A 57,671-nucleotide genomic window follows, 5' to 3' on the forward strand; every position below is an offset into this window, starting at 1 on the left:
GGTGCCGCGGCCTTCGGTGCCGCCTGCGGGGCGGGCGGCGTGATCTTGGCGTCGGCCATCAGGCGGTCCGCGGCCGCCTGGGTGGCGGAGGCGGCCTCCTCCGTGAACTTGGAGTTCGCCTCCGCACTGCTCCTGACGGGGGACTCGGCCGTGCTCGCGCCGGCCGACGCCTGCTCCTGCACCTGTTCCTTGGCGGCCTCACCGGCGTTCCCGTCCTTGCCCTTGCCGCCCTTGAACACGTCGAAGATTCCCATGCTTCCTCCTGGGGGTGTCGTCCCCCTGTGCCCCACTCTCGCGCGGAGTGGATCCCTGCGCGCGGGGAGGACCGGGCATCGCTCGTACCGCTCGGGTGCGCCGCCGGGGCGCGATTGTCAGTGGCGCGCGGCAGCATGGTCGACAGGGAGTGCAAGGCGTGGGGGCGTCCGGGCGCGGGCGTCCGGAGCAGGGCGTTCATTCGGGAAGGGGGCCCAGATGACAGGGCGGCTGACGGCGCCGTTGCGGCGCGTGCTCGCGGGTGCCGAGGACGTGACGGGACGGATCAGCGGGACCGAGGCACAGCTGGAGACACTGGTGCGGCACGGGCTGGCCTTCCGGCACGCCCGGCCGCCGCGCGCGTACTTCCTGACGCCGGCCGGACACCGGCTGCGCCAGGAGCTCCTGACCGCAGCGCCGCCGCCCACGGCGCGCGCCGCCGAGGCCGCCGACGACGTCTTCGCGGCCCGCACCGGCGAGGAGACCGAGCCGCTCCGCGACGGTCCTGCGCGGACACGGGAGGTGCACAGCGCCTGGCAGGGTCTTGTCGAGCTGCGCCGGATGACCAATCCGGACGGTTCAACGGACCGCCCCTGTGCCTGGGAGCGCGGACATCTGGTGCAGGCGGCGGCGCTCGCCCTGGAGGCCGGCGGGTGCCGGCCGGGGGTGAGCGGGGCCGGCGGCTATGCGGTGGCGGATACGCAGCAGCCGGAAGCGGTCGAGATACGGGGCGCGGAGGGCGAGCTGTCCTCGTACGCCGATGTGCTGACCAAGGCGGGCTGGCAGGTGGGCGAGCACCGCACGCGCGGACGCGGACGGGTGCTGCTGGCCTCGCCGCGGCGGGTGTGAGCGCGCCCGGAGCCGGAGTGTCGCGGGCCCGGAATGCCTTGCGGTGCCGGGCAGTTGGAGCTGGTGGACGTACCCGTTGAAGGGATGAGCGTGGCTGACGAATTCTTCGTGCCGGTGACCGTGCGCGGCTATGAGACCGATGTGCAGGGGCACCTCAATCAGGCCGTGTATCTGCAGTACGCGGAGCATGCGCGCTGGGAGCTGTTCGAGGCGGCGGGTATCCGTCAGCAGGACCTGCAGGCGGCCGGCATCGGCCCGGTCGTCCTGGAGACGACGATCCGCTACAAGCGCGAGCTGCGCGCCGGGGACAAGGTCGAGGTGACGTGCGGGTTCGAGTGGGGCACGGGCAAGACGTTCCGGCTCTCGCAGATGATCCGGAAGGTGGACGGGACGGTCTCGGCCGAGGTGACGGCGGTGGGCGGCTTCCTCGACCTCGAGGCCCGGCGCCTGCTCGAGGACCCGGCGGGACGCATCCGCTCGCTGGCGAAGGATCCGGCGAGGTTCGGGCTGTAGCCCAGCCCCTGCGGCGTTTGAGCAGATCCGAACGAAGTTCGGATGCGGGGGTCCGGGGCGAAGCCCCGGTTTCGGGAAGGGGCGGGTAGGGGAAACGGCCCGCCGCAGGCGCCCACCCGCACCCCCACCGCCCCCGCACCCCGCCGCCACCGACCCGTCGACTACCCTGAAAGAGGCCGCGACTGGCGCAAAAGGTGGAGCACCACCGGGGAGCGGCCGAAACCAAAGCTGCCGCGCGCCTGGGCGATCGAGACCGCACCCGACGCTCAGGAGCACCCATGACCAGCGCCCCCCGCACCGCCCATCCCCAAGCTCTCAACTTCGTTCGAGCAGGGGAGACCCCACTCATGGACGGCACCGCCCTCGCCCGAGAGATCGGCGACCGCACCGCCGCACGGGCCGCCGCACTCACCGAGCGCACCGGCAAGGCGCCCTGCCTCGCCACCGTCCTCGTCGGCGAGGACCCCGCCTCCGTCACGTACGTGAAGATGAAGCGCAACCGCTGCGCCAAGGCGGGTATCGAGTCCCGCCATGTGGAGCTCCCCGCGGACATCACCACCGAACAGCTCGTCGCCACCCTCACCGAACTGTCCGAAGACCCCGACGTGCACGGCATCCTGCTGCAGCACCCGGTCGGCGAACACATCGACGAGCGCGCCGCGTTCGAGGCGATCGCGCCCGAGAAGGACGTCGACGGCGTGACCATGACGTCCTTCGCCGCGATGGGCTTCGGTCTGCCGGGCTTCGCCTCCTGCACGCCGGGCGGCATCATGCGGCTGCTCGACGCGTACGGCGTGGACCCGACCGGCAAGCGCGCGGTGGTCGTCGGCCGCAGCGCGATCCTCGGCAAGCCCGTCGGCCTGCTGCTGCTCGGGCGCAACGCGACGGTGACGTACTGCCACTCGCGTACGAAGGATCTCTCCGAGGTGATCCGCGAGGCGGACATCCTGGTCGCGGCCGTGGGCCGTCCTGAGTTCATCCGCGGCGAGGACATCAAGGAGGGCGCGGTCGTCATCGACGCGGGCTACAACCCGGGCAACGTGGGCGATGTGCACTTCAACTCGGCCGCGGAGCGCGCGAGTCTGATCACCCCGGTGCCGGGCGGTGTCGGCCCCATGACGATCGCGGTGCTGCTCGAGCAGACCGTGGACGCGGCGGAGCGGCAGACCGCCTGAGCCGGACTCCCGACGGCGCGGGGGTCGACACACCCGACGGGCGCGGGAGCCGGACTCCCGCGCCCGTCACAGCACTTGGCGCAGCTCCTTACTCAGCACAGCTCCTTCAACACTCAGCGCAGCTCCTTCAACGTCGCCTTCGCATCGGCGACCAGCCACTTCTCCACGTCCTCGGCGGACGGGACCTTGCTGTCCCCCGACGACGAGGCGCTGTAGTCGCTCCAGCTCATCCGGAAGGTGAACCAGCCCTCGCGGACGTTCACCTCCATCCGGTTGAGCTCCTTGTCGGTGTCGCCGGTCTCCGTCGTCAGCCAGGCCTCGTCGCCCATGCCGTCGAGCCGGGTCACGACGGTCTTGGAGCCCTCGTAGTCGTAGTCCTCGTTCGACTTGGCGAGGTCCGCGTACTCGGCCGACGGGTCCGTGGCCTTGTGCCAGGTGGCGTTGTAGGTGATGTACGTGCTCGAGTACTCGTCCGTGGACTCCTTGTCCTTCAGGTCGAAGCTGCAGTAGCTCTGATCGACCGTCGGCCGCTTCGAGGAGTACTTGGTCTCGTCGTTCTTCTCGGTCCCCTTCTCGTAGCGGCCCTCGAAGGAGGACAGCTGGGCGACCGAGCACAGGTCCTTCTCGTACGCGTGCCCGCCGAAGTCACCGCTCGCCCACAGCGTGCCCGTGGCGAACAGGGTTCCGGCCCAGGCGGCCGAGGCGAGCACGACACCCCCGATCCCCCAGGCCCAGCCGGGGATCGACTTGCGCGGTGCGGGCGTGGGCACCGGGAACTGCGGCCCGAACCCGGGCGGACCGGCGGGCGGCCCGCCCTGCGGCGTCTGCTGCGGGAACGGCGGCGGGGCCTGCTGGGCGTACGGATTCTGCTGGACCGGAGCCTGCGGAGGCTGGGTGGACGGCTGCTGATAGGGGTTCGGCTGCGGCGCTCCGCCGGGTCCGGGTATCGAAGACATGAGGCGAATCTATCCACCGGGACCGGGAGTTCATGCGCCGGGCCCGGGCGCAGGTTCAGCGGGTCGAGACCGACACGTAGTCCACCAGCATCGGCTTTCCGGGGACCGTGCCGGCGTCGGGGCCGCCGCCCAGCTGGGCGGGCCAGTTGCCGCCCATGGCGACGTTGAGGATCAGGAACATGCCGTGCTGGGTCGCGTCCTGCCAGGCCTGTGCCCCCAACTCGTCCTCGGTGACGCGGTGATGGAGCACGCCGTCGACGTAGTACCGCACCTCGTGGGCGTCGATCTCGGCCGCGTACACATGGAAACCGCTGCTGCAGGTCGGACAGGAGAACGGCGGTGACTGGTGGCTCTGGTTCTGACCGGGTGCTCCTGAGTGCAGAGCGGAGTACACCTCGGGCCGCCCGTTGATCTGCTCCATCACATCGACCTCGCCCCACTGCGGCCAGCCCTGGTAGCCGTTGCTGCGGATCGGTTCGCCCATGGCCCAGAAGGCGGGCCAGTAGCCCTTGCCCGTAGAGGTGTCGACCTCGGGCAGCTTGATGGAGGCCTCGATACGGAGCGTGCCGCCAGGCGGTACGGCGAAGTCGGAGCGCTTGGACTCGATACGGGCCGACGTCCAGGTTCCGTCGGGGGCCCGCAGGGGGGTGATGGCCAGGTGTCCCGCGCCGTCCAGGGCGGAGTTCGCGGTGGAGTCGGTGTGCCGGCCGATCTCACCGGTCCCCCAGTTCGCGGCCGGGCAGCCCGGGTAGCAGTAGCCCTCGTCGTGACGCCAGTCGACGGCGGAGACCGGAGTGCCCGCACGGCCGGTGAAGTCGTCGCGGAACACCTCGCGCCACGTGGAAGAGGCGCCCGAGCGCTGCCCGTTGGTGCCCTGTTCGGTGGTGCCCGCGCACGCCGCCGCGGCGCAGAGCACCAGAACCGCGATGAGCACCGCCGGCGGACGGCACCGCCCGATGACGGTGCCGATCCGCGTACGGAGGCGGGTGTGCGGGGAGGTCACGGCGGGCTACCCGAAGAGCCCGAGCCGCTGGATCTGCGCCTCGATCCGCGGGCCGAGCGCCTTCGCCGCGGTGTTGGTCAGATGCGAGTCGTCGCGGTACAGGAGGACGCCGTCCTTGACCGCCGGGCAGGTCTCGCCGTCCGGGCAGACCGCGTCGACCACGTCCACGACGTGCACGCCCGCCGGCGGGTGCTCGGCGATCAAGTCGCGGCGCAGGGCCGGCTTGGCGGGGAAGTCGCATTCCGCGGGGTCGTCCGCCCCGGACACGCAGTCCGGGATGTCCTTGCCCGGCATCGGGGTGTCCCGGAGGTAGACCACGGGCGCGCCGGTGGCCGTGAGGGCCTTGAGCGTCGGCTGCCATGCCTTGGCGAGGTCCTCGGCGGACTTCCCGTACTGGTTGAGCTCGCCGACGATGATCATCTTGGGCTTGGGGCCGTCCGCGATCCGCTTCAGGGTGTTCGCGCGCCAGGTGTCGCACTCGGTGTACTCACGGCCGAGCTGCGGGCTGTGCACGGTCATCTTGGCGGCCGGGCAGCCCATCTTGGTGAGGTCCTCGAGCGCCCAGCCGTGCTGCTGCGCGATGTCCTGGGCGACCGGGAACCACTGGTCGGCGTGCGAGTCGCCGAACAGGACGACGCGGTCCTTGGACCCGGTGTGCGCGAACAGGCACTCGGGGCTGGTCGTCCCGTCCGGAGCCACTTCGCACTTGCCGGACCGGGGGTAGTCGGTGGACGCGTCGAGCGGGCTTGGCACGAGTCCGCCGGTCACCGGGTTGGTGATCAGGTGGGAGCCGCTGCTCGCGCCGATCAGCTGCAGGTTGGTCAGGCCGCCCGTCAGCTCGCGCAGCGAACCGCTGCCGACCGCGAGGGCCGCGACGAGCGGGAGGACCGTGGCGGCGAGTCCCAGGTTGAGGCTGGGGCGTGCGCCCTGCCGCAGCGCCTTCGCGTACCGCAGCGGACGCTCCACGTACCGCATGGTGAGCCAGGCGGGCAGCAGGCTGGCCACGCCGAGGGCGGTCTTGACCGGCCAGGGCTGCTCGCCGGCGGCGGCGTCGACGAGGACGATCACCGGCCAGTGCCACAGGTACCAGGCGAACGAGAGCTGACCGAGCCTGCGCATCGGCCGCAGGGACAGGGCCCGGCCGATCACGCCCTGCGGACCGGCCGCGATCAGCGCGACCGCGCCGAGGGTCGGCAGCACGGCGGCCCAGCCGGGGAACGGGGTCTTGGAGGTGAACAGCACGACGGAGGCGAGGACGGCCCCGGCGCCGAGCACCCCGAGCGTGTGCGCGGTGAGCTTGCGGCGCGGCGCCCACGCCACCAGGGCGAGCAGCCCGCCGAGCCCGAACTGCCAGGCCCTGGTGGGCGAGGCCATATAGGCGAGGCTCTGGTTGAGCTGCGTCCAGTACAGGCTGAGCGCGAAGGAGGCCACGGTCACCACGAGCAGCACCGGGGCGATGCCTCGGCGGAACTTGCGGGCGAGCAGCCACAGGAGCGGGGCGAGCAGCACATAGAACTGCTCCTCGACCGCCAGCGACCAGAAGTGCAGCAGCGGGCTCTGGCTCTGCCCGGCCGCCATGTAGTCGGTGTTGTGCGCGATGAAGCGCCAGTTGGCCATCGAGAACGCGGAGGTGATGGCGTCCCAGGCCACGTCGGGCCGGCGCAGCGGGGTCAGGATGAACCAGCTCGCGACCAGGGTCGCGACGAGCACCACCGCGGCCGAGGGCAGGATGCGCCGCGCACGGCGTGCGTAGAACTCCGCGATACGGACGCGGCCGGTCTCCCGGATCTCCTTGACGAGCAGTCCGGTGATCAGGAAGCCGGAGATGACGAAGAAGACGTCCACCCCGGTGTAGCCGCCGGTGAAGTACGGGATGCCGGCGTGGAATCCGACGACGGCGAGGACGGCGACGGCCCGCAGCCCCTCGATGTCCGTTCTGAACTTCATTTGGTGAGCCAGCTGATCATGGGGTCGGCCCAGCCGGTGGCCAGGAACGCGACGAGGACGAGGACCGAGGTGATGGCGAGCCCGCTGGGCCAGCTCTGCGAGTGGTTCATGCTGCTTCCTTCGCGAGGAGGGGGTTGCGGGCGAGGGCCGGGGACGGGCGCAGGGTGAGCAGCGCCTCACGGATGACGGGGCCGGTGATGGCCACGTACGAGAGGACGAAGACCATCGATCCCCAGACGTGTGCCAGACCGCCGTTCACGGATGCGTAGGCGGCGCCCGCGACGAGGCCCAGGTTGACCAGGGAGAACCAGACGACGGCGACCTTGCTGATGGTGTGCGCGAGCGGGTTGCGCTTCTTCGCGGCACCGGTCGGCACCCATTCGCTGTGCCGTCGCTTGAGCAGATGCAGGAACGCCACACCGTGGGCGACGCTGAACAGGGTGGTGCCGCGCAGCGCGTCGAAGCGCCAGCGGGTGGTGGCGACCGACGGCAGCAGGACGAGGAAGACCCAGGCGGGCACGAGCAGCGGAAGGACGTGCCAGGCCCGGATGTCCTGCGGAGCGAACCAGTACATGATCATCATCGGCAGCGGCATCACGTACACGTTGATGGCGCCGGCGATGTAGTTGGCGAAGCCGCTGAAGTAGGCGGCGCGGGCGCGCCAGGACATCTTCATCCGGTAGAAGTCGCGCTTCACCATGAGCTGCAGATTGCCCATGCACCAGCGGTACTGCTGGTTGACGGCGGCCGAGAGGGTGTCCGGCGAGAGCCCCTTGGCGATCTGTACCGGGACGTAGCGGGTGGCGAAGCCGTGCTGCGCCATCGCGATCGAGGTGTACATGTCCTCGCTGTGCTCCATCTTCGCGAACCCGTCGGTGATACGGAGCGCGGAGCGGCGGTACACGGCGTTCGAACCGCAGCAGATGGAGGCCGACTCGGCGTCGCGCGAGGGCATCAGCCAGCGGAAGAAGATCTCCTGCCAGGCGCCCGAGGCCCGCTCGATCCAGGAGAGTTCACGTCCGGTGTCGAAGACGTGCGGGCTCTGCACGATGCCGACGCCCGGGTCGTCGAAGTAGGGCATGAGGTGGTGCAGGAAGTCCGGTCGCGGGCAGAAGTCGGCGTCGAAGATCGTGACGAACTCGCCGTCGCAGTGCTCCAGGCCGTAGTTGAGGTTGCCGGCCTTCTTCAGATGGCCGCGGTCCGGGCGGCTGCGGTACTCGAAGCCGAACTCACCCGCGAGGGCGCGGACTTGGTGCGAGCCGGAGTCGTCGAGGACCCACACGCGCAGCGGTCCGGTCCAGTCGAGCCGGGAGACGTGGTGGAAGGTGTTGCGCAGCACGTCGAGGGGTTCACCGCACGAGGGCAGGAAGATGTCGACGCTCGGCGGGTCCGCCGGCGCCCAGCCGCGCAGCACTGCTTCGTGGCCCTCGCGGGTCACCCGCCGCCTGCTCTGGCCGTCCATGCTCGCCAGGAGCCAGGCGACGGAGTTGAGGGCGAGGATGCCCATGAAGCCGTAGAGCACCGGGGCGCGCAGCGCGAAGAGGAACAGCGTCACGGCGCCGAAGACGTAGGAGGCGGACATGCACAGCAGGACCCAGCGCCGCTGAGGCCCGAGATACGCATACACCTCCTGGTCCGTCGGCGGCGCGACGATGCCGCCGGGCGGAGACAGGGTTCCGCTGGTGCCCATGGTCTTTCCTTCGGGTTCGGTGAGCTGCCGGGATTGCAACTCACCGATTATGCGGAAGCCCCCCGGATATCCACCACGCACAAAAAGCCGTCGGCCATGTAACAGAAAGCCGAATACAGGCCGTATCCGCACCCGTGACCTGGCACATTTACTCCGGCCCGACAGCGCCCTCACACAGTTTTTATTGACCTTGGTCCCACGACTCGCGCCCATATGACCGAGGGGTGCGGTCCTGGAGTCGGCCGAAAGACCGAGACGCCGGCGCACGCGACGGGCCACATTCCCGAAGTGGCCGCAGGCCCTTCCGCCCTAGGCTGAATTTTCGCCCGTATTCAGCGAACTCACCCCCGACGAAAGTCAGCCCGCCATGAAGCCTCTGCGTACCGTCGCCGTCCCCCTGACCCTGGGGGCGCTCCTCCTGGGTGTCGCCGGCTGCGGCGCCGGCGCTTCGAACGCCGCCGGCTCGATGAACGCCGATACGGCGAGTTCGGACGCGTACAACATCAAGCCGCTTCTGCACCCCGAAAAGAAGTATCTGGGAATGGCCGCGGACGGGATTCCCGGCTCGCTCAAGCCGATGGATGAATTCTCGAAGGCAGCCGGAAAGAACCCCAACCTCGTCGGGTACTTCGTCGCCTGGAACACTCCCTTCAATTCTGCCGAGGCCAAGGACATCTGGGCCAAGGGCGCGCTTCCCTTCATGAACTGGGAGCCCTTCGACGCCTCACTCTCCTCCATCGCGGCGGGCAAGAGCGACGCGTACATCCGCGACTACGCGAAGAATGTACGCAAGCTCGATGTCCCGATCGCGATGACCTTCGGGCACGAGATGAACGGCGACTGGTACCCGTGGGGTTCGGGCAAGGCCTCCGCCAAGGATTTCGTGGCGGCGTGGAAGCACGTGCACGACCTCTTCAAGGACGAGGGTGCGAGCAACGTCATCTGGACCTGGAGCGCGAACATCACGCTCCCGGTGCCGAACGTGAAGCTGAAGCCGTACTGGCCGGGCGACGAGTACGTCGACTGGGTCGGTGTCGTGGGCTACTACGTCAAGAACGGGCCCAGCACGTTCAAGTCGCTGTACGGCTCGACGATGGACGAGATCCGGACCTTCACGCAGAAGCCCTTCCTCATCCCCGAGACGGGATCCGAGCCGGGCAGCCGTAAGGCCTCCGACATCAACAGCCTGTTCCAGGGCGTCGCCTCGCGCGACGATGTGCTCGGCTTCATCTGGTTCAACATCGACAAGGAGAGCAACTGGCGCATCGACAGCGGCGCCCAGGCGGAACAGGCGTTCCGTACGAATGCCGCGGACGGCGCTTTCGGCTTCGATCCGGGCAGCTTGGGCAGCTCGCACTGACGCAAGGCCCCCATAGCCGCCTTAACTGAACAGAGACTTCGAGGGATTGAACGATCAAAACGTTCAACTCCGTGCGATCTATTGAGCGTTTGAGCGCTTGCGTGTTAGAAACCGCTTGCTCCTGCCCCCCGTCGTACGTCCCTCCGGAGTTCTCCCATGACCGCACTGTCGACGTACTGGTCCCGCCGCGGTTTTCTCGCCACCAGCGGCGGCACTGCGCTAGCCCTCGGTCTCACCGGTACGTTCACCGCCGGCAGCGCACAGGCGCTGACGGCAGAGGCCACCGCCGACGACTTCGCCGCGCTGCGCGCCAAGTGGCGGACGCTGATCCTCGGCGAGGGCTTCAGCCCGTCCGCGGAGCCCTTCAAGTCGAAGCTCGCCACGCTCGGCACCAACGCCAAGGCCAACTGGGACACCATGGCCCCGGCCGACGGTTCGCTGTGGCCCGGCATGGTCTACAAGGACCCGGAGCCGGACACCGACCAGGAGTCGTACGGCTTCTCCGGCCAGATCCAGTCCAGTTTCGGCAAGCTCTACACGATGGCCGAGGCCTACGCGCAACCCGGCTCGGGCCTGACCGGTGACGCCGGCCTCAAGGACGCGGTGATCGCCGGCGTCGAGCACCTGTACACGCAGGTCTACAACGAGAACCAGGCCCGCTACGGCAACTGGTACAACTGGCAGATCGGCGCCCCGCAGTCCCTGATGGACATCGCGGTGCTGCTCTTCGAGCACTTCACGGCCGAGCAGATAGCCAAGTACTGCCGGGCCGTGGACCACTTCGTGCCCGACTCCGTGATGGACAACTACACGGGCACGTCCACCGGCGCCAACCGCGTTGACCTGTGCCGCGCGATGATCCTGCGCGGTGTCGTCGGCGGCAGCGAGCAGAAGATCACCCTCGGCCGCGACTCCCTCTCCCCCGTCTTCCCGTTCGTCACCACCGGCGACGGCTACTACGCCGACGGCTCGTTCATCCAGCACACCTCGATCCCGTACATCGGCGGCTACGGCGCCGTGCTCAACGACGGGCTCGGCCGGCTCTTCGCGCTGCTGCGCGACTCGGCCTGGCAGGTGACCGACCCGGGTGCGCAGCAGTTCCTGGACACTGTGGAGATGGCCATCGCGCCGTTCGTCTACAACGGCCTGATGATGGACAACGTCTCCAGCCGCGGCGTCAGTCGCGGTCTGGTCGCGAGCGACCCCTTCCAGCTGCCGCAGGACGACCACAACCGCTCGCACGGCGTGATGGGTTCGATCGTGCTGCTCGGCAAGGGCGCGAGCCCCGAGCAGCAGGCCCGCTGGAACGCGATGGTCAAGGGCTGGATGCGCCGCGACTACTACGGCACGGCCCTGGAGAACCCCAAGCTCAGCCTGCTTCGCACCTCGCAGTTGTACGAGCTGGAGGCGGACGACTCGATCAAGCCGGCGCCCGAGCCGGTCGAGCACCGGGTGTTCCCCAACATGGACCGGCTCACGCACCGCCGCCGCGACTGGGCGGCCTCGCTCAGCATGGCCTCGACCCGGATCTCGCACTACGAGACCGGCAACGGCGAGGGCCTGCGGATGTGGCACACCGGGTCGGGCTGGCTGCAGTGGTGGGGCGCCGACCACGGTCTCGAGCAGTACGCGGACCACTACTGGCCCACCGTCGACCCGTACCGCCTGCCCGGCATCACCGTCTCCAAGAAGCCGTTGACCGATGGCCAGGGCGGCGACTGGGCCGGCCCGAAGCCGGACTTCGCCTGGGTGGGCGGGGTGACCGACGGCGAGTTCGGTACGACGGGTCAGCAGCTGCGGGGCATCTTCTCGACGATGACCGCGAAGAAGGCCTGGTTCTGGCTGGACGACGCGGTCGTCTGCCTCGGCGCCGGCATCACCTCCACCGACGGCGCGGGCGTGGAGACGGTGGTCGACAACCGCAACCTCGGTGCATCGGGCGAGCCCCGGCTGCTCCTTGACGGCGGTGCGCAGCCCACCACGCAGGGCTGGAGCACCAAGCGTGCGGGCACGAAGTGGGCGCATGTCGCCGGGCACGCGGGCTATGTCTTCCCGGGCGGTACGACCCTCAATGTGCTGCGCGAGGAGCGGACCGGTGCGTGGAAGGACGTCAACCGGGGCAGCTCGCCCAAGGAGTTCACCCGGCGCTACCTCACGCTGTGGCAGGACCACGGCACCGACCCCACCGACGGCTCGTACTCCTACGTCATGCTGCCGGGCGCGAGCGCGGCCCGTACCGCGGCCCGCGCGTACGACCGCGGCTGGCTGGAGATCACCGCGAACTCCCCGCGGCAGCAGGGCATCCGGGTGCCGTCGCTCGGCTTCACCGGGGTGAACTTCTGGGAGGCCGGGACCGTCGGCAAGATCACGGCGAGCGCCCCGGTGTGCGTGCAGATCCGTGAGAAGCGGGACGGCACCGCGACGATCTGCGTCTCGGACCCCTCCCGTACGGTCACGGGCCTGACGCTCGTCTGGAAGCGACCGGTGAAGTCGGTGACGAGCAAGCCGGGCGCCGTGACCTCGGTGGAGACGGGCCGCGAGCTGAAGCTCACCTTCGGTGATCTGAGCGGCAGTTACGGCGCCACGCACAAGGTTCAGGTGCGCACCGGCTGATCGTCGAGGCTTGATCGAACTCTTGTGACGCGCGGTGGCGTCGGTGTACATCGAAGTACGCCGACGCCACCGCGCTCTGTGCACCACCCGGCCACTCCCCCGCTCCCCCACTCGCCCTCCGGAGACCGCAATGACGCGATCCTGGTCCCGCCGTACGTTCCTCGCCACCACCGGCGCCGTATCCCTGGGCGCGTTCGCGCTCGGCATCCCGCTGTTCGGCGGGGTCGCCCACGGCGCCACGGAGCACGACACCCTGCGCGCCAAGTGGCGTGCGCTGCTCCTCGGTTCGGGCTTCAGCCCGACCTCCGAGCCCTTCAAGTCCAAGCTCGCCGAACTGGGCACGAGCGCGAGCGGCTACCACGCGAGCATGGCTCCGGCCACGGGCTCGCTCTGGCCCGACCTGAACTTCGCGGACCCCGAGCCGGACACCGACCAGGACTCGTACGGCTACTCGGGGCGGATGGCGGAGAGCTACTACCGGCTGCAGACCATGGCCCAGGCGTACTGCCAGCAGGGCACGGGCCTGACGGGAGACGCGGCGCTCAAGACGGCGATCCTCACCGGCCTCGACCACCTCTACACGCGGGTCTACAACGAGAACCAGGCCCGCTTCGGCAATTGGTACAGCTGGCAGATAGGCGCCCCGCAGGCACTCCTCGACACCTGTGTCCTGATGTACGAGCACCTCTCCGCGACGCAGACGGCCAACTACTGCCGGGCCGTCGACAAGTTCGTACCGGACTCGGCGGTCGCCACCTACACGGGTACCTCGACCGGTGCGAACCGGGTCGATCTGTGCCGTGTCCTCATCCTGCGCGGCGTGGTCGGCGCGAACTCGGCGAAGATCGCGCTCGGCCGGGACGCGCTCTCGCCCGTCTTCCCCTACGTCACGGGCGGCGACGGGCTGTACGCCGACGGCTCGTTCATCCAGCACACCACCGTCCCGTACACCGGCAGTTACGGCTCCGTGCTGCTCGGCGGGCTCGGCCTGCTGTTCGCGCTGCTGGCCGGGTCGACCTGGGCCGTGACGGATCCCAAGCGGCAGATCGTGTTCGACGCCGTGGAGAACGCGTGGGCGCCGTTCCTCTACAACGGTCTGATCATGGACAACGTGTCCGGGCGCGCGATCAGCCGGGGCGTCTCCGCGACCGACCCCCAGGCCGTGATGCAGAACGACCATCTGCGCGGCCACTCGATCCTCGCCTCGATCGTGCTGCTCGCGGAGGGCGCGAGCGCCACGGAGAAGGCGCGCTGGCGCGGTCTGGTGAAGGGCTGGATCCAGCGCGACTACTACAGCCCTCCGCTGCAGAACCCGTCCATGGGCGTGGTGAGCCTGTCCCGGCTGCACGCGGTCGCGAACGACTCCGCCGTCACCGCGATCGCCGAGCCCACCGGCCACCGGCTGTTCCCGAACATGGCCCGCGCGACACACCGCAGACCCGGCTGGGCCGCGTCGCTCAGCATGGCCGACAAGCGGATCACGTACTACGAGACCGGCAACGGCGAGAATCTGCGCGGCTGGCACACGGGTTCCGGAATGCTCTACTGGTGGGGCTCCGACTACGCCAACGGGCAGTACAGCGACGCCTTCTGGCCGACCGTCGACCCGTACCGCCTGCCGGGCATCACGGCCTCGCGCAAGGTGCTCGCCGATGCGGCGGGCGGCGACTGGGGCGCCTCGATGCCGGACGTCAACTGGGTGGGCGGTGCGACGGACGGCCAGCGGGCCTCCGTCGGCCAGTACCTCAGGGGACTGCAGTCCACTCTGATGGCGAAGAAGTCGTGGTTCTGCCTGGACGACGCGGTCGTCTGCCTGGGCGCGGGCATCAAGTGCACGGACAACGTGAACGTCGAGTCCACGGTCGAGAACCGCAACCTCGGTCCCACCGGCAACAGCGGATTCACGGTCGACGGCACGCTCAAGCCGGCCACGTATCCCTGGTCCGAGACGCTGACCGGTGCGAAGTGGGCGCACATCGGCGGGCACGGCGGCTATGTCTTCCCGGGCGGTGCGACGGTGAAGGCGTTGCGGGACTCCCGCAGCGGCAGGTGGAGCGACATCAACAGGGGCGGCTCGACGACCGCGCTCAACCGCAAGTACCTCACCCTGTACGTCGACCACGGCTCCAACCCGACCGACGCGTCGTACGCCTATCTGGTCATGCCGGGCGCGACCACGGCACAGACCTCGGCGCGGGCGGCCGACACCGCCTGGCTGCAGATCCTCGCCAACACCAATGACCAGCAAGGCGTACGGGTGCCTTCGCTCGGCTTCACCGGGGTCAACTTCTGGTTCGGCGGGACGGTGGGGGCGCTGACCGCGAGTGCACCGTGCAGCGTCATGATCACGGAGAAGTCCGACGGTACGGCGGTCGTCTGCGTCAGCGATCCGATGCGGATGCAGACCGCCCTGACCCTGACCTGGAACCGCGCCGTCGCCTCCGTGACCTCCAAGCCGGCGACCGTGACCTCGGCGACCACCGGGTCCCAACTGAAGCTGGCCTTCAGTGACTTGAGCGGGACGGCGGGGGCCACACAGAAGATCACGGTGAAGCTGGGGTGACCTGGTGGCGCCCCGAAGGTGTCCCGTACACCACGGTTGCACCACACTGGGAGGCGGCCGAACGCCGGCCGCCTCCCGGGCGTCCTCGGGGTACTCCGCCGCGCCCCGGCGCGCGGCCCGCCGTCCCCAGGGGGATCTCATGCGCACCACCCTCATCCGCCGCACCGTGCTCCTGCTGCCTCTCGCCCTGATGACCGCGTTCGCCACGGCCTGCGGAGAGGAGCGGGCCGGCGGCGCCGGCGACCGGGCCCGGGTGTCACCGCCGGCCGCGTCCACGGCCCCGCACCCGAGGGCCCAGGAGGTCGCCGAAACCTGGAGCGGCTCGGGGGCCGCCGAGCAGTGGGCCGCCGGTTACCACCCGATGAGCCCGATCGTCCAGCTGCCCGAGGGCGGCTTCCACAGCGCCGCGGACCGGCTCGCGTACGGAATGCAGAGTGCACGACTGGACGCCGAACTGCCCGCCGCCGCACCGCCGTCGGGTCAGGCGCACTTCGCCGACGGGACCACGGTCACCCGCCCCCACCTCGCGGCGCGGGCCGCGTTCCAGGGCCTGTTCGGCAGCTTCGACGACAAGCATCACCTGACGGTGACCGGTGTCGAACTGGGCCGGATGACACTGGAGTCGAGCCGCGGTCCGGTGACCGTGCCCGCGTGGCTGTTCACCCTGAAGGGATACGACACCCCGCTGAAGCGGGCCGCGCTGGATCCGTCGAAGCTCCCCGAGCCCCCGATCGGCCCGGCGCGCGGCTATGCCCCCGGCGAACTCGACCAGGTGCAACAGGTGCTGGAGTTCTCCGTCGACGCACGCACGCTGACGGTGCTCTCGACGCATGGCGACTGCGACGACGGGCCCCGGGTCGCCGTGTTCGAGGACGGCGACAGCGTGGTGCTCTCCGGTTCCGTGGCCGGGGTGAAGACCGACGGCCCCTGCACCATGGCGCTGCGGACCAAGAAGGTGACGGTACGGCTCGACCGCCCGGTCGGCGACCGCATCCTGCTCGATGCCTCCACCGGGCGGCCGGTGCCGTACGGGGAGGGGTTCGGCAATTCGCCGACCTGGAGCTGATCGGCAGGGCCCGAAGTGAACCGGTGGCCGGGCATGAGTACGGCTACTCATGCCCGGCCGCGGCGTTCGCGCGACCATGCCCACAGGAGTCGGCGGAGCCAAGGGGGCGCCATGGGCAAGGTGTTGGGGGCATTCGCCATCGCGGGAGCCGCAGTGCTCGCGCTCGTCATCGCCTACGCGGTGGGCGCACCGCCCGGGCTCGTGCTCGGCGTCGGGGCCGCCGTCCTCGGGCTGCTCTGGCTGCTTCTGCTGCTCACCGCTCCCTGGAACCTCTACTTCCGGGCGCACTCCGTCCTCGCCGAGATCGCGATCAGCCGCGAGAAGGGCCTGGCGGTCCCGAAGGAGCGGGACACCGAGGCCCGCCGGATCGCCCGCATGATGCTGCGGGTGGCCGTGGCGGGCCATGTCGTGACGGCCGCCGTGGTGCTCGCCGCGGGCCTGGTCGCCGGCCGGGCCGTCGGCTACTGGGCCGCGGGCTTCTTTCTCCTGAGCACCGCGTTCCGGCCCGCGGGCGCCTACTTCGCCCAACTGCGCGGCCGTCTCGGCCTGTTGCTGCGCGATGTGACCTTCCCGCGCGACGACGTGGCGGAGTTGCGGATACGGGTGGACCGCTCCGTATCCGCGACGAAGCTGCTCGAGGAGAAGGCCGAGGAGCAGTACCGGGCGCTGGCCCGGCTGCACGGCACCGTCGACGCCCTGGGGCACTCGGTCCACCACCGCGCGGACGAGGCGGACCGCCGCTACGCGGAGCTGGCCCGGGAGTTCGAGGAGAAGGTGAACCGGCTGTCCGACAACGAGGAGCTCATCGTCGGCCTCAAGGCGTTCCTGCGGCTCCTGAAGGCGGAGACCGCGGCGGAGGGGCCGGTGGTGCGGTCGTGAGCACACCCGGACGGCCTGTGTGGAAGCATGCCGTCCATGTCCACCGATCCCATACATGGAGCTGACGCGCAGCGCGCGGCCCGGCTCGTCGCCGCCCTACAGGCTCCGTTCGAGCCCGGCTCCGCCGACGCTCCCGTCGTCCTGCACACGGCCGGGGGCAGGCTTGTCGTGCAGCGTTCCGACACCGCACTCGCCGTGCTCGACCCCGTATCGGGCGACGTGGTGCGCTTCCCCGCCCCGTGGCCGCGCGCCTTCGGCACGACGGCCGTCTCCCCCGGGGCGGACATCGCCGTGTTCGCCGGGCTGCACGCGCTGCGTGCCGTGGACGCGACGGGGGCGACGCTCTGGGAGGTGCGGCACGCGTGCTGGGGCGGTGAATGCCCGCGGCTGCACGAGGAGTTCGCCGAGTACGCCGACGACACCGGCGAGGACGGCGAGCACGCGTACCCCGACAGCGGCTCGGCCGCCTTCTCCGCCGACGGCAAGGTCGTCTGGGCCCATGTGCGCGGCCCGCTCGCGGGCGACGGGGAGGACGCGGAGGAGGACGAGCTGTGGCTCGTCCTCGACGCCGCCGACGGCCGGCTGCTCGGCCGCGTGAGCACGGGCACCATGGCCTCGGGCTCGTTCCACACCGTGCACCCCGACCCGGCGCAGATGGGTCTGAGCATCGGCGAGGGCGAGGAGGGGTCCCCCGCGCTGTGGGGCCGCCTGGACGGCGGGGCCCTGTCCGTACGGAAGATCGACGACGAGACGGTGCTGCTCGACGTGAGCCCCTCGGGACGCCGTCTCCTGGCGACGGATGTCCAGCAGGACGCGCTCTATCTGCACGACGCCGCGGACGGTGCGATCCTGCGGGACCTGGACGCGGCCGACGCCGTGCCGGCGCAGTCGGCCGGCCGGCGGGTGTACTGGGACTTCGCGGCCGCCTTCATGGCGGAGAACACGGTCGTCGCGGGCACCTCGGGGAGCGACGCCGGACAGGGGCCCGCCCGCCACTGGCTGGTCGGCACGGACGACATGACGCTACGGGCCCACATCAGCTATCCGCAGCCGGTGTCGGGACCGGTCGGGCCCGCGGGCGACGGTACCTGGTACACCGTCTCCGAGGACGGATCGACGCTCTCCGTATGGGAGTTGGCCGACCAGGACTGACACCGGGCGACGCGGGCCCGGCCCGCACCGGGCGCCCAGGACGGCAACGCGGCGCGGCCCGCCGGTCCGAGGACCGGCGGGCCGCTGTCATCACGGGGTCAGCGCGTGGCTAGTACCGCGTGGTGAGCCAGAACATGCGGAACTGGGTCTTGTCCCCCCTTCCGCGGAAGGTCTTGCCGCCCAGGTTCATCGTCTTCTGGACGAGCGGCGCACACACGCCCTTGCACACGTTGCGCGACGTGCCGCCGTAGACGACCTCGAGGTTCGGGTTCTGCTTCACCCAGTTGAACACGGCCTCCTCGGCGTGCTCGTAGGCCTGCTTGCCCTTGGCCGTCAGCCGGCCGGGGACCGGCTGGCCCTGGATGAACTCCTCACCGTTCTTCAGGACGCCCTTGCCGACCTCGTCGATGTGCTTGCCACCGGCCAGCGCCACCTTCTCGCTGATCTCTCCGGTGATCTTGTTGCGCACACCGATCACGGCGACCGTCGAGTAGTCGTGGCCCTTGCCCCACTGCTTCTTGAGGTCGTCGGCGCGCTTCTGCGCGGCGATCGCCTCGTTCTCATAGCCGCAGTTGTGTACGAGAACGGCGGTGTGGCGCGCGCCCACGTAGTACGTGTGGACGCCCTCGACCGACAGGTTGTACACGCGCTCCGTGCGGTGCGCGGTGTCGACCGCGGTGATCTGGACCCAGGTGCCGGCGGAGGTCTGCAGCCACATGCCGGACTCGAGGTCCTGTGCCTTGACCCACTTGCCGAAGTCCGGCAGCCAGTACAGGTGCGCGGCCGTCGAGGTGAGCTCGACCGGCTTGGCCCTGCCGTCCTTCCCGTCACGGTCGACGGTCAGGGTGACGAGGGCCTTCTCGCCCTTGTGGCTGCGGGCGTTGGTGACGTACCGGGGCTCGGTCGCACCGGTCTCCGGGTCGGTGGCCACGACCTTGTCGCCGACCTTCAGCTTCTCGATGTCCGTGGTGCTGCCGTCCGCGAGGACGACCTGCGTTCCGGCCACGAAGCTGTTGGTCTTGCAGGACTTCGCATCCGGCTTGTCCGGCGACTTCGTCGTCGAACCGTCCGGACCGTCGGCCTTGCGGGTGTCGTTCGCCGTGTCCGCCGCGTCGCCGACGTTGTCCGCCGTCTTGCGCGCGTCGTTGGCGGTGTCGGCCGCCTCGATGCCCTTGGCGGCGTACTTGCCGGCCTTGACCGCCGTCGCCCCGTAGCCCACCAGCGGGATCGCCGAGGCGAGCGAGAGTGCGGCGTCGGCGTAGTTGCCCTCGGCCGCGTACCAGATGCCGTTGGCGACGTCCGCGACCTCGCCGACGACGGGTATCAGCCCGACCACGTCGAGCGCGGCGTGTCCGATGTCGGACAGCGAGAGCCCGAACAGATGCCCGTCGAGCTCGACGAAGCTGATCGGGTTGCCGCCCGCGAACGCGTACCGGTTCCCGGTGAACGGGTCGGTGGCCAGGGACATGTCGGCGAGCGCTCCGCTGTACGAGTCCCGGGTCAGGAAGCGGTTCAGCCCCGGGTCGTAGTTGCGGAAGCCCATGTCGTACGTGCCCGAAGAGGCGTCGAAGCGCGAGGAGTTGAAGCGGAACGCGTTGTACGAGTCCTGCTCCTCGCCGCCCGCGGCCGGCTTGTCGGCGCCGGTCATCTGGGACGCGTCGTCACTGCCGTAGGCCGTGTAGCCGTACGTGGCGCGGGTCTTGCCGTCCTCCTTGGTGATCGCCTCGACATCGCCGCGCGGGCTGGTGACGTACTGCGAGACCTCCTTCGCACCGTCCTTGTGCTTGATCTGCGTGGCCCGCTGACCGCCGGCCAGGTACTGGTAGTCCTTGTCGGCCTTGCCGTCCACGGTCTCGCGCAGGAGCGTGCTGTCCATGCCGAGGTAGGTGAACGCCGTCGTCTTGCCCTGGTCGCCGGTCGTGGTCTGGGAGACCGTGCGGTCGAACGGGTCGAAGACATAGCTGGTGGTCTGGGCCGTCGCACCCACGCCCGAGCGGACCTTCACCGTCCGGTCGAAGCCGTCGTAGGTGTACTTCTCGGCCGTCTGGCCACCGGTGCTGATCGTGTCGAGCCGGCCCAGCGGGTCGTAGTTGTAGGTGGACGTGGCGCCGAGCGACGACGCCGACAGCAGCCGGTTGCGGTCGTAGCGCTGCGTCGTGGTGACCTTGTCCACCGTCTGCTCGACGATGTTGCTGTTGCGGTCGTAGCGGTACTCCTCGGTCGCCGGGGCGTCGCCCGCCTTGTCGACCTTGGTGATGCGGTCCTGCGGGTCGTAGGTGAAGGAGTAGGTGTTGTTGATGTACGCCCCGTTGTCGTCGGCGTTCATCAGCTTCAGTACGTCCTTGGAGCGGTGCCCGTTGGGCGTGTACTCCAGGTCGTGCTGCGCTACTTCGGTGCCGCCCGAGGTCTTCTCGAGGGACTGCTGTACCGACCCGTCGGGGTAGTACTTCATCTCGAGCGTGTTGCCGTTGGGCTTGGTCTGCTTCAGGAGCTGGCCGCGCGCGGTGTAGGACATCGAGGTGATCTGCTGATTGCCCGCGGTGGGCGTATCGGCGTTGGTCACCTTCTTGACCAGGTCGCGCTCGTCGTACTCGATCTGCTGCCAGGTCAGGTCGTGGGTGGCGGTGAGCGGGTTGCCGTTCTCGTCGTAGGTCAGCGCGGTGGTGTTCTTGACCGTGCCGCTCGCGAGTTCCTCGACCTTGCTGATCCGGTTGAGACCGTCGTACACGATCTTGTACGTGTCGATCTTCGCGCCCGGCGAGAGGTCACGGACCTCGGTCTTGTTGCCGTTCGCGTTGTACTTGTAGGTGAAGTCCTTCTTCTCCGTGTCCGTTTCACCGGAAGCGGAGCGGACCAGCTTCACCGAGTCGGCCAGTACGGTGCCGTTCGCCTTGTCGGTCAGCGTGACCTTCTGCGGACCGTCCTCGACGAACGCGTAACTGCCGAGCGAGATCCACTCGCCCGCCCGCTGGGTCTGGTCGACCGTCCTCGTCGCGCTGCCGCCGTCGTGATCGATCTTGAAGGCGGCGTCGCTCGCGGCCCCGGTCATCTTCGGGTGCCGTACGAAGACCTCGTACGTGCCGTTCTGCGGGATGTTCAGCTGCCACGAAAGCGAGGCGCCGCCGTCACCCGCGGGATGCGAGTAGGTGTCGTAGCCGTACTGCTGCTCGGCCTGTGTCCGCGCCCAGTTGCCCTGCAGCGCGGTGTTGTTGAAGTCCGAGCTGTCGACCAGGACGGCCTGCCGGCCGACGGGCACCCCGTCGTCGGCGCGCGCCTTCTCGTTGCCCGACAGGTAGTAGTCCCAGGTCATGGTGCGCTGCTGGGAGCCGCCCGCCGAGGTGAGCGTGTTCTTGGTCTGCTGGCCGAGCTTGTTGTACTCGTAGGCCGTGGAGATGTCCCACGGGTCCTTCGAGGTCTCGGTCCAGCCGTTGTCGTAGTACGTGTACTCGGTGACGTTGCGGACGGTCTGGCCCTCGGACGGCGGGGCCGATACGGACTGCAGGTTGCCGACGGAGTCGTAGGCGTAGAACACCGAGTCCGGCGTGGTGTAGGTCGCGTCGTCCTTGTCGAAGGCGGAGCGCTCCTCCTTCACCCGGTTCAGCTCGTCGTACACCGTCTCGGAGGTGAAGTCCGTGTCGTCGCCGGTGGTTTCGACGCCGCGCGGAGTGATCGTCTTCGTCCGGTTGCCCACCTGGTCGTACGCGTACTTGGTGGTGCGGTAGGTGACGTTGCCGGAGGAGTCCTCCTTCACCGGCAGCTTCGACTCCACGAGTGCGCCGCGCTCGTCGTACGTGGCGAGCGACTCGTTGCCCTCGGCGTCGGTCTGACCGAGCTGGAGGCCGTCCTTGTCGTAGCGGACCGAGGTGGCCCACTCCAGGGCGTCGATGGTGCGCTTGGTGCGGTGGTTGAGGTCGTACTCGTAGCGGGTGGTGTAGTCGTCGGGGTCCGCGCTGGCGTTCTTGCGCGGGTCGACGATCTTGACGACATTGCCGACGTTGTCGTACGACACCGTCGCCTTGTTGCCCTCGGCGTCCACCATCTCGACGGGCTGGTAGGCCGCGTCGTAGACCGTGGTGGCCGTGAAGTCGCCTTCCTCGGGCGTCAGATTGCCCTGCGGACCGGTGACCTTCAGGATGTTGCCGACCTTGTCGTACGCGGTCGTCGTCCTGCGGCCCGGATCCGTGGCCTCGTCGCCCGGGTCGACCGTCTCGATCGCCTGGTCGGCCTTGTCGAACACCGAGGTGGAGACAGCGCCGTTGGGCGCCGTCACCTTCGTGATGTTGTCGTTGGCGTCGTAGACCGGTGCGGGCGTGATGACGAAGTTGTTCTCCGCCTGCTTGACCGGCTCCTTCTTCTCCAGCGGCCGGCCGAACACGTCGTAGGTCTGGGTCACCTCGGCGCTCTTGGCGTTGATGACCTCGGTGACGTTGCCGCGCACGTCGTACGCGAAGTGCGAGTCGTGGCCCGCCGCGTCCGTGATGGTCTTCGGGAAGCCGACCGGTTCGAACTCGCCGTACTTCGTGGCGTGTCCGTTGGCGTCGGTCTCCTTGACGACCTGGCCGTACGCGTCGTACTCGGTGCGGGCGGTGTAGTCGCCCTCCGTGGCGGAGGCGACGCCCTTCGGGTCGGTGACCGACGTCAGGTTGCCCTTGGTGTCATAGCCGAACCGGTAGGTGCGCCCCTCGGGGGACTTCTTCTCGAAGAGGTCGGCTATGTGGCCGTCGAGCCCGTAGGAGTAGGTGAAGGTCTTCGCCTCGGTGCCGTTCTTGTTGGCCTCGGCGTCCTTCTGCTCCAGCGGATAGCCGGTCTTCGGGTCGTACTGCCAGGTGGTGACGGCGCCGTTGGCCTCCTCGATGCGCGTCACGTTGTTGTCGGTGTCCCAGGCCATCCTGGTGGTCTCGGACTTGGCGTTGGTCATCGCGGTGGCGCGGCCGTAGCCGTCCATCACGTACTGGCTCGCGTGGTTCTCGGCGTCGGTCACCTCGGTGCTGATGACCGAACCCGCCGTGCCGTCAGGATCGGTGTACGCGTAGTCCGTGGTGCCGCCGAGGCGGTCGGTCAGCGTCTGCGTGTTCCAGTGGAACTTCGGGTCGTCGCCCTCGCTCGGGTAGTAGTAGTCGAGCGACGTGGCGTTGCCCCGCGGGTCGGTGACCTTGACCAGCTTGGCGTTCTTGTTGCCCTGCTCCATGTCGTACGTGAAGCCGAACACCTTCGGCTGGGACGAGCCCACGCCGTCGGTGAGCTTCGTGAGCAGGCCCTGGTCGGAGTACTCGAAGGCGACCTTGCGCCCGGAGATGTCCGTCATCGACTTGACGTGGTCGATGATCTTCGGGCTGTTGGTGTCGGCCTTCGTGTAGTACTCGACCGACAGCGACTGCCGCTGCGCCGGGTCCTCGATGTACGTGAGGAACTTGACCGGCTTGTTGTTCGACTTGCGCTCGGCGTACGTGTACGTCTGCGTGTTGCCGTTCTTGTCGACCACCGACGTCAGATAGCCGTCGCAGTCGAAGAAGAACTGGGTGCGGTCCGGCCGGGTCAGGGACCAGGCACGCGGGTCGCCGTCCGCGCTCGGCTTGCAGTCCACGCCCGCGCCCTGGCGCAGCAGATAGTGCACGCCTGCGGGGGCCCGCCAACTGCCGTCGTCCTGCTTGCGGAAGACATGCGCGGTGCCGTCGCCGTCGGGGAGGGTGACCTCCGTCGGGTTCGGGTTGGGGTGGAAGTCCAGCGCCGCGCCGAGCCTGAGCGGCATCGAGAGCTGCGCCGACCAGCCGTGGCCGAGCACCGTGTCCGAGGTGTCCTGCGAGTTGTACGCGAACCGTCCGAAGGTGGCGATGCCACGGCCGGGGTTGTTGAACGCGTTGTACTGCCAGACCGTGTTGCCCGCGTACAGGTTCGTCATCAGCGACGAGCCCGCGCCGGTGTTCTTGCCCGCGTACGTGAAGAACTTCTCCAGACCCAGCTGGTTGGAGGTCGGGTCCTCGGTGCGCACGTTCTGGGCGAGCGGCGGGATGTTCTCGGTCGCCGACAGCCAGGTGCTGTTCGCGGTGTTCTTCAGGTCCCACTTCAGGACGTACTCGAGGCGCTTGTTGCCCGAGTCCGAGTTGATGGGTGCCTTGAGCTTGGCCGGGACGGTGATCGAGTCGCCGGGCAGCACCTCGGTGGCGAGCTGGGTGGCCAGCTGGTTGCCTCCGGTGGTGGCGTCCGTGCCGTCGGGCAGCGACCAGGTGTACGACAGGGCGCGCTGCCCCGCCGGCCAGGTGCTGGTCGTGGTGTTGGTGAGGGTGACGTCGACCGTGTACTCGTCGCCGGGGATCATCCGCGCCGGGGTGTACGGCGAGAAGTACGTGTTCTCCGTGGACTTGGACAGGTAGGTCACGACCAGCTGCGGCCGCAGCTGGGTCTCCTCGGCCTCCGAGGACAGGAACAAGGTGCGTTCCTGCGGCCCGGTCGCCGACTCGTCCTTGAGGCGGACGGCGACCCCGTGGTTGCTCGTGGGGTCGGAGACCCACTTCTGGGCGAGCGAGGTCAGCGACCAGCTCTGGCGCGCCGGGTCGTTGGTGACGGTGCCCACCGTGTCGGAGACGGCGGCGTCCATGTCACCGCCCGCCGCGGTCCAGTTGGTCGTGGCGTTCGCCTTGGTCCAGCTGGCGGCGGTCTCGTCGAAGTCGCGGGTCAGACCGCGTGCTTCGTAGATCGCGCCGTTCGTGCCGGTCGAGGTGGTGAAGCCCCACAGGTCGAGCTGCGCGTCGAGCACCCGCGCGCCCGCCGGGATGGCTTCGGTGCCGGGGAAGTCGAGCAGGGCCCGAGTGGTGCCGTACGTACCGGAGTTGTTGCCGACCGAGAGCCACGACCGCTGCAGACCGGACTCGGAGATCGTGTCGTGTCCGGTGGCGGGCTGCGCGGAGGACAGCGTGGTGTCGCTCTGTCCGCTCTGCAGCACCACGGTGGTACGGCCGGCCTTGGGCAGCCGTACGAGCTGGGTGGTGGACGGCAGCACACGGCCGTCCTTCAGCTTGACGGCGACCATGTAGTAGTAGGCGTTGCCGAACGGGTCGGCGGAGTCCGCCGGTGTCGGCGTGGCCGTGGTGTCCGTGAAGTTCCGCAGGTCCTTGGAGACCGGCGAGACCATGGTCTGCCAGGACGGGGTGAAGCGCTGGAAGACGCTGCGGTGGACCTGGTACTCGACGATGTCGTCGCCGGTGTTCGCGGCCGACGGGTCGGTGTACGCGGGCCAGTTCAGCTCCGCGCCCGTGGAGTGCACGGTGCGCGGCGGGTCCACGTCGACGCCCTGTGTGCCGTAAGTGAGCACGAGCTTCGGGTAGTTGGCGATCTCGCCCTTGTACGCGTACTCGGCGGCCTCGTACCGCGGACCGCCCTTGGGCGCGGTGGCGGACTCGTCGCCCGCCTTCACCACGAAGCCGTTGTTGGCGTAGGTGCCGTCGAGCCACTGCTGCACGGTCTTGGTCACCGCGAAGCTGTGCCAGGTGTTGCTCACGTCGGGCCGCTTGGTGACCACACCGCCCTTGGTGAAGCGGACGGCGTCCGCGAGCACCGTGGTCGAGGTGGACGCGGGACCGTCGCCGAGGACGACCTTGCCGGCCGTGCCCGCCTTGAACGGGTGCGTGCCGAGCGTCTTCCACTCGCCTTCGCTGCCCGCCTGCTGGTTGACGGTGTACGCCTTGCTGCCGCCGCTGTGGGTCACGGTGTACGGGGCGTTGGCGGCGCGGTCGGAGGCCGGGACGTAGTGCACGTCGACCTGGTAATTGCCGTCCTCGGGGAGGTTCGGCTGCCAGGAGTACGTGTCGCCCGCGGTGGCGTCCTTGTTGTAGCGGTAGTCCAGACCGTGCGCGTACTGCGTGTACGCGGTGTTGGTCGAGGACGGCCAGGCGCCCTGGGCCGCCGTGGTGCCCGCGTCCCCGTCGTCGACCAGGACCGAGGTACCGGACAGTTCGCCGGTCAGGTCCTTGGCGTTGTTCCAGGTGGCACCGGTCTCGGTCCACGGGCCCGTGGCGCGGTGCGCCTCAAGGGCCACTTCCTCGGCGCCGGTGGTGTGCGTCTGGTCGTAGTAGAGCTTGAGCTCGGCGTTGTCGAGCTTGGTCCCCGCCGGGATCCCGGCCAGACCGAAACGCAGCAGGGCCCGGCTCGACCCGGTGGCGGTGTTGCCGACCGAAAGCCGCCAGCTGCCGTCGTAGTTGTCCGCCGGGCCGTCCGAGGAGATCATGACGTCCTCGGACTGCGACGGGGTCGGCGCGATGGTGATGGTCGGATCGACCGTCACGGGGTACTGGCGCGCGCCCGCCGTCAGCCACTTGGCGTCCGGCCGCAGACTCACCGCGTACGAGCCGTCCTTGCCGGTCAGCTGCTGCCGTACGGCGTCGGAGGACTTGGTCCCGTACGGGGAGGACGCGTCCTTCTTCGAGTCCGTCATGAACGGCGCGGGGATGACCAGTTCGGGCCGCTTCGGCCCGGCGCTCTCGCTGTAGAGCGCGATGCTGCCGTTGTCCTGCGCCTTGGCCTCGAGGCCGTGGGTGTCGAGGGTGAACTCGTACACCGGAGCGGTCGCAGGGCGCTCCCGCAGGACGATGCCCTCCTTCACGCTGCCGTTGCCGACGGTGTACTGGAGGTCGGCGCCTTCGCCGAAGGCGTTCTTGTACGTGACGGTGTTGCCGTCCGTGACCGGGGTCAGCTTCTCGGCGCCGGCGTCCTTGAGCCCCAGGGACACCCAGTGGCCCTCGTCGAGCTCGAAGCGGACCAGCTCGCCGGGGCGTGAACTGAAGTACGTACGGGCCAGGTTGGTGGTGTTGGCCTTGTCGAAGCCCTTGCGGCCGGTGTCGGTGACCTCGGTGTCGATGGCCTTCCAGGAGCGGTCCTTGCCCTTGCCCGTGGGGTACGCGTCGGGCACGGACGCGACCTCGGACTGGACCCGTCCGTCGGACAGCTGCCAGTAGCGGGCGTGCGGGGTGCGGCGCTCCTTGAGCTCCTTGACCCGCTTGGGCTCGGCCGCGGCCTTGCCCTTCGGGAGGCGTTCGCCGGCGGCGACGTCGGTGTCCGGGAGGCTCGGCGGGTCCGCCGGCTCCTCGTCGCCTTCGCTCAGGCCCAGGAAGTTCTTGATGCCGGATGCGAGTCGTTGGGTGTCCGGCGGTTGCGCGAACGCGGGTGTCGTGGGTGCGAGGGCGGTGACCACCGCCAGCACCACGGTCGTGGCCAGGAGCCGTCTGGCTCTCGGTCTCTGCATCGGTTTCCCTTCGCGAAGGAACCAAGGACCAACTGCCGGACGGCAGTTGGCGGGCGAGACCTTCTACACCGCCGCGTGATGCACATGTCAACCGATCGGCGATAAGGCTCACCTCGCTGCAAAGACAGGAAAATCAGGGTGAGTTGGGGATGAAATCCGGCCACGGCCGCCAAATGCCCAGTTTGACCGACAACTTGACATGCACTGGTCCGTGGCTCTTGGATCTGGCGTCGTCGCACCGGCGAAGGGCCGTGCCGCCTCAGGTGGAGAGTCGCCATGTCCAGGGGAACCGAGGAAAAGGTGGAGTCGCAGGCCGCATCGGCCGAGGTGGCTCCGGATGAGCCGACGGAGCCGGCTGCGGCACGTCGCACCCTCGCCGACCGGCCGGGCATCGTGGCGGCCGTGGTGGTCCTCGCCCTGTGCGCCGGGCTCGTCCTCTACAGCGTGCTGCGGGGCGAGGAGAGCGATCCGCCCCGCAAGGTGCCGACCGCCGCGGTGACGTACGAGGTGACGGGCGAAGGCACGGTCGACATCACCTATCAGGGCGCGAGCGAGAAGGGCACGGCCGAGACCGTCGCCCGGGCCGAACTGCCCTGGCGCAAGGAGGTCAGGGTGCCGCTCGGCCGGGCGCCGGTCGTCTCCGTCGTCCTCGGCGCGAAGGGCGGCCAGGCCAAGTGCGCCCTCGCGATCAAGGGCCGCCATGTGCAGAGCGCCACGGCGGACGGCGCGTACGGGCGGACGAACTGCACGGGCGTGCTGCCGTCACCGGCACCGAGCGCGGACTGACCGGCCCGCGGTGCGGGCCGGTCAGTCGCTCACGGCGTTCTGCTCGGTACGGGTGGGGCCTCTTCGGCGCGGAACGGGCCGCTCAGCGCAGCCGCAACCGGAAGACGTCATCCGCGGCATTGGTGTCGCCGGGCACGAAATCCGTGGCGGCGGAGGCGAACACCACGCTGCCGTCCTTCGTGAACGAGGCGTGCCCGATGTCCCCGGACTCGGAACCCTCGGTGTTCACCGGGATGAGCAGGCTCGACGGACCCGAACCGTTCACCTCCCGCACACGGATCCCGCCGTCGCGCCACGTGCGGTACGCGACATACCGGCCGTCCGGGCTGATCGCGGCCGGACTCCGGGTGTAGAAGTCGGCCTCGCCGCCGTGGTCGCTGTGCACGCGCGTCGAGGTGCCGGTGCGCAGATCGCGGACGAAGACGTTCCAGCTCTTGTCGTCGTCACCGGGCACGATGTGGTCGTCGGGGGACTCGAAGGCCACATGACGGCCGTCGCCGCTGATGACCGGGTCCGTCGACTCGCGCTTCATCGGGGTGCCGTCATGGCTGACGTCCGCCCGGGTCAGAGTGCCGGTCCTGCGGTCCCGCACATAGACCTGGGCCCAGTCGTCGCCGCGCGGCCCGTTCGTGTAGTTGTACTGGTACGCCACGAAGCGCCCGTCGTCGCTGATGGTGGGGTTCAGGGCGGCGCGCGGCTGCCAGTCGGGGCGGTCGTGGCTGACCCGCTCGGTGACGTTCTCGCGCAGGTCCCGTACGTAGATCCGGCCGCCCTCGTCCACCGTGGGCTCGGGCGGATAGGCGGCGGTGAACGCGACATGGCGGCCGTCGGCGCTGATCGCGAAGTCCGAGACGGTCGCACCCTGGTAGCCCTCGGGAATCCCGACGTCTACGCGCTCGGGCCGGGCGGTGGAGCCGATGCGGTGCACGAAGTGCCCTGATTCCCCGGCGACTTGGCCCTCGAAGAGCACATGCCGTCCGTCGCCGCTGAGGGTGGCGGTGACGTCGGAGCCTGCGGGCACGCCGGGGATGACGAGCCGTCGTACGGTGCCGTTGCCGAGGTTCTTCAGGAACCAGGGCAGTCCGGCCGTGGGCGCTCCCGTCTCGATATTGCCGGCCGTCGAGCGGAACAGAACGGTCCGCCCGTCCCTGCTGACGGATGCGGCGCCGCTCCCGGCGTCCGCCTGCGCGCCGCTCTTGGCGGTGCTGATCCGCGTGTACGACGGCTGCCGTTGGTCGTCGGCGGCGGCGATCGGTGCGGTGAGCGCGGCTGTCGTGCCGAGTGCGATGGTCAGCGCGGTCACGGCGACCGCGCGCGTTGCGATGGGCATGCTTCCCCCGAAGCCCTAGATGGTCTTGATGTCCCCCGGCCCTGCGCCGAGGGCTCAATTCGATGCAAACCCACCATAGGTCACAGGTCAATACGCTCCTTTACGTACAACCCAGGCGGCTTCTCGTGCGTCCACGCGTCCCTTGTGATGACTCACTTCCCGTACGGAACAGGCTTGTTCGCCACAGCGTCGGCCTGCTCCCGCAGCGCCTCGATCAGCGTCCGAGCCTGTGCGTGGCGGCGGCCGCGGAGTGTGGCGACGCCCAGGTGCCGGGTGGGCGCGGGCGGCCTGAGCGGGACGGTGCGCACGCCGGGGACCTTGGGCGTGAGGGCGATGGAGGGGATGAGCGAGATGCCGAGTCCCGCGGCGACCAGGGAGCGGGCGAAGAAGTAGTCGGTGGTGGTGCTGCGGACGTCCGGGTCGAAGCCGGCCTGTTCGGCGTGCCGGCGCAGGAAGCCCGCCGTCTTGAGGCAGCCGAGGACCCAGGGTTCGGCGGCCAGTTCGCCGAGGTCGAGCTCCGCGCGCCCTGCCAGCGGATGGCGCCGCGGCAGCACCACATGCAGCGGGTCCTCGAGGAGCGGGCTCCAGGTCAGCCGGTCCCGCGGCCCCGACCAGCCGGGCAGCGGACCGTCGAACTCGTAGGCCAGGGCCAGGTCGACGGCGCCCTGGCGGACCAGCGGCAGGCTGTCCTCCGGTTCGGCCTCCCGTACGTGCACGACCGTACCGGGGTGCTCCGCCGCGAGCCGGGCCAGCGCGCCGGGGAGCAGCAGCCGGCCGCCGCTGCTGAAGGTGGCGACGGTGAGCTGGGTGCGTCCGGTCTCCAGGCGGTCGATCTGCTGCCGGGCGTGGGTGAGTTCCGCCGTCACGGACTCGGCCGCCGCCACCATGATCCGTCCGGCCGGAGTCAGCGCCACGCCCCGGGTGCTGCGGGAGACCACCTCCGTACCGAGGCTGCGCTCCAGGGCGGCGATGTGCTGCGAGACGGCCGAGGGGGTGAGCCGCAGCTCGGTCGCCGCCCGGTTGAAGCTGCCGTGCTCCGCCACCGCCCGCAGGACGCGGAGCCGCTGCACATCGATCAACAGTTTTCCTTAATACGGATTCATCAAGTGGCCACTTCTGCTGGTGACTGTAGATGCCCAGGATGAGGGCATGCAAAGGATCTGTGTGATCGGCGGAAGCCGTTACTTCGGCAAGCTCCTGGTGGAACGCCTGCGGGCGGCCGGGCATCAGGTGACGGTGATCAACCGTGGTTCCGGCGTGCCGCCCGCGGGAGTCGAGCACCTCGTGGCCGACCGGGACGACGAGGCCGCGCTCGTCGCGGCACTCGGCGCGCGCACCTTCGACGTGGTCGTCGACCAGGTCTGCTACACCCCGGTGCAGGCCGCGATCGCCGTCCGCGCCTTCCGTGGCCGGGCCAGGCGCTATGTGATGACCTCAACGATCGAGGTGTACGACCCCGCGACCGCCGAACTGCCGCTCGCAGCCCCTGGGACGCCGGTGCCGGAGACCGCCGTGGACCCGGCCTCGTGGCTCGTACGGGCGGATCTTCCGTGGCACGACCAGGCATATCTGGAGACGCACTACGCCGAGGGCAAACGGCAGGCGGAGGCGGTGTTCACCCAGGACGGCGGGTACGCGTTCATGAGCGTGCGCAGCGCGCATGTACTCGGCGGCGGCGCCCTGGAGTTCACCGGACGCCTCGCGCACTACGTGGAGCGGGTGCTCGGGGATCTGCCGGTCGCCGTGCACGCCGATCCGCTGCCGACCGTCTTCGTCCACTACGCCGAGCTGGCGGCACTGCTGCACTGGGCCGCCACCGAAACCGACTTCACCGGTCCGCTCAACGCGTCCTCGGGCGACCCGCTAGACGTGTACGGCCTGGTCGACGTGATCGCCTCGCGTGCGGGCCGGGCGCCCGTGTACGCAACCGTCGCCACCGGGCAGGAGGCCTCGCCCTTCTCCTTCGACCGGCACTACGCGATGAGCAACGCCCGCGCCGAGAAGGCGGGCTTCGCCTTCTCCCGTACGGCGGACTGGCTGCCTCAGGCGGTCGACGAAGCACTCGCCGCGCACAGGCACTGACCTGCCTTGCCTTGCCTTGCCCTGCCTTGCCTTGCCCTGCCTTGCCCCTCCCCCTGCCCCCGTACGACTGCCCCTGCCCCTGCCCCTGCCCCTGCCCCTGCCCCTGCCCCTGCAGACACTGACACTCCCGGAGGAACGGCCCCGTGCAGTACCGCCGTATTGGAACCACACGCGTCAGCGCCATCGGCCTCGGCGCCATGCCGCTCTCCATCGAGGGCCGGCCCGACGAGGCGCGCGCCGTCGCGACGGTGCACGCCGCCCTCGACGCCGGGGTCACGCTCATCGACACGGCCGACAGCTACCACTGGCACGCCGGCGAGAGCGGCCACAACGAGCTCCTGATCGCCCGTGCCCTGGCGAGTTATCCGGGCGACACCTCCGCCGTGCTCGTCGCGACCAAGGGCGGGCGCGGGCGCCCGGGCGACGGCAGCTGGACCGTGAACGGTACGCCGGCCCACCTCAAGCGCGCCGCCCAGGACTCGGCGCGGCGCCTGGGCGTCGAGGCGATCGGTCTGTATCAGCTGCACAAGCCGGACCCGGCGGTCCCGTGGGCCGAATCCGTGGGCGCGCTGCGGGAGTTGCTCGACGCCGGCACGATCCGGGCGGCCGGGATCTCCAACGTGACCACCGAGCAGATCCGCGCGGCACACGCCCAGCTCGGCGACGGACTCGTCTCGGTGCAGAACCAGTACTCCCCCGCCGTCCGCGACAGCGAGGCGGAGCTCCGGCTGAGCACCGAGCTCGGTCTGACTTTCCTGCCCTGGAGCCCGCTGGGCGGCATCGCCCGCAGTGCGCTCGACGGCCCGTCGGGCGCCACATCGGCGGGCACGGCGTTCCACCGGGTCGCCGCCGCGCACGAAGTGAGCCCGCACCAGGTGGCGCTGGCGTGGCTGCTGTCCCGGTCCCCCGCCGTGATCCCGCTGCCGGGCGCGAGCCGCCCCGAGTCGATCCGTGACTCGGCGGCGGCCGCTGAACTGCGGCTCAGCTCTGCGGAGTCGGCTCTGCTCGACGCGGCCTGAGCCCGGTGAGCGTGCCCGTCAGGGCGACGGCCACGACCGCGAGACCGACGAGCAGACAGGTGGTCGTCACGCCCAGTCCCGCCGCGGCCGCCGTGACCACGCCCGCGCCGAGCGGGCCGAGTGCGGTGTGGATGGTCCAGAACGACGAGGTGACCCGGCCGAGCAGATGGCTCGGGGTGACCTCCTGCCGCAGCGACATCGAGCTGATGCCGGCGATCCCCGTGCACATCATCGTGAGCAGCATCAGCGCACCGACCAGCGGGACGCTGTGGACGAGGCCGATCGTGGCGATGGACAGGCCGGCGAGGACGACCCCGCCGATCCAGACCACACCGAACGCGAGCCGCTTGCGGATCCGGGCCACGACGGCCGCGGCGATGAACGAGCCGACGGTGCCGGCCGTCAGGACGTAGCCGACCGTGGTGTCGGGGCGGTCCAGTTGGTGCTCGATCAGGAAGATCACCAGGTCGGTCAGGCCGTACGTCAGGAAGGTGAAGAGCGAGAGCAGCAGCGTCAGGGGGCGGAGCATGGGGTGGGCCCAGAGGAATTTCGCCCCGGCCAGGAACTCCTCGCGTACTCCGCCGCGTTGGGCCTTCTCGCCCTCCGGCGCGGGCTCGGCGTCCTCCCGCCGGGGCCGGGAGTCGAAGCGGACGAAGTGAATGCCCAGCGCGGAGACCGCGAAGGTCGCGGCGTCGATACCGATCGCGGCGGCAGGACCCGCGGCCGAGGCGACGAAACCGGCGAGCGCGGGTCCCGCGACACCCGCGGCGGCATACGTGGCGAACAGATGCCCGTTGGCCTTGGTGATCTGGTCCCGCCCGACCAGGGACGGCACGACGGTCACATACGTGACCTGGAAGAGCATCGAGAAACAGCCCGCGACCGGGACGATCGCGTAGATCAGCCAGATCGGTTCGCCGCGCAGCCAGGCCAGCGGAATCAGCAGATAGAGCAGACAGCGCGCACCGTCGGCGAGCATCAGCAGCCGTCTGCGGTCGAACCGGTCGGCGATCACGCCCGCGAAGAGACCCATCACGATGGACGCGATGCCGGTGAGCGCGGTGACAAGGCCCATCTGCAGCACGGATCCGGTGGTGTGCAGCACCAGGAGCGGCAGGGCGACATACGAGAAGGAGTCACCGAGCGCGGAGAGGGTCTGCACACCGAGAAAGGTGCGGTACGCGGGGTTCCGCCACAGTCCGGGGGTTTCGCCGCCTTCTCCGTCGGCCGGTTTCTTACGGGTTCCGGATATGTCCTCTGCCGGCACGCGGGCCCTCCTGGCCTTCATTCGATCGAAACGCTCAATTCCGTTTGCTGTATTGAGCGTTCAATCATCTCGCTGTTAGATGGCGCTCGCCCGTCGCCCCCTCCGCCCCACCGGGACGGGCTGAAGAGAGTTCCTCCCACCTCTCGCCGAAGGAGCCTACGTATGCGCACACGTCTCGGCACCGCACTTTTTGCCGCCGCATCGGCCTTGACCCTCCTCGCCTCCTCCCCCGCCCACGCCTCCGTCATCTGGGACGGCGACGCCTCCGGCGGCACCGGAGTCTTCTCCTCGATCCTGTGCGACTCCCCCGGCAGCGTCGTCGCCCAGGACAACAACGACGGCCGCGGCCAGGTCTTCAAGTTCAACAAGCCCCTGGGCCTTGAGCGCTGCGAGGCGCACGGCATCAGCGTGGGCGGCTCGCGCTACACGTTCAAGAACAACTCGACGTACTGGATCGGCTGGGACACCTCCACCAACACCCCCGACGCGGGCACGATCTTCCAGTGGAAGTCGTACGGGACCAATGACCAGCACCAGCAGAACTACCCCGTTCTCATGAAGGTCGAGGGCGGGGTGCTCGAGCTGTTCCACATCAAGGTCGGCGAGGAGTGGACCCTCAAGTGGTCCACGCCCGTGACCACCAGCACGTACAAGCGCATCGTGCTCGCGATCCACACCTCGACCGATCCGGCCGCCGGCTGGGTCAGCGCCTTCTACAACGGCACCAAGGTCGCCGAGTTCTCCGGCCGCACCTGGGACGACCTCGGCAACGACACCCGCTTCGGCACATACGGCTCCGAAGTCACCGACAAGCGGGTCATCAACTGGATCGACGGCCTCAAGGTCGGCACCACTTACGGAGACGTGGACTAGCAGGTCACGCGGACGCGGACCGGCAACGGGGAGATGGACCAGCACATGAACAGCGCGAAGCCCGCAGGACGTCCGGTCACCCTGCTCGTGATAGGCGCGGGTGACCGGGGAACGGGCCATGCCCGCTGGGCCCTCGATCACCCCGACCGGGCGCGCGTCGTCGCCGTCGCCGAGCCGCGCGCGGTACGCCGCGAGCGGTTCGCGGCGGCACACGGTATCGCGGCCGTGGACGCGGTCGACGACTGGAGGGCGCTTGCCGCCCGCCCGAAGTCGGCCGACGCCGTGCTGATCTGCACGACGGACCGGATGCATGTGGAGCCGGCCGCGGCCTTCGCCGCGCTCGGCTACGCCATCATGCTGGAGAAGCCGATGGCCCTCGACGAGGAGTCCTGCCGCGGGATCGTCGAGGCCGTGGAGCGGGCCGGGGTGATGCTGGCCATCGGCCATGTGCTGCGCTACACGCCGTATACGAAGGCCCTCAAGGAGATCGTCGACTCGGGCCGGCTCGGCGCGGTGATGAGCGTGCAGCATCTGGAGCCGGTGGGCTTCTGGCATCAGGCGCATTCGTTCGTCCGCGGCAACTGGCGGCGCGCGGACGAGTCCACGTCGATGCTGATGGCGAAGTCCTGCCATGACCTCGACTGGTTGCAGTACGTCATCGGACGCCCGCCGGAGCGGGTGTCGAGCTTCGGCTCGCTGACGCATTTCACGGCGGCCAACCGGCCGCAGGGCGCGGCGGACCGCTGTACCGGCTGCGGGGTCGAGGCCTCCTGCCCGTACTCGGCCGTGCAGTTGTACGGCGGGATGCTGGAGCGGGGTGAGCACACGTGGCCGCTCGGCGTGGTGGTCGACGAGTTCACGTCCGAGGCACTCCGGCTCGCGCTCGCCGAAGGGCCGTACGGGCGCTGCGTCTACGCCTGCGACAACGATGTGGTCGATCACCAGGTCGTCTCGCTGGAGTACCCCGGCGGCGTCACCGCGGTGTTCACGATGACCGCCTTCGCCCGGGCCGGCCACCGCAGCACCCGGATCTTCGGTACGCACGGGGAGCTGATCGGGGACGGACGGACCCTGACCGTGCGGGAGTTCGCCTCCGGTCAGGAGGAGGTGATCGACACCGCCGCGGCCGGCGACATGAGCGCGGCCGGCGGTCACGGCGGCGGGGACGCGGGTCTGATGGACGCGTTCGTCGCGGCGGTCGCGAGCGGTGACGCCACGCTGATCCGTTCCGGCCCGCGCGACTCGCTCACCAGCCACCTCACGGTGCTCGCGGCCGAACGCGCCCGGCTGGCCGGGACGGTGGAGCGGGTACCGCGGCCCGGCCGCTGAGCCCGCAGCGGCCCGGTCGCCGAGCCACCGCGGCCTGACCGCTCACCCAGCGCGGTCCTGCCGTGCGCCTCGCGTACGCCGGGCCGCTCCTTCGCGGTCGTACGGGAAGGAAGTGCCGGCAGGGGCGGCTGCGGTGTGACTGTTCACCGGCCAGAGTGAGACGGGGCTTGGCACGGCTGTGAGCTGGGGAGTTGACGCTCTGCCCAGTCATCGACCAGTTGTCCAGGGGGAACCCGTGCGACTCCGCACCGCCGCCTTCGCCACCGCACTCGCCGCGCTCTCGCTCAGCCCGGCCGTCCATGCTCCTGCCCAGGCCGGGCAGCAGCCCGCGTTGATCGAGGGCCAGGTCTGCTTCTGGCCCGAGCCGAACATGATGGGGCCGGGCGGCGGGTGGTGCTACTCCGGCACCGGGTACGCCGACGTGCCCGACCGTATCCACGATCACGCCGGCTCCTTCGAGTCGCGCAGCAACGACCGCGTGTTCGCCATCGACCACCCCCGCTGGGGCGGCTGTGTGGCCCGCGAGATCCGCGGGCGCGACTACAACATGAACTGGATGGCGAACAACGACTTCGGCAACAGGATCGACGGCGTCTCGCACGAGAAGGGGAACTGTCAGACGGGCTGACGGGCACCGAAGATGACCTCACCGCGCACCGCCGCCGCGGCCCTGCTCGCCGCCGTCTGCCTGCTGTCCGGCTGCGGCACGCAACGTCCCGCGCCTTTGAGCCCCGACGACACCGTACGAGCCGCTCAACTCGTCCTCACCGACCGGTGTCTGCTGCGCCGGGGCCTGACGCCGCCGAGACCCGACAGCGGTCCGCCGCCCGCGGCCGAGCGGCGGCGCGTGGTCCGTGCGCTGTTCGGAGCGGGCCCCACCGAACTGCGGGTGCGGCTGCCGAACGGCTATGTCGTGCGCCGGCACACCGACGGCTGCCTGGCCGCGGCACAGCAGCGGCTTTACGGCGACCAGCCGCGCTGGTTCAGGGTCTCGACCACCGTCGACAACCTCAAGTCCAAGGCCCCGCACGGCGATCGCGTCGCCTACGAGGCGCTGCGCTCCCTGGCCGTACGGAACGCCAGGGCCGTCCTCGACTCCGCCTTCGCGAAGGGAACAAGCTCATGAAGCACCCCGTCACTCTGCTCGCCGCTGTACTGCTCGCGGCCGGCAGCGCGCTCGCCACCTCCTCGGCCGCCTCGGCCGCGGACTGCCCCAGTGGCGATTTCTGCGCCTGGACGGCCGCCGAGTTCGGCGGTCAGCGCGCCAACTGGTCCGGCGACGACAACTGGTGGGAGGGGAACATCGCGGACCAGGACTCGTCCTGGGCCAACCACGGCCTCTCGGGCCCGGGCGTCAAGGACCACGTCCAGGTGTACGAGGACGCCAACACCCCGCTCGAGGACCCCGACGCCATGACCATCTGTCTGCGCCCGGGCGACGAGGTCGGCTACAACGCCACGGCCAACGACCGGGGCGACTCCCACACCTGGGCGATGGGCTGCTGACCTCCACCAAGACCGCTGATTCCGGCCCCGCCCCCCGCCCCTGAGGGCCGGGATCAGCTCCCCGCCTCGTACGAGGGTCGGTGCCCCGCCACGTACGAGGGTCGTCTCCCAGCCACGTACGAAGGCCGGCTCCCAGCCACGTACGAAGGTCGGCTTCCCGCACGCTCGGCAAGGGGTGGGACCCGTCGGCCCGGGTAACCGGAGAGGCGTCGGCCTCCGACCGCCCGCGGGACAGACCGATGAAGGGACGGGGACATGGGGAACCTTGGCTCGGTCGAGCTGCTCATCATCGCGATCATGCTGCTCGTGCCGGTGGCGGTCGTCGCGCTCGCCCTGCGCCCGCGGCGGCGAGGCAAGCGCGACTGACCGGCGGACTCACCTGGGCCCGGCGCCCAAGCGGGCGCGGTCGGTTCACAGGTCCCGGCCCCGCCCCCGCCCCGTACAGCCGGTCCTCAACTCTTCGACCAGGCCCGCCCGTCCACCGTCGCATGCGAGTCGATCTTGCGGTCCAGGGAGGCGAAGACCTGGGCCGCGACGTCCTCGTGCCGTAGCGCGCGGTCCGGCTCACCGGCCGCGATCGAGGGTCCGCAGCATGCGATCCATGCCGTCGTCTCCCGCTCCGAGCGCCCACCGTGCCCGCCCTCGGGCCGGTGGCCGTGATCGGTGACGACGATGACCGTCCACTCCTCCTGTGTGTACGAGGAGCGGGCGCGCAAAGCGGCGAGCAGCCGGCCGAGCCGTTTGTCGGCGCGCACGATCGCCTCCTCGTACGCGTCGCCGCAGCCCAGGATGTGCCCGGTCTCGTCGACCGCGCCGAGGTAGACGAAGGAGGCCTCCGGGTCGTCCTCCGTCAGGACCCGTACGGCTTCGCGAGTGATCGCCTCGTCGGTGGCGTCCCAGGCCTCGACCGTGTCGGCGGCCGCGGCGATGAACGTCGTACGGCCCGGGGTGCGGAACAGCGGTCCGCCGTGCGCGACCGTGAGCAGCGGCTGCCAGCCGGCGGCGACATAGGTGTACGCGCCGTGCTCGGCGGTCAGCCGGCTCGCGAAGTCGGGGAAGAGCTGCAGCCGGTTGCCGGAGAAGTCGTTGCTCCACACGGCGTGCTTGTCGATCCGCACGCCGGTGACGACGGTCGCCCAGCACGGTCCCGACATGCTGGGCGTGCCCGGGTCGATGGCGACCGGGGCGAGGAATCCCGCCTCGGTCACCGAGTCCAGGTGCGGGGTCGGCACGGCGGCCAGGGTCTCGAGCGTGACGCCGTCGATGCCGACGACCAGGACGCGGCGGCGGGGTGCGGGTGCGGACATGCGGGGTCCCTTCCGGTACGGCACAAAGAGTGGATCCGCTCAGGCCGAGTGGGCGAGCGTGGCCGGGTCGACGCGGTGCCGGAACGGCAGCCCTGCGGCGTAGAGCTGGATCTCGTCGATCGCGGCATCCGCGAGACGGTGCAGTTCGCCGCCGATGGAGCCGGCGAGATGCGGCGTGAGCAGCACGTTCGGCAGCTCGTAGAGCGGTGAGTCGGCGGGCAGCACCTCGGGCTCGGTGTGGTCGAGCACGGCATGCAGCCGGCCGGTCCTGAGTTCCTTGGTGAGGGCTTCGGTGTCCACGAGGGAGCCGCGCGCGGTGTTGATCAGGGTCGCGCCGTCCGGCATCAAGGAGAGCCGGGCCGCGTCGAACAGGCCCCGTGTGGCCGGGATCTCGGGCGCGTGCAGGGACACGATGTCGCTGCGGATCGCGAGCGGGTCGAGCTCGCTGAGCTCCACGCCGAGCGCGCGGGCCTCGTCCTCGCCGAGATACGGGTCGTACATCAGGACCCGCAGATCGAACGGCTTGAGCAGCTCCGCGACCCTGCGGCCGATCCGCGAGGCGCCCACCAGACCGACCGTACGCCGGTAGTTGCCGACGTCGGGGAAGAGCGAGAGCAGCGAGACCTGGCGGCGGGTGGAGCGGTAGGCCTGGGCGCCGTCCAGGACGCGCTTGTTGGCGAAGAGGATGGCCGCGAGGGTGTACTCGGCGACCGGCAGCGCATTGGCGGCGGCCGCCGTGGTGACCTCGATCCCGCGCTGCCAGCAGGCCTCGGTGATGTGGTGCTTGACGGTGCCGGCCGCGTGCACGACCGCCTTCAGACGGGGCATACGGCGCAGTGCGGCGGCGTCGACCGGGGGGCAGCCCCAGCCGGTGAGCAGCACTTCCGCGTCGGACAGGCGCTGCTGCGTCTGCCGGCCGGCGGCCGCGAAGTCCGTGACGACCAGGGCCGGGTCGACCTCGGCGATGCCTTCGAGGCGGCTGAGCGCGTCCCGTCCGAACACCGCCTGCTTGGTCTCCTCGCTCATCGCGAGGACCGTGCGCGGCCGTGTCGTGGTGAGGGCTGTGGTCACTTGACGGCTCCCGCGGTCAGGCCGGAGCGCCAGAAGCGCTGGAGGCCGAGGAAGGCGAGGATCAGCGGGACGACGGCCACGAGCGAGCCGACGATCATCAGCTGGTAGAGCTCGGGCTGCTGCATGACGCTGCTCTGCCAGGCGAAGATGCCGAGGTTGACCGGGTACAGCTCCTCGTCGTTCAGCATCATCAGGGCGCTGTAGAAGTTGTTCCAGGACGAGGTGAAGGTGAACAGGAAGATCGTCATGAAGCCGGGCGCGAGCATCGGCAGCGCGACCTTGGTGAAGATCTTCAGTTCGCCGGCGCCGTCCATGCGGGCGGCTTCCAGGACCTCGTTGGGTACGTAGCCCTCGGAGAAGACCCGGGCGAGATAGACGCCGAACGGGCTGGCGAGGGACGGGATGAGCACCGCCCAGTAGGTGTTGACGACGCCGACCTCGGAGGCGAGCAGATAGAGCGGCATCGCGGTCACGGTCGACGGCACGAGCACCCCGACGAGGACGAAGCCGAACAGCTTCTCCTTGCCCGGGAACTGGTACTTGTCCAGGGCGTATCCGCAGGCCACGGATATCAGGGTGCACAGGAGCGACCCGATCACCGAGTAGAGGACGCTGTTGCCGAGCCAGCGGGTGTAGATGCCGTCGTCGTGCGTGAACAGCTGCTGCAGGTTGCTGAAGAGGTTGAACTCGCCGAGCTCGAACGGGTTGGTGCGGAACAGGTCCCGGTGGTTCTTGGTCGACGCGATGATGAGCCAGGTCAGCGGCATCAGGGTGTACGCGGCGAAGACGACGAGCAGTCCGTTGACGACGGTCTTGGAGGTCCATTGCCGCGGGGCGCGGGCGGACCGGGGGGTGCCGGCCGGCTTGTTGGACACGGGCGGTGCGGCGGACTCGGCCGGGGCGGGTGCGGTCTGGGTGCTCATGATTCCTTCCACCTGTTGCCGAGCTTGGTGACGCCGAAGGAGAGCAGGCCCGCGACGAGGGCGAGCAGCAAGGAGGACGCCGCGGCCATTCCGTAGTCGTGCCGCTGGAAGGCGGTCGCGTAGATGAACATCGTCGGAGACCACTCCGCGCCGAGGGAGTTGGCGTACTTCATCAGCAGCTGCGGGGCGTCGAAGAGCTGGATGGCGCCGACGATCGTGAACAGCAGGGTCAGCATGACCGTGGGGCGGATCATCGGGATCTTGATCTGGAGCGCGGTGCGCAGGGCGCCGGCGCCGTCGACCCGGGCCGCCTCGATGGTCTCGCCGGGGATGGCCTGCAGTCCCGCGTAGAAAATGATCATGTTGTAGCCGATCCACTGCCAGGCCGAGATGTTGATGATCGACCAGATCGCCTCGTCCTCGCCGAAGAAGTTCCAGCTCGCGCCGAGGCCTTCGATCAGGGAGTGGACCGGGCTGAGCCCGGGGGTGTAGAGGAAGATCCAGACGACCGAGGCGACCAGGCCCGGCACGGCGTGCGGCATGTAGAAAGCGATCTGGAAGAAGCGCTTGGCCCGGGCGAGCGCGGAGTCCACGAGCAGGGCCAGCCCCAGGGACACACCGATCATGATCGGGATGTAGAGGGCGCAGTAGAGCGCGATATGGCCGAAGGAGGCCTGGAACTGGTCGTCCGTGAGGGCCCTGGTGAAGTTCTCGATTCCGGTGAACACCCGCTCGGTGCCGCCGAATCCGAGGCCGGAGGTCTCCTCGCGGAAGAGGCTCATCCAGCCCGCGTAGACGATCGGGGCGATCGTCACCGCGAGGAACAGGACGAAGAACGGGAGCATGAACAGGGCCGCGGCGCCGTGCTGACGGCGGCGGGCGGTCCTCGGCGCCGCCTTGGGCGGGGGCGAGGCGGGTGACTTGGTGATGACGGCCACCGGTGACTCCTTGGGCTGGAGCGGCTGACTCCTACGGCTTCGGATGTGCGGGGCCCGGCTCCTGGGAGCCGGGCCCCGCACAGGTCCCCGCCACATCGGCGTCGCGTCGGGGACGGCTGCGGTCGCCTGTACGGCGAGCTTCAGACCCCTACTTGGCGAGCTTCAGGCCGCGGTCGGTGATGGCCTTCTCGCCGGCCTTCTGGCCTTCGGTGAGCATCTTCTGGTGGTCGGCGCCGGCCGCGGTCTGGGCCTGGTTGATCGCGGCGTGCGCCGGGCTCCAGTTCCAGCCCGGGACGATGGTCGCGGCGGCGTCGGAGGCGATGCCGTACACGTCCTGGCCCTCGAAGTACGAGCCGTCGAAGTTGTCGGCGGCGACCTTGCGCATGGCGTCGTTGGCGGGCAAAGCGCTGCTCGGGGTCTTCGCGGCGTCGAGGCGGGCCTTCATCGCGGCCGGGTCGGTGGTGACCCACTCGATGAACTCGGCGGCGGCGTCCACCTTCTCACTGCCCTTGGGGACGATGAAGGAGGTGCCGCCGTACATGCCGGTGGCCGCCTTGCCGTCCCAGGTCGGCAGCGGGGCGATGCCCCACTTGCCCTTGGTGTCGGGGTAGTTGGTCTTGAAGCCGCCCGCGCTCCAGGAGGCGCCGAGGAAGCTGGCGACCTTGCCGGTGGCGCGCTCCTTGGTCTCGCCCTCGCTCCACAGCGGGGTCTTGGACACCAGGCCGTCCTTCAGGAGGTCGTCCCAGTACGTGGCGACCTTCTTGGACGCGGCGTCCTCCAGGTCGACCTTCCAGGCGTCGCCCTCGATGCCGTACCACTTGGCGCCGGCCTGCCAGGCCAGGCCCGCGAGCAGGGCCGGGTCGTTGCCGCCGAAGTTGGTCATCTTCACCTTCGGGTCGGCCTTGTTGATCTTCTCGGCCGCCGTGCGGTACTCGTCCCAGGTCTTGGGGACCTCGACGCCGTACTTCTTGAAGAGGTCCTTGCGGTAGTAGAGCTCGATGGGCGTCACGTCGAAGGGGACGGCCCAGGTCTTCCCGCCGAGGTTCACCAGGGAGTTGATGTTCTCCGGGAACTTCTCCTTGACGAAGTCGCCGGACGCGGAGCTCAGGTCCTCCAGGTTGCCGCCGATGGCGAACTCCGGCAGGACCGAGTAGTCCATGGTCGCCACGTCCGGGGCGTTGCCGGCCTTGACGGCGTTGGTGAGCTTCTTGACGCCGTCGGGTCCTGCGGGCACCAGCGAGAAGTCGACCTTGATGTTCTTGTGCGTCTTGTTGAACGCGGCGGCGGCCTCTTCGGCGCCGGACGTGGCCGACCAGTACGTGATCGTGACCGGCTTGCCGTCGGCGCCGGCCTTCCCGGAGCCCTTGTCGTCGTCGCCACCACCGCAGGCGGTGGCGAAGAGAGCCAGAGAAGCGATCGAAGCGGTGAGGGCGATGCGGGACGTACGGGAAGTGCGCGACATAGCACGGCTCCTACGAGACCTCGAACTGCAGCAGTCGACTGCGCTGTTGCAGCTGCGGAAAGAACTACTGAGGAAGGGCTGAACGAGAGCCATCATTTGGGCCGGACCGATCACCGTCAAGAGCGAACGACCAACTCAATCAAAACGATCGGCAAGTTGAGCGTCTGGAAGCCCGAGTTCGCCCCTTCAGTACCGCTACGTCCGATCGAGCTCCGAGCCGCATGAGGTCCGCACCCGCAACTCGGGGAGCAGATCGATGTGTTGGCGGGGGCTGGGCGCCGCCCCCGGGTCGGCCGTGAGCCGGGCCAGGAGCAACTCGGCCGCCTGTGCGCCCACCTCGCGCTTGGCCGGCGCGGCCGCGGTGAGCGGCTGGTCGGCGAGGCTCGCCACTTCGTCGTCGTACGCGACCACGGCCAGGTCCTCGGGGACGCGGATGCCGCGCGCCTGCAGCCGCGGGATCAGGGTCAGCGCGTCGGCGTCGCTGTGGATGAGCACGGCTGTCACCCCGTGGTCGTCGACAAGGTCGCAGAGGTAGCCGAAGGCGCGGTCGAAGTGCTCGCCGTGGCTGAGCTCGGAGTCCTCGTCGAACGGCAGCTCGGGGACGCGTTCCAGGCCGAGCGCGTCGACCGCGGCGGCGTGCCCGAACCTCAAGTGCCGTGCCGTGGGCGAGTTCTGGAGCACCAGACCGACCTTGCGGTGCCCGAGCGAGGCGAGATGGCGTACGGCTTCGGCGGCTCCGTGCCCGTGGTCGGAGCGGACCCGGTCGAGCGCGGCCGCCGGGTGGCCGTGCGGGGCCCAGCGCTCCATCAGGACGGTCGGCACCTCGAAGTCGGCCACCCAGGCGCCCTCGGCGCCGCGCGGTGCGCCCTCGTCCCAGTTCGGGGTGAGCAGCAGTCCGTCGGCGCCCGCACCGATCAGCCGCTTCGCCTGCTCGACGTCCTCGCCCGGCAGGTAGTTGGTGATCCCGATCGTGAGCCGGGCACCGTGCGCGTCGACCACCTCCCGCACGCCGCGGATCACTTCGGGGTAGTAGTAGTTGTTCGTCGGCACGACGAGGCCGATGACCAGGCCTTCCGCGTCGGGCCCCGAGGCCTGGCGCGGCACCTGCTCCGCGCCGCCCCCGGGCCACACCACGGCGCCGTGCATCCGCTGCAGCCGGCCCTGCGCGGCCAGCGCCTCCACGTCGCGGCGCAGCGTCACGGGCGAGACGCCCAGCGCCCGGGCGAGTTCGGCGACGCGGATGCTGCCGCGTTCGCGGACCAGCTCGAGGACGCGTTCATGGCGCTGATCTACGTGGAGTCGCATTGGTTCCCCCTGGGTTGCGGCCGGGCAGGACTCCGTAAGCGTATCGATCGATTGCGATCAAAACGATCCCCGGGACCATTGACGTCCGGAAACAGGCCTCCCTAGATTCACAGCATGGCGAACTCCGAGGCTCCCGAAACACCCGCAGAGCCCCATACCGGACAACCCGCTCCCTGGTGGCGCAGCGCCGCCATCTACCAGATCTATCCGCGCAGTTACGCCGACGGCAACGGCGACGGAATCGGTGACCTCAGCGGAATCCGCGCCCGCCTGACGCATCTGAGCGAGCTCGGCGTCGACGCGGTGTGGATCAGCCCCTGGTATCCGTCGCCCATGGCCGACGGCGGCTACGACGTGGCCGATTACCGCGGGATCGACCCGATGTTCGGCACGCTTCCCGAGGCCGAGGCACTGATCGGCGAAGCGCATGAACTCGGCATACGGGTCATCATCGACATCGTCCCCAATCACTGCTCGGACCAGCACGACTGGTTCCGTGCCGCCCTCGCGGCGGGCCCCGGCTCAGCCGAACGCGACCGCTTCTGGTTCCGCCCGGGCCGCGGCGCGAACGGTGAACTCCCGCCGAACAACTGGCAGTCCGCGTTCGGCGGACCGGCCTGGCGCCGCGTGACCGAGCCCGACGGGACACCCGGCGAGTGGTATCTGCACCGGTTCGCCCCGGAGCAGCCGGACTTCAACTGGGAGCACCCGGACGTACGCGCCGAGTTCGTCTCCGTCCTGCGCTTCTGGCTGGACCGAGGAGTGGACGGTTTCCGGATCGACGTCGCGGACAACCTCGTCAAGGAACCCTCGCTCCCCGACCACTTCCCCGAGCACCCCGACGGACCGAGTCCGTGGTCGGACCAGGACGGCGTGCACGAGGTCTACCGCGAGTGGCGACGGGTCCTGGACGCGTACGACCGTGAGGCGATCTTCGTCGGCGAGGTGTGGACCCCCGATCCGGTGCGTTTCGCCCGCTATCTGCGCCCCGACGAGCTGCACACCGCGTTCAACTTCCCCTTTCTGCAGAGCCCTTGGGACGCCCGGGCCCTGCGCAAGGTGATCGAGGCGACCCTCGCCGAGCACGCCCCGGTCGGTGCCACACCCACCTGGGTGCTCTCCAACCACGACACGACTCGGCACGTCACGCGCTACGGCCGCACCGACACCTCGTACGCCCTCGACGGCCGCCGGGTGCACGGCGCGCCGGTCGACCTGGAGCTCGGCACGCGCCGGGCGCGGGCGGCGGCCATGCTGACGATGGCGCTGCCCGGCTGCGTCTACGTCTACCAAGGTGATGAACTGGGCCTGTGGGAGGTCGAGGACATCCCGGACGAGCTGCGCCAGGACCCCACGTATCACCAGAGCGGTGGCGGGGATCTGGGCCGCGACGGCTGCCGGGTGCCGCTGCCGTGGGGCGACGAGGGCCCGGACCCGAAGGCATGGCTGCCGCAGCCGGCCGAGTGGGCGGACCTGAGCGTACGGAAGCAGTCCGGCGACCCGGACTCGATGCTCGCGTTCTACCGCGAGGCGCTGGCGCTGCGCAGGGGACAAGTCGCCCTGCGCGAGGGCGAGTTCACGTGGGTCGCCGCCACCCCGGGGGTGCTCGCCTTCACGCGGTCGGCCGCCGGGCAGGAGCTGACCTGTCTGGTCAACCTGTCGGACGGGCCGGTGCCGCTACCGGCCGCCGGTGAAGTCCTGCTTGCCAGCGGCCCGTTGGCGGACGGCGCCGTCCCGGTGGACACCGCGGTGTGGCTGCGGTGAGGTGACGCGGGAGCTCTGCGGGTACCTGCCCGGCGCGTTGACGCCTGCCTGGTGCGTGGGCGCCTGCCTGGTGCGTGGGCGCCTGCCCGGCGTGATGGACCGGCCTCGCGTGACGCGCCGCGACCGGCGCAATGGGGCAGGGCCCACGCACTCCGCGAACTCAGCCGAGCAGCTGCCGCACGCGGCGGCCGGCCGCCGCCACCGGCACAACGAGCGGCACAGCGCTGCGGCCGGCGAGCACCCTGCCGGACTCGGTCAACGGGCCTCCGCCGATGACCACTTTGCCGGCGCCGTCCCGGCCGGCGCTCAAGTCGACGGCCGCCGCGAGCCGTTCGCTCTGCAGGTCGGGCCGGCCCGCGAGATCCCGCGGATCACCCTCGGTGCAGCGGATGCCGACGCACCGGTCCGCAAGCCCCAGCGCGTCGATGCGGTCGGCGATCGCCTGCACAAGCCCCGGGGTCGTGGTCACCACGCCGAACCTGGTGTCCGCGGCCTCCAGGAGCGCGGCCTCCCCGATGCCCACGACCGGCACGGGGGCGGCGGCCCGCAGCTCTTCGATGCCCGGATCGCCGAATGCCCCGACGACGAACACCGCCGTGCCTTCGGTACCCGTGCGCAGAGCGGCGGCGAGCACCTCCGCCGCGGCGGCGCGCAGCGCATCGGCCGTCACGATCATCCCGGGTCCGTGGGCCGCGGTGACGGCCCGCACCTCGAGGTCGCGGCGGGCGGCGAGCTGCTCGCGCAGCATGGCGGCCATCATGTCCGTCGTGGTGGCCGACGTGTTGGGGTTGATCAGGACCACGGCGTTCGTACGGTGCACGCGTGGACGGTACCTCAGCAACCGTGGCGGGCCCGGCACTTGAGAAGTGCCGGGCCCGCCACGGTTGTCAAGAGCCAGACCCTCAGTGAGCCGAGGCCGGAGCCCGTGTCTCCGAGAGCGTCTCCCCCGGTTCCATCGCGTGAGCCACCTCGTCGGCGTCCGCCCGTTCCTTGCCCGTGTGGTTGAAGACGAGGTTGAGCAGCACGGCCGCGACACAGCCGGTGGAGATGCCCGAGTCCAGGATGATCATCGCGGTCTCGGGGAACGCGTGGTAGAACTCCGGCGCCGCGATCGGGATCAGGCCGATGGCGAGCGAGACGGCCACGATCAGGATGTTGTTGTCCTTCTCCAGACCGGCCTTGGCGAGCGTCTGCACACCCGAGGCCGCGACCGAACCGAAGAGGACCACGCCCGCGCCGCCGAGCACCGGCCGGGGCACGGTGGCGATCAGGGAGGCGGCGACCGGCATCAGGCCGATCAGGATCAGGAAGCCGCCGCCCACCGCGACCACGAACCGCGAGCGGATCTTCGTCATGGCGACCAGACCGACGTTCTGCGCGAAGGCGCTGGCCATGAAGCCGTTGAACAGCGGCGAGACGGCCGAGCCCAGACAGTCGGCGCGCAGGCCGGCGGCAATGGTCTTCTCGTCGGCCGGCTTCTCGACGATCTGGCCGAGCGCGAGCATGTCCGCGGTGGACTCGGTCATCGACACGATCATCACGACGATCATCGACACGATGGCCGCTGCGGCGAACTGCGGGGCGCCGAAGTGGAACGGTGTCGGGAAGCCGATGACGTCCGCCTCACCGATGGCGGAGAAGTCGGTGACGCCGAAGGGGATCGCCACGACGGTGCCGATCACCAGGCCGAGCAGGACGGCGATCTGCTTGACGAATCCGCTGGTGAAGCGACGTATCAGCAGGACGATGACGAGTGAAATACCCGCGAGCGCGAGGTACTTCATCGAGCCGTAGTCCTCGGCGGCAGGGTTGGGCCCCTGGGCCCAGCCGAAGGCGACGGGCATCAGCGAGACACCGATCAGGGTGATCACGGTGCCCGTGACGACGGGCGGGAAGAAGCGGACCAGCTTGGAGAAGAACGGGGCGGCTATGAAGCCGAGCAGGCCCGCGACGATGATCGCGCCGAAGATGATCGGCAGCGCGTCGTCCTTGTCCTTGGTCTGGTCGACGATCGCCAGCATGGGCGCGACACCGGCGAAGGTGACGCCGTTGACGAACGGCAGCCGGGCTCCGATCTTCCAGATGCCCAGCGTCTGAAGGAGCGTGGCGATCCCCGCGGTGAACAGGGATGCGCCGGTCAGGAACGTGAGTTCCTTCGCGGAGAGCCCGACGGCGGCTCCCACGATCAGCGGCGGGGCGACCACACCCGCGTACATGGCGGCCACATGCTGCAGACCGCTGGTCATCATTTTGAGAGGGGGGAGCTTCTCGTCGACCGGGTGCTTTTCGGTCATCTGGTCGCGGACGCTCTCGTCCTCTGGCACGGCGACTGCTTTGCGAACCTTGGGCGTTGCTGCCACGGCGGTTCCTCCGGTCGGTTAACGCGTCGCCAGCGACGCGGGTGTCTTGGAGGTCGTACAGATGGTGCAAACGTGCAATTGGTGCAAGTGGTGCGATTCGTGCGCGCTATGAAGTTGTCGGGCAGCGATGTGCGGTCGCCGTACTTCGAGAGGTACGGACGGTCACCGATCCGGTGGGCGCGTGCGCATGGGCGCCCGCGCCCACCGGTCTCGGCTGCCATGGACCCCGCTCGGGTCCACGGCGACCGGTCGAGGGCCGTCCCCCTCGACCGGACTCCTGGAAAGCCCTGAGGGCTTAGGACCCGGCGGCGATCCGCGCGAGACGCTGGGCCTCGGCGCGGGTGTCACGGGCGATGGCGTCCTCGTCGACGGTGAGCAGTCGGTTGTTCTCGACGATCTGCTTGCCGTTGACGAACGAGGCGGAGACAGGGGCGGCGGCACCGAAGATCAGGGCCGTGACCGGGTCGGCGATGGAGGAGTGGGCGAGGGTGTCCATCTTCCAGAGCACGAAGTCGGCGAGCTTGCCGGCTTCAAGGGAACCGATCTGCGAAGCGCGGCCGAGCACCTGCGCGCCGCCGTAGGTGCCGAGGCGCAGGGCCTGGCGGGCATTCAGAGCCGCTTCCCTGTGCTCGGTGTTGAGGCGGTTGATGAGCAGCGCGTTGCGCAGCTCGGTGTGCAGCTCACCGGACTCGTTGGAGGCGGTGCCGTCCACACCGAGACCGACCGGGACGCCGGCCTTCAGCATGTCCGGGACACGGGCGATACCGGCCGCGAGACGGGCGTTGGAGGACGGGCAGTGCGCGACACCGGTCTTCGTACGGGCGAAGGCGGCGATGTCGGAGTCGTTCATGTGGACGCAGTGCGCCATCCACACGTCCTCGCCGAGCCAGCCGGTGGACTCGAAGTAGTCGGTCGGGCCCATGCCGAAGAGCTCGTGGCAGAACTTCTCCTCCTCGACCGTCTCGCTGCCGTGGGTGTGCATGCGCACACCGAGCGAGCGCGCCAGCTCGGCGCCCTGCTTGAGCAGTTCGGTCGATACGGAGAACGGCGAGCACGGCGCGACGGCGACCTGGGTCATGGCGTCGAACGAGGCGTCGTGGTGCTTCTTGACGGTCTCGGCGGTCGCGGCGAGCGCACCGTCGAGGGTCTCGACGGCGAAGTCCGGCGGCAGACCGCCGTCCTTCTCGGAGCGGTCCATCGAGCCGCGCGCCAGGGTGAAGCGGACACCCATGTCGCTCGCGGCGCCGATGATCGCGCCGGACAGGTCGCCGGAGCCCTGCGGGAAGACGTAGTGGTGGTCCATCGCGGTGGTGACACCACCGCGGGCCATCATGGCGAGGGAGCCCTGCGCGGCGGCGCGGGCCATCGGCTCGTCGATGCGCGCCCACGTCGGGTAGAGGGCGACGAGCCAGTTGAAGAGGTTGTGATCGGTGGCCAGACCACGGGTGATCCACTGGTAGAAGTGGTGGTGCGTGTTGACCAGACCCGGGGTCACGAGGTGCCCGGTGGCGTCGATCCGCCGGACCACGTTCTCGAGGTTCCCGGGAGCCTTGCCGGCGCCCAGGGATTCGATCTTGTTGTCCGCGACGACGATGTAACCCGAGGCGTACTCGGTGTCGTTCGCGTCCACGGTCGCGATGGCACAGTTTTCGATAACGATGCGCGAAGCCGCCATGGCGGATCCTCGTTCTTCCTCTTCGGATGTACGGACCCGGGGGCCGAGCGGGGTGACGACCGAGTCCGCGGTGCACGTGCAAACGCCTCGTCGCGTCCGCCCGTTGCGGGTGTTGCGCAGATGCCCCCGCTCCCCTCCTGGCCCCCGGGACCGGATCCTTGTCGGAGGATCCGGCTCCCGGGGTAGACGCCGGCGCACTCGCGTCGGAGGTTGTCGAGGCTCCTGAAGTCCTTGCGGGGACTGCAGATCAAGGACTTCAGGTGGGAACTACAGGTTGGAGAGGTCCACCGGGATCTTCGGCTCCACACCGTCACGCAGGACGGTCGCCTCGATCAGGCCGTACGGGCGGTCGGCCGCGAAGTAGACCTCGTTGTCGTTCTTGAGGCCGAAGGGCTCCAGGTCGACAAGGAAGTGGTGCTTGTTCGGGAGCGAGAAGCGGATCTCGTCGATCTCCGAACGGTTGTTGATGATGCGCGAGCCCATCTGGTACAGCGTCTGCTGCAGCGAGAGCGAGTAGGTCTCGGCGAAGGCCTCGAGCATGTGCTTCTTGGTCTGCTCGTACGAACGCTCCCAGTTGGGCATCCGCTGCTCGTCGTCGGTCCAGTTGAACCGCCAGCGGCTGGATACCTGCGTGGCCAGGATGCGGTCGTACGCCTCCTGGAGCGTCGTGTACTTGTCCTTGACGTAGCCCCAGAACTCCGAGTTGGTGGAGTTCATGACCACGAGGTCCTTCAGACCCGAGATGACCTGCCACTCGGAGCCGTTGTAGGTGATCTCGCTGACGCGGGTCTCCTGGCCCTTGCGGACGAAGGAGTGCTTGACGTCCTCGGAGCCGATGAACTTCGAGTTGGCGTCCGAGGTCTCGATCCGCTCCCAGGAGTACTCCTCGATGCGGATACGCGCCTGGTGGATCGGCTCCTGGCTGTTCACGAAGTGCCGCGCCAGGTGGATGCCGAACTGCTCGGCCGACTCGATGCCGTACTCCTTGGCGAACGCGTACACCGTGTTCTTGGTGGTGTCGGTCGGCAGGACGTTGGCGTTGGAACCGGTCAGGTGGACGTCGTCCATCTCGCCCGAGAGGGCGACCGAGACGTTCAGGTCCTTGATGTGATGGGTGGCGCCATCCCGCGTGATCTTGACGACGCGGTTCTCGGCCTTGCCGTACTGGTTCTGTCCCAGAATCGTGGGCATGTCTGCTAGCTCCCTCGGTAAACGGAGTAGCCGAACGGGTTGAGCAGCAGCGGTACGTGATAGTGCTCGCCCGGCTTGACGGCGAACGTGATCGCCACCTCCGGGAAGAACGCACCGCTGTCCCGATTCGCGGGGGCGTCCTGCTGGGCTTCGGCTTGCTGGTTTGCGGACTTCTTGGAGAAGTACGCCTCGGTCTCGAAGTCGAGACGTACGTGGGTGGTGCCTTCCGGCAGGGCCGGCAGGTCCTTGCAACGCCCGTCCGCATCGGTGGCGGATCCGCCGAGAGCCACCCAGTCCGCGTCGGAACCGGCGCGGGCCGCGAGCGAGATGGCGACGCCTTCGGCGGGGCGTCCGATGCTGGTGTCCAGGATGTGCGTGGACACCGAGGCGGTCGTGTCAGTGCTCATTACTACGCTGCTTCCTCTACGAGCCGGGTCAGGCGGATGCGGTTGATCTTGGCCAGTTCGGTGCGGACGATCTCCCGCTCCTGCTCGGCCTCGTTCTCGATCCGTACCTTGATCTGGCCGAGCATGAACTCGGCCGTGGCGCCGGTCGCGCAGATCAGGAAGACGTGACCGAACTTCTCCTGGTAGGCCAGGTTCAGTTCGAGCAGTTCCGCCTTGAGCTCCTCGGAGGCGCCGGCCATACCGCGCTGTTCGCGCGCGGAGGTCGGGTCTCCCGGCTTCGGACGGCCGATCGGCGGGTGCCCCGCCATGGCCTCCTCCAGGTCCGCCGCGGTGAGCTCGGCCATGGCGGCGTCGCTCGCGGCGAAGAGGGAGTCGGCATCGGCGTAGGGGCGCTGGGCGAGAACCTTGCTGCCCCAGGCCGAAGAGCTGCACACCTCGTGGAGCTCCGCGGTGGCCGCGGTCTCGTCCGAGGTGTTGAACCGGGTGAGCCCCGGTGTCGTACGCGAAGTCACGGGAAAGCCTCCGTGGCTTGAGTGGCCGGTTTCGGCCGGGGGTGTGCTGGACGGGCTGGGGATTAGCTAAGACCCTCGGCAACACCCCGTCAACACTTTGTTGAAACGAATTGAACAAAGAACCGCCGTCTGAAGATCCAGGCGGCGGTTCTTTGTGTGTTCGTGCGGGCCGGGCGTCCCGAGCTTGGTGCGTTCTGCGGGTACGCGCCTACTCGGACTTCGTGGTGCTGTTGTCCCGGTTCAAGTAGTTGTACACAGTGAAGCGGGAGACACCTATGGCACTCGCCACGGTCTCCACGCCGTGCCGTACCGAGAAGGCGCCTCGCGCTTCCAGAAGACGTACGACTTCCTGCTTGGACTTGCGGTCGAGCTCCGCCAGGGGCCTGCCGTGCTTGCGCTCCAGGGCCGCCAGGATGTGGTCGAGGGAGTCCGCGAGCTGCGGCAGCCGCACGGCGAGCACGTCCTCGCCCTCCCAGGCGAGGACGACATCGTCGTCACCGGCCTCGGCGGGGGCGATGACCCGGGCGCCCATCGCGTCGACCAGCGGCTTCACGGCGCTGACGAAGGGGTGGTCTCTGGGTTCGGTCACTTCTGGTCACCCTCTCCGACCACGTTCACCTGGAGAGAGACCCGGGTGGCACCCGCGGCCAGGGACTTGCGCAGCAGCGCGTCGACGGCGGCGAGCACCGGCTCGGCGCCGCCCTCCGCGGTGTTGCCGAACGGGCCGACGTCGACCGCGTCGAGGTCGGCGGCCTCGATGACCTCACGGGCGGCGACCGCATGGGCCGGCGCCTCGTCGAGGTCGAAGGGCTCGGTCGTGAACTCCACTCTCAATCGCACGCGCATCAACCTACTGGGCTGTACGTGATTTACGGGAGCCCCTACTTGACAGGTGACCAGGGCCTTAGGCACTCTTCCGTCAAGTAGAAAGTAACTTCCGCGATACGGAAGGAGCGCCTACCCCTCATGGGTTACACGGACCAGCGCTTCAATGTGAATCTCTCGATCCTCTACACGGAACTCCCGCTCCTGGAGCGTCCCGCGGCAGCAGCCGCAGCGGGCTTCACGGCGGTCGAGCTGTGGTGGCCCTGGATCGAGACCCCGACCCCCGACCAGGCCGAGCTCGACGCCCTCAAGAAGGCCATCGAGGACGCGGGCGTACAGCTCACGGGCCTGAACTTCTACGCCGGCAAGCTGCCGGGCCCGGACCGCGGTGCGGTCTCCGTGCCCGGCGAGGAGTCGGAGAAGTTCCGCGCCAACCTCAAGGTCGCGGCCGACTTCGCCCAGTCCCTGGGCTGCAAGGCGCTCAACGCCCTGTACGGCAACCGCGTCGAAGGCGTGGACCCGGCCGAGCAGGACAAGCTCGCCCTGGAGAACCTGGTGCTCGCGGCCAAGGAGGCCGACCGCATCGGCGCGATCCTCCTGATCGAGACCCTCAACAAGCCGGAGTCCCCGCTCTACCCGCTGGTGAGCGCGCCGGCCGGCGTCGAGATCGTGGACAAGGTGAACGAGGCCACCGGTCTCGGCAACGCCAAGTTCCTCATGGACCTGTACCACCTGGCCATGAACGACGAGGACCTGCCTTCGGTCATCGAGCAGTACGCGGCGAAGACGGGCCACGTGCAGATCGCCGACAAGCCGGGCCGTGGCGCCCCGGGCACCGGTGAGCTGCCGCTCGAGGACCTGCTCGACCAGCTGAAGAAGGCCGGTTACGAGGGCTATGTGGGCCTCGAGTACAAGGCTCCCGACGCGGCCGCCTCCTTCGGCTGGCTGCCGGCCGAGGCCCGCGCCGCCCGCTGACCCTCGCGGCCAGGCGCCTGACCTCTGACGTCCGCGTCACCGCCCGCTGTGCGGGTGGGCGGTACCGCGGGCGACACGTCAACTCATCGACGTATCAAAGCTTTTGAGAAAGGCACCATCACCATGAGCAACCTTCCGAAGATCGCGTGGATCGGCCTCGGCATCATGGGCTCCCCCATGGCCGAGAACCTGATCAAGGCCGGTTACTCCGTCACCGGCTTCACCCTCGAGCAGGACAAGCTCGACCGTCTCGCCGCCGCCGGCGGCAGCGCGGCCAGCTCGATCGCCGAGGCCGTCAAGGACGCCGATGTCGTCATCACGATGGTGCCCGCGTCGCCCCAGGTCGAGGCCATCTCCTACGGTCCCGACGGCATCCTGGAGAACGCCAAGTCCGGCGCCCTCCTGATCGACATGTCCTCGATCACCCCGCAGACCTCGGTCGACCTGGCCAAGGCCGCCAAGGAGAAGGGCATCCGCGTTCTGGACGCCCCCGTCTCCGGTGGCGAGGCCGGCGCCATCGAGGCCGTCCTGTCCATCATGGTCGGCGGCGAGCAGGCCGACTTCGACGAGGCCCTGCCGGTCCTCGAGGCCCTCGGCAAGACCATCGTCCTGTGCGGTCCGCACGGTTCGGGCCAGACGGTGAAGGCCGCCAACCAGCTGATCGTCGCGGTCAACATCCAGGCGTGCGCCGAGGCCGTGGTCTTCCTGGAGAAGTCCGGCGTGGACCTGAAGGCCGCGCTCGACGTCCTCAACGGCGGTCTGGCCGGCTCGACCGTCCTGACCCGTAAGAAGGACAACTTCCTCAACCGCGACTTCAAGCCGGGCTTCCGTATCGACCTGCACCACAAGGACATGGGCATCGTCACCGACGCCGCCCGCAATGTCGGTGCCGCGCTGCCCGTCGGTGGCGTCGTCGCCCAGCTCGTCGCCTCGCTGCGTGCGCAGGGTGACGGCGGCCTCGACCACTCGGCCCTGCTCCGCTCGGTCGAGCGCCTCTCCGGCTCGCAGGTCTGAGCCCCGGGCCCCTCGAGGGCCCCGTAGACCCCGGTCGGCGGCGGCGCTGACACCTGTCCTGTCGCGCCCAGGCGCCGCCGCCGACCGGAACACCTCTCTTCAATTTCAACAAACTGTTGACGTCCGTTCATGCGCGTACATACGCTCCTGAAATCGCAGACGCAGAAACAGTTTTCGCAGTTTGAGTACGGAAGGTCACGATGTCGAAGCGCGTGCTTACGACCGAGTCCGGCGCCCCCGTCGCCGACAACCAGAACTCCGCCACCGCCGGCGTCGGTGGCCCGATCCTCCTGCAGGACCAGCACCTGCTCGAGAAGCTCGCCCGCTTCAACCGGGAGCGCATCCCGGAGCGTGTCGTGCACGCCCGTGGCTCCGGCGCCTACGGCCACTTCGAGGTCACCGACGACGTCTCGGCGTACACCTCGGCGGACTTCCTCTCCGAGGTGGGCAGGAAGACCGAGCTCTTCCTGCGCTTCTCGACCGTGGCCGACAGCCTCGGCGGTGCGGACGCCGTCCGTGACCCGCGCGGCTTCGCCGTGAAGTTCTACACCGAAGAGGGCAACTACGACCTCGTCGGCAACAACACCCCGGTGTTCTTCATCAAGGACCCGATCAAGTTCCCCGACTTCATCCACTCCCAGAAGCGCGACCCCTTCACGGGCAAGCAGGAGGCGGACAACGTCTGGGACTTCTGGGCGCACGCCCCCGAGGCGACGCACCAGGTCACCTGGCTGATGGGCGACCGCGGCATCCCCGCGTCGTACCGCCACATGAACGGCTACGGCTCCCACACGTACCAGTGGACCAACGCCCAGGGTGAGGCCTTCTTCGTCAAGTACCACTTCAAGACGAACCAGGGCATCCGCTCTCTCTCCGCCGACCAGGCCGCCGAGCTCGTCGGCAAGGACGGCAACTCGCACCAGACCGACCTGCTGCAGTCCATCGAGCGCGGTGTGTACCCCTCGTGGACGCTGTACGTGCAGGTCATGCCGGCGGCCGAGGCGGCGGACTACCGCTTCAACCCGTTCGACCTGACCAAGGTGTGGCCGCACAGCGACTACCCGCTGCAGCGCGTGGGCCGGCTGGTCCTGGACCGCAACCCCGACAACGTCTTCGCCGAGGTCGAGCAGGCCGCGTTCTCGCCGAACAACTTCGTTCCGGGCATCGGTCCTTCGCCGGACAAGATGCTGCAGGGCCGCCTGTTCGCCTACGCGGACGCGCACCGCTACCGCCTGGGTGTCAACCACACCCTGCTGCCGGTCAACGCCCCGAAGGCTGTTCAGGGTGGAGCGAACAACTACGGCCGCGACGGTCTGATGGCCGCCAACGCCCAGGGCCGCGGCGCGAAGAACTACGAGCCGAACTCCTTCGGCGGTCCGGTCGAGACCGGCCAGCCGCTGGCCGCGCCGCTCGCGATCCACGGGTACACCGGCACGCACGAGGCGCCGGCGCACACCAAGGACGACGACTTCTTCCAGGCGGGCGAGCTGTACCGCCTGATGTCCGAGGAGGAGAAGCAGCGCCTGGTCGCCAACATCGCCGGCGGTCTGTCGCAGGTCTCCCGCGACGACATCATCGAGAAGAACATCGCGCACTTCGCCGCCGCCGACGCGGACTACGGCAAGCGCGTGGAAGAGGCTGTGCGCGCCCTGCGCGACTGACCTCTTCACCTCAGCTGTGCCCAGGGTGACGGGAGGTCATCCCCGGGCACCGGCCCGGACCGCCTGCCCGGATGAGGGGTGGCAGGCGGTGCGGGAGTCCGCTCCGGCGGACAAGGCCTGTGACCGTGGCGGCGTGTGAGCCAGTGCGGTGGTAAAGGTCCAACAGCGTGCTTCTCGACCTGAGGGAAGCATGCGATGGTCCATCACACCCGCCACGGTCCCAGCCACATCCTGAACTCCGTCCGGCGGCGCCAAGCCGCCGGACCCGGACCGCAGACCCCGTCCGGCGGCGCGAACGACCATTTCTCCGTGCCGACCTCGCACCGCTTCGCGGGCTTCGGCCGCCTGCGCCGGCCTCCGGCCGTCGTCCAGAGCAGCCGGTACCGAAGGCGGTCCCGGACACAGACCCCGTCCGGCGGCGCGAACGTCCTGTCGCGTCAGCCTTGCGCCGTCGGACGGCAACAACTCCTCTGCCAGAGCGCCGAGTACGGACGGTCCCGTACTCGGCGCTCCCCTTTTCCGTGCCGGCCTCGCACCGCTCCGCGGGCTTCGACCGCCTGCGCCGGGAGAGAAACCACGTGGCCCCGCCACGCACTGCCTGGCAGGCTGGCCGTATGACAGCAATCGTCCCCGCTCAGGGCGTACGTATGGAATGGCAGGAGATCCCTGCCGCGGTCCGCGACGCGCTCGAGCAGCAGCTCGGGGCGAAGGTGGTCGAGGCGAGGTCGCAGAGCGGCGGGTTCTCCCCCGGTGTCGCGGCCCGCCTCCGCCTCGCCGACGGCACCCGGGCTTTCGTCAAGGCTGTCACCGCCGAGGTCAACGCACAGTCCGTCACC

The 57,671-nt window shown here is 69.4% G+C and carries 45 protein-coding genes and 1 riboswitch (1 of these 46 running past the window's edge); of the genes, 22 read left to right on the top strand and 23 right to left on the bottom strand.

The genetic code is table 11. The annotated features are described in order from the left end of the window. The coding region (locus ABT367_RS14100) for a hypothetical protein (protein ID WP_352252983.1) at positions 1-254 on the bottom strand (254 nt) is incomplete at its 3' end. Between the two features lie 217 nt (positions 255-471). Here ABT367_RS14100 and ABT367_RS14105 point away from each other — a divergent pair. The 3 genes from ABT367_RS14105 (at position 472) to ABT367_RS14115 (ending at position 2,789) form a co-directional block, all read left to right on the top strand. Further along, on the top strand, positions 472-1,101 hold the full coding sequence (locus tag ABT367_RS14105) for a hypothetical protein (protein WP_352252985.1): 630 nt from the start codon (positions 472-474) through the stop codon (positions 1,099-1,101). An 84-nt stretch (positions 1,102-1,185) separates the two neighbouring features. Continuing rightward, positions 1,186-1,614 carry an acyl-CoA thioesterase gene (locus tag ABT367_RS14110; protein ID WP_434975466.1) on the top strand — a complete coding sequence of 143 codons (429 nt, stop codon included), beginning with the start codon at positions 1,186-1,188 and terminating at the stop codon, positions 1,612-1,614. Positions 1,615-1,782: 168 nt separating this feature from the next. Continuing rightward, positions 1,783-1,866: riboswitch (ZMP/ZTP riboswitch) on the top strand. 95 nt (positions 1,867-1,961) lie between these two features. Next, positions 1,962-2,789 (top strand): bifunctional 5,10-methylenetetrahydrofolate dehydrogenase/5,10-methenyltetrahydrofolate cyclohydrolase, encoded by an 828-nt coding sequence (locus ABT367_RS14115; RefSeq protein ID WP_352253081.1) that lies wholly within the window; start codon positions 1,962-1,964, stop codon positions 2,787-2,789. Positions 2,790-2,902: 113 nt separating this feature from the next. Here ABT367_RS14115 and ABT367_RS14120 read toward each other — a convergent pair whose 3' ends face one another. The 4 genes from ABT367_RS14120 to ABT367_RS14135 all read right to left on the bottom strand — a co-directional run bounded on the left by ABT367_RS14120 (position 2,903) and on the right by ABT367_RS14135 (position 8,385). After that, the gene (locus tag ABT367_RS14120; protein WP_352252989.1) at positions 2,903-3,745 is read right to left on the bottom strand and encodes a hypothetical protein; all 843 of its coding nucleotides are present in this window, start codon (positions 3,743-3,745) and stop codon (positions 2,903-2,905) included. Between the two features lie 55 nt (positions 3,746-3,800). Further along, on the bottom strand, positions 3,801-4,748 hold the full coding sequence (locus tag ABT367_RS14125) for a family 16 glycosylhydrolase (RefSeq protein ID WP_352252991.1): 948 nt from the start codon (positions 4,746-4,748) through the stop codon (positions 3,801-3,803). A gap of 6 nt (positions 4,749-4,754) precedes the next feature. Beyond that, positions 4,755-6,695: an acyltransferase family protein gene (locus tag ABT367_RS14130; protein ID WP_352252993.1), complete on the bottom strand. Its 1,941-nt coding sequence runs from the start codon at positions 6,693-6,695 to the stop codon at positions 4,755-4,757. A 106-nt stretch (positions 6,696-6,801) separates the two neighbouring features. Beyond that, positions 6,802-8,385: a glycosyltransferase family 2 protein gene (locus ABT367_RS14135; RefSeq protein ID WP_352252995.1), complete on the bottom strand. Its 1,584-nt coding sequence runs from the start codon at positions 8,383-8,385 to the stop codon at positions 6,802-6,804. Between the two features lie 367 nt (positions 8,386-8,752). Between ABT367_RS14135 and ABT367_RS14140 the strand changes: the two genes are divergently transcribed. From ABT367_RS14140 to ABT367_RS14165, 6 genes are all read left to right on the top strand, one after another. After that, positions 8,753-9,745: a glycoside hydrolase family 26 protein gene (locus ABT367_RS14140; protein WP_352252997.1), complete on the top strand. Its 993-nt coding sequence runs from the start codon at positions 8,753-8,755 to the stop codon at positions 9,743-9,745. A gap of 165 nt (positions 9,746-9,910) precedes the next feature. Further along, on the top strand, positions 9,911-12,358 hold the full coding sequence (locus ABT367_RS14145; protein ID WP_352253083.1) for a polysaccharide lyase 8 family protein: 2,448 nt from the start codon (positions 9,911-9,913) through the stop codon (positions 12,356-12,358). Positions 12,359-12,488: 130 nt separating this feature from the next. Next, positions 12,489-14,921: a polysaccharide lyase 8 family protein gene (locus ABT367_RS14150; protein WP_352252999.1), complete on the top strand. Its 2,433-nt coding sequence runs from the start codon at positions 12,489-12,491 to the stop codon at positions 14,919-14,921. A 139-nt stretch (positions 14,922-15,060) separates the two neighbouring features. Next, on the top strand, positions 15,061-15,987 hold the full coding sequence (locus ABT367_RS14155; RefSeq protein WP_352253001.1) for a hypothetical protein: 927 nt from the start codon (positions 15,061-15,063) through the stop codon (positions 15,985-15,987). Between the two features lie 111 nt (positions 15,988-16,098). After that, on the top strand, positions 16,099-16,866 hold the full coding sequence (locus tag ABT367_RS14160; RefSeq protein ID WP_352253003.1) for a hypothetical protein: 768 nt from the start codon (positions 16,099-16,101) through the stop codon (positions 16,864-16,866). Between the two features lie 36 nt (positions 16,867-16,902). Further along, entirely contained in the window at positions 16,903-18,018 is a 1,116-nt protein-coding gene (locus tag ABT367_RS14165; RefSeq protein ID WP_352253005.1) for a hypothetical protein, read from the top strand. A gap of 109 nt (positions 18,019-18,127) precedes the next feature. Here ABT367_RS14165 and ABT367_RS14170 read toward each other — a convergent pair whose 3' ends face one another. Continuing rightward, the gene (locus ABT367_RS14170) at positions 18,128-27,253 is read right to left on the bottom strand and encodes a DNRLRE domain-containing protein (RefSeq protein ID WP_352253007.1); all 9,126 of its coding nucleotides are present in this window, start codon (positions 27,251-27,253) and stop codon (positions 18,128-18,130) included. Between the two features lie 276 nt (positions 27,254-27,529). Between ABT367_RS14170 and ABT367_RS14175 the strand changes: the two genes are divergently transcribed. Then, positions 27,530-28,039, top strand: coding sequence for a hypothetical protein (locus tag ABT367_RS14175; RefSeq protein ID WP_352253009.1), 510 nt, complete (start codon positions 27,530-27,532; stop codon positions 28,037-28,039). 82 nt (positions 28,040-28,121) lie between these two features. On the opposite strand, the gene ABT367_RS14180 is transcribed toward ABT367_RS14175, so the two are convergent. After that, positions 28,122-29,369, bottom strand: a complete 1,248-nt coding sequence (locus ABT367_RS14180; protein ID WP_352253011.1) for a hypothetical protein — start codon at positions 29,367-29,369, stop codon at positions 28,122-28,124. A 152-nt stretch (positions 29,370-29,521) separates the two neighbouring features. After that, on the bottom strand, positions 29,522-30,448 hold the full coding sequence (locus ABT367_RS14185) for a LysR family transcriptional regulator (protein ID WP_352253013.1): 927 nt from the start codon (positions 30,446-30,448) through the stop codon (positions 29,522-29,524). A gap of 70 nt (positions 30,449-30,518) precedes the next feature. Here ABT367_RS14185 and ABT367_RS14190 point away from each other — a divergent pair, with 70 nt between their 5' ends. Beyond that, a complete protein-coding gene (locus ABT367_RS14190; RefSeq protein WP_352253015.1) occupies positions 30,519-31,451 on the top strand; it encodes an NAD-dependent epimerase/dehydratase family protein in 933 nt (310 codons plus the stop codon). A 143-nt stretch (positions 31,452-31,594) separates the two neighbouring features. Further along, positions 31,595-32,470, top strand: coding sequence for an aldo/keto reductase (locus tag ABT367_RS14195; protein WP_352253017.1), 876 nt, complete (start codon positions 31,595-31,597; stop codon positions 32,468-32,470). On the opposite strand, the gene ABT367_RS14200 is transcribed toward ABT367_RS14195, so the two are convergent. Next, positions 32,433-33,737, bottom strand: a complete 1,305-nt coding sequence (locus ABT367_RS14200) for an MFS transporter (protein WP_352253019.1) — start codon at positions 33,735-33,737, stop codon at positions 32,433-32,435. The two genes, ABT367_RS14195 and ABT367_RS14200, sit on opposite strands and share 38 nt — an antisense overlap. Positions 33,738-33,899: 162 nt before the next feature. On the opposite strand from ABT367_RS14200, the gene ABT367_RS14205 reads away from it, so the two are divergent. From ABT367_RS14205 to ABT367_RS14225, 5 genes are all read left to right on the top strand, one after another. After that, positions 33,900-34,610 carry a heparin lyase I family protein gene (locus ABT367_RS14205; RefSeq protein ID WP_352253021.1) on the top strand — a complete coding sequence of 237 codons (711 nt, stop codon included), beginning with the start codon at positions 33,900-33,902 and terminating at the stop codon, positions 34,608-34,610. A gap of 45 nt (positions 34,611-34,655) precedes the next feature. After that, a complete protein-coding gene (locus tag ABT367_RS14210) occupies positions 34,656-35,939 on the top strand; it encodes a Gfo/Idh/MocA family protein (protein WP_352253023.1) in 1,284 nt (427 codons plus the stop codon). Between the two features lie 235 nt (positions 35,940-36,174). Further along, a complete protein-coding gene (locus tag ABT367_RS14215) occupies positions 36,175-36,567 on the top strand; it encodes a hypothetical protein (protein WP_352253025.1) in 393 nt (130 codons plus the stop codon). A gap of 12 nt (positions 36,568-36,579) precedes the next feature. Beyond that, positions 36,580-37,065: a hypothetical protein gene (locus ABT367_RS14220; protein ID WP_352253027.1), complete on the top strand. Its 486-nt coding sequence runs from the start codon at positions 36,580-36,582 to the stop codon at positions 37,063-37,065. Then, the gene (locus ABT367_RS14225) at positions 37,062-37,445 is read left to right on the top strand and encodes a peptidase inhibitor family I36 protein (RefSeq protein WP_199550087.1); all 384 of its coding nucleotides are present in this window, start codon (positions 37,062-37,064) and stop codon (positions 37,443-37,445) included. The genes ABT367_RS14220 and ABT367_RS14225 overlap by 4 nt, the downstream gene beginning before the upstream one ends. Before the next feature lie 452 nt (positions 37,446-37,897). On the opposite strand, the gene ABT367_RS14230 is transcribed toward ABT367_RS14225, so the two are convergent. From ABT367_RS14230 to ABT367_RS14255, 6 genes are all read right to left on the bottom strand, one after another. Further along, positions 37,898-38,752 carry an alkaline phosphatase family protein gene (locus ABT367_RS14230; protein ID WP_352253029.1) on the bottom strand — a complete coding sequence of 285 codons (855 nt, stop codon included), beginning with the start codon at positions 38,750-38,752 and terminating at the stop codon, positions 37,898-37,900. 39 nt (positions 38,753-38,791) lie between these two features. Beyond that, positions 38,792-39,778 (bottom strand): hydroxyacid dehydrogenase, encoded by a 987-nt coding sequence (locus tag ABT367_RS14235; protein WP_352253085.1) that lies wholly within the window; start codon positions 39,776-39,778, stop codon positions 38,792-38,794. 41 nt (positions 39,779-39,819) lie between these two features. Further along, the gene (locus ABT367_RS14240) at positions 39,820-40,746 is read right to left on the bottom strand and encodes a carbohydrate ABC transporter permease (RefSeq protein ID WP_352253031.1); all 927 of its coding nucleotides are present in this window, start codon (positions 40,744-40,746) and stop codon (positions 39,820-39,822) included. After that, positions 40,743-41,591 (bottom strand): carbohydrate ABC transporter permease, encoded by an 849-nt coding sequence (locus ABT367_RS14245; RefSeq protein ID WP_352253086.1) that lies wholly within the window; start codon positions 41,589-41,591, stop codon positions 40,743-40,745. Before ABT367_RS14245 ends, ABT367_RS14240 begins: the two co-directional genes overlap by 4 nt. A gap of 241 nt (positions 41,592-41,832) precedes the next feature. Next, positions 41,833-43,146 carry an ABC transporter substrate-binding protein gene (locus tag ABT367_RS14250; RefSeq protein ID WP_352253033.1) on the bottom strand — a complete coding sequence of 438 codons (1,314 nt, stop codon included), beginning with the start codon at positions 43,144-43,146 and terminating at the stop codon, positions 41,833-41,835. A 195-nt stretch (positions 43,147-43,341) separates the two neighbouring features. Further along, a complete protein-coding gene (locus ABT367_RS14255; RefSeq protein ID WP_352253035.1) occupies positions 43,342-44,451 on the bottom strand; it encodes a substrate-binding domain-containing protein in 1,110 nt (369 codons plus the stop codon). A gap of 114 nt (positions 44,452-44,565) precedes the next feature. Between ABT367_RS14255 and ABT367_RS14260 the strand changes: the two genes are divergently transcribed. After that, positions 44,566-46,215, top strand: a complete 1,650-nt coding sequence (locus ABT367_RS14260) for a glycoside hydrolase family 13 protein (RefSeq protein WP_352253037.1) — start codon at positions 44,566-44,568, stop codon at positions 46,213-46,215. Positions 46,216-46,375: 160 nt separating this feature from the next. On the opposite strand, the gene ABT367_RS14265 is transcribed toward ABT367_RS14260, so the two are convergent. From ABT367_RS14265 to ABT367_RS14300, 8 genes are all read right to left on the bottom strand, one after another. After that, the gene (locus ABT367_RS14265; RefSeq protein WP_352253039.1) at positions 46,376-47,035 is read right to left on the bottom strand and encodes an aspartate/glutamate racemase family protein; all 660 of its coding nucleotides are present in this window, start codon (positions 47,033-47,035) and stop codon (positions 46,376-46,378) included. Positions 47,036-47,117: 82 nt separating this feature from the next. Next, positions 47,118-48,509, bottom strand: coding sequence for a nucleobase:cation symporter-2 family protein (locus tag ABT367_RS14270; protein ID WP_352253088.1), 1,392 nt, complete (start codon positions 48,507-48,509; stop codon positions 47,118-47,120). A gap of 361 nt (positions 48,510-48,870) precedes the next feature. Further along, positions 48,871-50,250 (bottom strand): 8-oxoguanine deaminase, encoded by a 1,380-nt coding sequence (locus ABT367_RS14275; protein WP_352253041.1) that lies wholly within the window; start codon positions 50,248-50,250, stop codon positions 48,871-48,873. Between the two features lie 267 nt (positions 50,251-50,517). Next, positions 50,518-51,441, bottom strand: a complete 924-nt coding sequence (pucL, locus tag ABT367_RS14280) for a factor-independent urate hydroxylase (RefSeq protein ID WP_352253043.1) — start codon at positions 51,439-51,441, stop codon at positions 50,518-50,520. Positions 51,442-51,446: 5 nt separating this feature from the next. Then, positions 51,447-51,848 (bottom strand): hydroxyisourate hydrolase, encoded by a 402-nt coding sequence (uraH, locus tag ABT367_RS14285; protein ID WP_165333997.1) that lies wholly within the window; start codon positions 51,846-51,848, stop codon positions 51,447-51,449. Positions 51,849-51,850: 2 nt separating this feature from the next. Continuing rightward, positions 51,851-52,360, bottom strand: a complete 510-nt coding sequence (gene uraD, locus ABT367_RS14290) for a 2-oxo-4-hydroxy-4-carboxy-5-ureidoimidazoline decarboxylase (protein WP_352253045.1) — start codon at positions 52,358-52,360, stop codon at positions 51,851-51,853. Positions 52,361-52,568: 208 nt separating this feature from the next. Beyond that, a complete protein-coding gene (locus ABT367_RS14295) occupies positions 52,569-52,949 on the bottom strand; it encodes a helix-turn-helix domain-containing protein (protein ID WP_352253047.1) in 381 nt (126 codons plus the stop codon). Beyond that, complete coding sequence (locus tag ABT367_RS14300) at positions 52,946-53,200, bottom strand: hypothetical protein (RefSeq protein WP_352253049.1); 255 nt, start codon at positions 53,198-53,200, stop codon at positions 52,946-52,948. Before ABT367_RS14300 ends, ABT367_RS14295 begins: the two co-directional genes overlap by 4 nt. A gap of 126 nt (positions 53,201-53,326) precedes the next feature. On the opposite strand from ABT367_RS14300, the gene ABT367_RS14305 reads away from it, so the two are divergent. The 4 genes from ABT367_RS14305 to ABT367_RS14320 form a co-directional block, all read left to right on the top strand. After that, positions 53,327-54,160, top strand: coding sequence for a TIM barrel protein (locus tag ABT367_RS14305; RefSeq protein WP_352253051.1), 834 nt, complete (start codon positions 53,327-53,329; stop codon positions 54,158-54,160). A gap of 123 nt (positions 54,161-54,283) precedes the next feature. Continuing rightward, the gene (locus tag ABT367_RS14310; protein ID WP_352253053.1) at positions 54,284-55,174 is read left to right on the top strand and encodes a 2-hydroxy-3-oxopropionate reductase; all 891 of its coding nucleotides are present in this window, start codon (positions 54,284-54,286) and stop codon (positions 55,172-55,174) included. Between the two features lie 200 nt (positions 55,175-55,374). After that, complete coding sequence (locus tag ABT367_RS14315; RefSeq protein ID WP_352253055.1) at positions 55,375-56,835, top strand: catalase; 1,461 nt, start codon at positions 55,375-55,377, stop codon at positions 56,833-56,835. 614 nt (positions 56,836-57,449) lie between these two features. Next, positions 57,450-57,671, top strand: the start of a protein-coding gene (locus ABT367_RS14320; RefSeq protein ID WP_352253057.1) for an aminoglycoside phosphotransferase family protein. 744 nt of this gene lie beyond the right edge of the window; 222 of the gene's 966 nt are visible here — the first part of the coding sequence; its start codon is at positions 57,450-57,452; its stop codon lies off the right edge, out of view.

This window comes from Streptomyces mesophilus (genome assembly GCF_040300965.1).
Lineage (GTDB): Bacteria > Actinomycetota > Actinomycetes > Streptomycetales > Streptomycetaceae > Streptomyces > Streptomyces mesophilus_A.

Excerpts from the sequence above, each read along its gene's own strand:
- ABT367_RS14270 (WP_352253088.1), bottom strand. The coding sequence starts at position 48,509 with ATGACCGAAAAGCACCCGGTCGACGAGAAGCTCCCCCCTCTCAAAATG.
- ABT367_RS14225 (WP_199550087.1), top strand. The coding sequence starts at position 37,062 with ATGAAGCACCCCGTCACTCTGCTCGCCGCTGTACTGCTCGCGGCCGGC.
- ABT367_RS14260 (WP_352253037.1), top strand. The coding sequence starts at position 44,566 with ATGGCGAACTCCGAGGCTCCCGAAACACCCGCAGAGCCCCATACCGGA.
- ABT367_RS14110 (WP_434975466.1), top strand. The coding sequence starts at position 1,186 with ATGAGCGTGGCTGACGAATTCTTCGTGCCGGTGACCGTGCGCGGCTAT.
- ABT367_RS14315 (WP_352253055.1), top strand. The coding sequence starts at position 55,375 with ATGTCGAAGCGCGTGCTTACGACCGAGTCCGGCGCCCCCGTCGCCGAC.
- ABT367_RS14245 (WP_352253086.1), bottom strand. The coding sequence starts at position 41,591 with ATGCTCCCGTTCTTCGTCCTGTTCCTCGCGGTGACGATCGCCCCGATC.
- ABT367_RS14120 (WP_352252989.1), bottom strand. The coding sequence starts at position 3,745 with ATGTCTTCGATACCCGGACCCGGCGGAGCGCCGCAGCCGAACCCCTAT.
- ABT367_RS14115 (WP_352253081.1), top strand. The coding sequence starts at position 1,962 with ATGGACGGCACCGCCCTCGCCCGAGAGATCGGCGACCGCACCGCCGCA.
- ABT367_RS14170 (WP_352253007.1), bottom strand. The coding sequence starts at position 27,253 with ATGCAGAGACCGAGAGCCAGACGGCTCCTGGCCACGACCGTGGTGCTG.
- ABT367_RS14160 (WP_352253003.1), top strand. The coding sequence starts at position 16,099 with ATGGGCAAGGTGTTGGGGGCATTCGCCATCGCGGGAGCCGCAGTGCTC.
- ABT367_RS14165 (WP_352253005.1), top strand. The coding sequence starts at position 16,903 with ATGTCCACCGATCCCATACATGGAGCTGACGCGCAGCGCGCGGCCCGG.
- ABT367_RS14190 (WP_352253015.1), top strand. The coding sequence starts at position 30,519 with ATGCAAAGGATCTGTGTGATCGGCGGAAGCCGTTACTTCGGCAAGCTC.
- ABT367_RS14155 (WP_352253001.1), top strand. The coding sequence starts at position 15,061 with ATGCGCACCACCCTCATCCGCCGCACCGTGCTCCTGCTGCCTCTCGCC.
- ABT367_RS14310 (WP_352253053.1), top strand. The coding sequence starts at position 54,284 with ATGAGCAACCTTCCGAAGATCGCGTGGATCGGCCTCGGCATCATGGGC.
- ABT367_RS14210 (WP_352253023.1), top strand. The coding sequence starts at position 34,656 with ATGAACAGCGCGAAGCCCGCAGGACGTCCGGTCACCCTGCTCGTGATA.
- ABT367_RS14305 (WP_352253051.1), top strand. The coding sequence starts at position 53,327 with ATGGGTTACACGGACCAGCGCTTCAATGTGAATCTCTCGATCCTCTAC.
- ABT367_RS14135 (WP_352252995.1), bottom strand. The coding sequence starts at position 8,385 with ATGGGCACCAGCGGAACCCTGTCTCCGCCCGGCGGCATCGTCGCGCCG.
- ABT367_RS14175 (WP_352253009.1), top strand. The coding sequence starts at position 27,530 with ATGTCCAGGGGAACCGAGGAAAAGGTGGAGTCGCAGGCCGCATCGGCC.
- ABT367_RS14105 (WP_352252985.1), top strand. The coding sequence starts at position 472 with ATGACAGGGCGGCTGACGGCGCCGTTGCGGCGCGTGCTCGCGGGTGCC.
- ABT367_RS14235 (WP_352253085.1), bottom strand. The coding sequence starts at position 39,778 with ATGAGCGAGGAGACCAAGCAGGCGGTGTTCGGACGGGACGCGCTCAGC.
- ABT367_RS14230 (WP_352253029.1), bottom strand. The coding sequence starts at position 38,752 with ATGTCCGCACCCGCACCCCGCCGCCGCGTCCTGGTCGTCGGCATCGAC.
- pucL (WP_352253043.1), bottom strand. The coding sequence starts at position 51,441 with ATGCCCACGATTCTGGGACAGAACCAGTACGGCAAGGCCGAGAACCGC.
- ABT367_RS14255 (WP_352253035.1), bottom strand. The coding sequence starts at position 44,451 with ATGCGACTCCACGTAGATCAGCGCCATGAACGCGTCCTCGAGCTGGTC.
- ABT367_RS14275 (WP_352253041.1), bottom strand. The coding sequence starts at position 50,250 with ATGGCGGCTTCGCGCATCGTTATCGAAAACTGTGCCATCGCGACCGTG.
- ABT367_RS14250 (WP_352253033.1), bottom strand. The coding sequence starts at position 43,146 with ATGTCGCGCACTTCCCGTACGTCCCGCATCGCCCTCACCGCTTCGATC.
- ABT367_RS14240 (WP_352253031.1), bottom strand. The coding sequence starts at position 40,746 with ATGAGCACCCAGACCGCACCCGCCCCGGCCGAGTCCGCCGCACCGCCC.
- uraH (WP_165333997.1), bottom strand. The coding sequence starts at position 51,848 with ATGAGCACTGACACGACCGCCTCGGTGTCCACGCACATCCTGGACACC.
- ABT367_RS14220 (WP_352253027.1), top strand. The coding sequence starts at position 36,580 with ATGACCTCACCGCGCACCGCCGCCGCGGCCCTGCTCGCCGCCGTCTGC.
- ABT367_RS14205 (WP_352253021.1), top strand. The coding sequence starts at position 33,900 with ATGCGCACACGTCTCGGCACCGCACTTTTTGCCGCCGCATCGGCCTTG.
- ABT367_RS14180 (WP_352253011.1), bottom strand. The coding sequence starts at position 29,369 with ATGCCCATCGCAACGCGCGCGGTCGCCGTGACCGCGCTGACCATCGCA.
- ABT367_RS14130 (WP_352252993.1), bottom strand. The coding sequence starts at position 6,695 with ATGAAGTTCAGAACGGACATCGAGGGGCTGCGGGCCGTCGCCGTCCTC.
- ABT367_RS14140 (WP_352252997.1), top strand. The coding sequence starts at position 8,753 with ATGAAGCCTCTGCGTACCGTCGCCGTCCCCCTGACCCTGGGGGCGCTC.
- ABT367_RS14150 (WP_352252999.1), top strand. The coding sequence starts at position 12,489 with ATGACGCGATCCTGGTCCCGCCGTACGTTCCTCGCCACCACCGGCGCC.